This window comes from Streptomyces sp. NPDC054770 (assembly GCF_053611985.1).
In genome coordinates this window covers 1-51,654 of sequence record NZ_JBSHBL010000072.1, presented here as the reverse complement: position 1 = coordinate 51,654, position 51,654 = coordinate 1, and the positions used below count along the sequence as shown (strand labels likewise).

General features: G+C 71.4%; 43 protein-coding genes. 18 read left to right on the top strand and 25 right to left on the bottom strand.

Annotated features, from left to right (window positions below; genetic code table 11):
• Positions 1 to 570: 570 nt before the first annotated feature.
• The 3 genes from ACWGKQ_RS40805 to ACWGKQ_RS40795 form a co-directional block, all read right to left on the bottom strand.
• Positions 571 to 1,938 (bottom strand): phosphomannomutase/phosphoglucomutase, encoded by a 1,368-nt coding sequence (locus ACWGKQ_RS40805; protein WP_453297122.1) that lies wholly within the window; start codon positions 1,936 to 1,938, stop codon positions 571 to 573.
• A gap of 268 nt (positions 1,939 to 2,206) precedes the next feature.
• Complete coding sequence (locus tag ACWGKQ_RS40800; protein WP_453297126.1) at positions 2,207 to 3,823, bottom strand: L-lactate permease; 1,617 nt, start codon at positions 3,821 to 3,823, stop codon at positions 2,207 to 2,209.
• A 163-nt stretch (positions 3,824 to 3,986) separates the two neighbouring features.
• Positions 3,987 to 4,409: a DUF3499 domain-containing protein gene (locus tag ACWGKQ_RS40795; RefSeq protein ID WP_453297125.1), complete on the bottom strand. Its 423-nt coding sequence runs from the start codon at positions 4,407 to 4,409 to the stop codon at positions 3,987 to 3,989.
• Positions 4,410 to 4,687: 278 nt separating this feature from the next.
• On the opposite strand from ACWGKQ_RS40795, the gene ACWGKQ_RS40790 reads away from it, so the two are divergent.
• On the top strand, positions 4,688 to 5,140 hold the full coding sequence (locus ACWGKQ_RS40790; protein WP_453297124.1) for a metallopeptidase family protein: 453 nt from the start codon (positions 4,688 to 4,690) through the stop codon (positions 5,138 to 5,140).
• Positions 5,141 to 5,166: 26 nt separating this feature from the next.
• Here the strand turns inward: ACWGKQ_RS40790 and ACWGKQ_RS40785 are convergent, their stop codons facing one another.
• The 3 genes from ACWGKQ_RS40785 to ACWGKQ_RS40775 all read right to left on the bottom strand — a co-directional run bounded on the left by ACWGKQ_RS40785 (position 5,167) and on the right by ACWGKQ_RS40775 (position 10,803).
• Complete coding sequence (locus ACWGKQ_RS40785; protein ID WP_453297121.1) at positions 5,167 to 6,660, bottom strand: DUF5719 family protein; 1,494 nt, start codon at positions 6,658 to 6,660, stop codon at positions 5,167 to 5,169.
• The gene (locus ACWGKQ_RS40780) at positions 6,657 to 10,331 is read right to left on the bottom strand and encodes a glycosyltransferase (RefSeq protein ID WP_453297120.1); all 3,675 of its coding nucleotides are present in this window, start codon (positions 10,329 to 10,331) and stop codon (positions 6,657 to 6,659) included. The genes ACWGKQ_RS40785 and ACWGKQ_RS40780 overlap by 4 nt, the downstream gene beginning before the upstream one ends.
• Before the next feature lie 208 nt (positions 10,332 to 10,539).
• Positions 10,540 to 10,803: a WhiB family transcriptional regulator gene (locus ACWGKQ_RS40775; RefSeq protein ID WP_003975777.1), complete on the bottom strand. Its 264-nt coding sequence runs from the start codon at positions 10,801 to 10,803 to the stop codon at positions 10,540 to 10,542.
• Between the two features lie 623 nt (positions 10,804 to 11,426).
• Between ACWGKQ_RS40775 and ACWGKQ_RS40770 the strand changes: the two genes are divergently transcribed.
• The 4 genes from ACWGKQ_RS40770 (at position 11,427) to ACWGKQ_RS40755 (ending at position 15,466) form a co-directional block, all read left to right on the top strand.
• A complete protein-coding gene (locus ACWGKQ_RS40770) occupies positions 11,427 to 11,921 on the top strand; it encodes a cysteine dioxygenase (RefSeq protein ID WP_453297119.1) in 495 nt (164 codons plus the stop codon).
• Positions 11,922 to 11,991: 70 nt separating this feature from the next.
• Complete coding sequence (gene cofD, locus ACWGKQ_RS40765; protein WP_453297118.1) at positions 11,992 to 12,951, top strand: 2-phospho-L-lactate transferase; 960 nt, start codon at positions 11,992 to 11,994, stop codon at positions 12,949 to 12,951.
• Complete coding sequence (locus tag ACWGKQ_RS40760; protein WP_453297117.1) at positions 12,948 to 14,306, top strand: coenzyme F420-0:L-glutamate ligase; 1,359 nt, start codon at positions 12,948 to 12,950, stop codon at positions 14,304 to 14,306. The genes cofD and ACWGKQ_RS40760 overlap by 4 nt, the downstream gene beginning before the upstream one ends.
• A 149-nt stretch (positions 14,307 to 14,455) precedes the next feature.
• Positions 14,456 to 15,466 carry a DNA-3-methyladenine glycosylase family protein gene (locus ACWGKQ_RS40755; protein ID WP_453297116.1) on the top strand — a complete coding sequence of 337 codons (1,011 nt, stop codon included), beginning with the start codon at positions 14,456 to 14,458 and terminating at the stop codon, positions 15,464 to 15,466.
• 143 nt (positions 15,467 to 15,609) lie between these two features.
• On the opposite strand, the gene ACWGKQ_RS40750 is transcribed toward ACWGKQ_RS40755, so the two are convergent.
• Both ACWGKQ_RS40750 and ACWGKQ_RS40745 read right to left on the bottom strand, forming a co-directional pair.
• Positions 15,610 to 16,692 carry a sugar phosphate nucleotidyltransferase gene (locus tag ACWGKQ_RS40750; protein ID WP_453297115.1) on the bottom strand — a complete coding sequence of 361 codons (1,083 nt, stop codon included), beginning with the start codon at positions 16,690 to 16,692 and terminating at the stop codon, positions 15,610 to 15,612.
• 161 nt (positions 16,693 to 16,853) lie between these two features.
• A complete protein-coding gene (locus ACWGKQ_RS40745) occupies positions 16,854 to 18,290 on the bottom strand; it encodes a peptidoglycan recognition protein family protein (protein ID WP_453297114.1) in 1,437 nt (478 codons plus the stop codon).
• Positions 18,291 to 18,419: 129 nt separating this feature from the next.
• Between ACWGKQ_RS40745 and ACWGKQ_RS40740 the strand changes: the two genes are divergently transcribed.
• From ACWGKQ_RS40740 to ACWGKQ_RS40720, 5 genes are all read left to right on the top strand, one after another.
• The gene (locus ACWGKQ_RS40740) at positions 18,420 to 19,181 is read left to right on the top strand and encodes a TIGR03089 family protein (protein ID WP_453297113.1); all 762 of its coding nucleotides are present in this window, start codon (positions 18,420 to 18,422) and stop codon (positions 19,179 to 19,181) included.
• A gap of 319 nt (positions 19,182 to 19,500) precedes the next feature.
• Positions 19,501 to 20,640 carry an LCP family protein gene (locus ACWGKQ_RS40735; protein WP_453297112.1) on the top strand — a complete coding sequence of 380 codons (1,140 nt, stop codon included), beginning with the start codon at positions 19,501 to 19,503 and terminating at the stop codon, positions 20,638 to 20,640.
• 242 nt (positions 20,641 to 20,882) lie between these two features.
• Positions 20,883 to 22,598 carry an LCP family protein gene (locus ACWGKQ_RS40730; RefSeq protein WP_453297111.1) on the top strand — a complete coding sequence of 572 codons (1,716 nt, stop codon included), beginning with the start codon at positions 20,883 to 20,885 and terminating at the stop codon, positions 22,596 to 22,598.
• A gap of 182 nt (positions 22,599 to 22,780) precedes the next feature.
• Positions 22,781 to 24,493, top strand: coding sequence for an LCP family protein (locus ACWGKQ_RS40725; protein ID WP_453297110.1), 1,713 nt, complete (start codon positions 22,781 to 22,783; stop codon positions 24,491 to 24,493).
• 134 nt (positions 24,494 to 24,627) lie between these two features.
• On the top strand, positions 24,628 to 26,238 hold the full coding sequence (locus ACWGKQ_RS40720; RefSeq protein WP_453297109.1) for an LCP family protein: 1,611 nt from the start codon (positions 24,628 to 24,630) through the stop codon (positions 26,236 to 26,238).
• A gap of 18 nt (positions 26,239 to 26,256) precedes the next feature.
• Here the strand turns inward: ACWGKQ_RS40720 and ACWGKQ_RS40715 are convergent, their stop codons facing one another.
• Positions 26,257 to 27,291: a glycosyltransferase family 2 protein gene (locus ACWGKQ_RS40715; protein WP_453297108.1), complete on the bottom strand. Its 1,035-nt coding sequence runs from the start codon at positions 27,289 to 27,291 to the stop codon at positions 26,257 to 26,259.
• A gap of 126 nt (positions 27,292 to 27,417) precedes the next feature.
• Between ACWGKQ_RS40715 and ACWGKQ_RS40710 the strand changes: the two genes are divergently transcribed.
• On the top strand, positions 27,418 to 28,938 hold the full coding sequence (locus ACWGKQ_RS40710) for an LCP family protein (RefSeq protein ID WP_453297107.1): 1,521 nt from the start codon (positions 27,418 to 27,420) through the stop codon (positions 28,936 to 28,938).
• A gap of 176 nt (positions 28,939 to 29,114) precedes the next feature.
• Here the strand turns inward: ACWGKQ_RS40710 and ACWGKQ_RS40705 are convergent, their stop codons facing one another.
• Positions 29,115 to 29,663 carry an acyl-CoA thioesterase gene (locus ACWGKQ_RS40705; protein ID WP_453297106.1) on the bottom strand — a complete coding sequence of 183 codons (549 nt, stop codon included), beginning with the start codon at positions 29,661 to 29,663 and terminating at the stop codon, positions 29,115 to 29,117.
• Between the two features lie 119 nt (positions 29,664 to 29,782).
• Between ACWGKQ_RS40705 and ACWGKQ_RS40700 the strand changes: the two genes are divergently transcribed.
• Positions 29,783 to 31,090 (top strand): LCP family protein, encoded by a 1,308-nt coding sequence (locus tag ACWGKQ_RS40700; protein ID WP_453297105.1) that lies wholly within the window; start codon positions 29,783 to 29,785, stop codon positions 31,088 to 31,090.
• An 82-nt stretch (positions 31,091 to 31,172) separates the two neighbouring features.
• Here the strand turns inward: ACWGKQ_RS40700 and ACWGKQ_RS40695 are convergent, their stop codons facing one another.
• Entirely contained in the window at positions 31,173 to 31,538 is a 366-nt protein-coding gene (locus ACWGKQ_RS40695; RefSeq protein WP_453297104.1) for a four-helix bundle copper-binding protein, read from the bottom strand.
• 167 nt (positions 31,539 to 31,705) lie between these two features.
• Entirely contained in the window at positions 31,706 to 32,863 is a 1,158-nt protein-coding gene (locus tag ACWGKQ_RS40690) for an acyl-CoA dehydrogenase (RefSeq protein WP_453297103.1), read from the bottom strand.
• Between the two features lie 177 nt (positions 32,864 to 33,040).
• On the opposite strand from ACWGKQ_RS40690, the gene ACWGKQ_RS40685 reads away from it, so the two are divergent.
• Positions 33,041 to 34,384, top strand: coding sequence for a UDP-glucose dehydrogenase family protein (locus ACWGKQ_RS40685; RefSeq protein ID WP_453297102.1), 1,344 nt, complete (start codon positions 33,041 to 33,043; stop codon positions 34,382 to 34,384).
• 180 nt (positions 34,385 to 34,564) lie between these two features.
• Here ACWGKQ_RS40685 and ACWGKQ_RS40680 read toward each other — a convergent pair whose 3' ends face one another.
• Positions 34,565 to 35,071 carry a CGNR zinc finger domain-containing protein gene (locus ACWGKQ_RS40680; RefSeq protein ID WP_453297101.1) on the bottom strand — a complete coding sequence of 169 codons (507 nt, stop codon included), beginning with the start codon at positions 35,069 to 35,071 and terminating at the stop codon, positions 34,565 to 34,567.
• 118 nt (positions 35,072 to 35,189) lie between these two features.
• Between ACWGKQ_RS40680 and ACWGKQ_RS40675 the strand changes: the two genes are divergently transcribed.
• The gene (locus ACWGKQ_RS40675; protein WP_453297100.1) at positions 35,190 to 35,549 is read left to right on the top strand and encodes a VOC family protein; all 360 of its coding nucleotides are present in this window, start codon (positions 35,190 to 35,192) and stop codon (positions 35,547 to 35,549) included.
• A gap of 30 nt (positions 35,550 to 35,579) precedes the next feature.
• On the top strand, positions 35,580 to 35,969 hold the full coding sequence (locus tag ACWGKQ_RS40670) for a VOC family protein (RefSeq protein WP_453297099.1): 390 nt from the start codon (positions 35,580 to 35,582) through the stop codon (positions 35,967 to 35,969).
• Between the two features lie 24 nt (positions 35,970 to 35,993).
• Here ACWGKQ_RS40670 and ACWGKQ_RS40665 read toward each other — a convergent pair whose 3' ends face one another.
• The 4 genes from ACWGKQ_RS40665 to ACWGKQ_RS40650 form a co-directional block, all read right to left on the bottom strand.
• On the bottom strand, positions 35,994 to 37,118 hold the full coding sequence (locus ACWGKQ_RS40665; protein WP_453297098.1) for a dipeptidase: 1,125 nt from the start codon (positions 37,116 to 37,118) through the stop codon (positions 35,994 to 35,996).
• A 149-nt stretch (positions 37,119 to 37,267) separates the two neighbouring features.
• The gene (locus ACWGKQ_RS40660; protein WP_453297097.1) at positions 37,268 to 38,446 is read right to left on the bottom strand and encodes a dipeptidase; all 1,179 of its coding nucleotides are present in this window, start codon (positions 38,444 to 38,446) and stop codon (positions 37,268 to 37,270) included.
• Positions 38,447 to 38,467: 21 nt separating this feature from the next.
• Positions 38,468 to 38,992 carry a 5-(carboxyamino)imidazole ribonucleotide mutase gene (gene purE / locus ACWGKQ_RS40655; protein WP_453297096.1) on the bottom strand — a complete coding sequence of 175 codons (525 nt, stop codon included), beginning with the start codon at positions 38,990 to 38,992 and terminating at the stop codon, positions 38,468 to 38,470.
• A complete protein-coding gene (locus ACWGKQ_RS40650) occupies positions 38,989 to 40,128 on the bottom strand; it encodes a 5-(carboxyamino)imidazole ribonucleotide synthase (RefSeq protein WP_453297095.1) in 1,140 nt (379 codons plus the stop codon). Before ACWGKQ_RS40650 ends, purE begins: the two co-directional genes overlap by 4 nt.
• A gap of 207 nt (positions 40,129 to 40,335) precedes the next feature.
• On the opposite strand from ACWGKQ_RS40650, the gene ACWGKQ_RS40645 reads away from it, so the two are divergent.
• Positions 40,336 to 40,839, top strand: coding sequence for a GtrA family protein (locus ACWGKQ_RS40645; RefSeq protein ID WP_453297094.1), 504 nt, complete (start codon positions 40,336 to 40,338; stop codon positions 40,837 to 40,839).
• A gap of 16 nt (positions 40,840 to 40,855) precedes the next feature.
• Here ACWGKQ_RS40645 and ACWGKQ_RS40640 read toward each other — a convergent pair whose 3' ends face one another.
• Positions 40,856 to 42,127 (bottom strand): ATP-binding protein, encoded by a 1,272-nt coding sequence (locus tag ACWGKQ_RS40640; protein ID WP_453297093.1) that lies wholly within the window; start codon positions 42,125 to 42,127, stop codon positions 40,856 to 40,858.
• 125 nt (positions 42,128 to 42,252) lie between these two features.
• Positions 42,253 to 42,930 (bottom strand): response regulator transcription factor, encoded by a 678-nt coding sequence (locus tag ACWGKQ_RS40635; RefSeq protein ID WP_016436346.1) that lies wholly within the window; start codon positions 42,928 to 42,930, stop codon positions 42,253 to 42,255.
• Positions 42,931 to 43,420: 490 nt separating this feature from the next.
• Between ACWGKQ_RS40635 and ACWGKQ_RS40630 the strand changes: the two genes are divergently transcribed.
• Positions 43,421 to 44,917 carry an oligopeptide:H+ symporter gene (locus ACWGKQ_RS40630; protein WP_453297092.1) on the top strand — a complete coding sequence of 499 codons (1,497 nt, stop codon included), beginning with the start codon at positions 43,421 to 43,423 and terminating at the stop codon, positions 44,915 to 44,917.
• Between the two features lie 134 nt (positions 44,918 to 45,051).
• On the opposite strand, the gene ACWGKQ_RS40625 is transcribed toward ACWGKQ_RS40630, so the two are convergent.
• The 6 genes from ACWGKQ_RS40625 to ACWGKQ_RS40600 all read right to left on the bottom strand — a co-directional run bounded on the left by ACWGKQ_RS40625 (position 45,052) and on the right by ACWGKQ_RS40600 (position 50,388).
• The gene (locus ACWGKQ_RS40625; protein ID WP_453297091.1) at positions 45,052 to 46,368 is read right to left on the bottom strand and encodes a hypothetical protein; all 1,317 of its coding nucleotides are present in this window, start codon (positions 46,366 to 46,368) and stop codon (positions 45,052 to 45,054) included.
• 2 nt (positions 46,369 to 46,370) lie between these two features.
• Entirely contained in the window at positions 46,371 to 47,384 is a 1,014-nt protein-coding gene (locus ACWGKQ_RS40620) for a hypothetical protein (protein ID WP_453297123.1), read from the bottom strand.
• A gap of 83 nt (positions 47,385 to 47,467) precedes the next feature.
• Positions 47,468 to 48,316 (bottom strand): COG1470 family protein, encoded by an 849-nt coding sequence (locus tag ACWGKQ_RS40615; RefSeq protein ID WP_453297090.1) that lies wholly within the window; start codon positions 48,314 to 48,316, stop codon positions 47,468 to 47,470.
• Positions 48,317 to 48,345: 29 nt separating this feature from the next.
• The gene (locus tag ACWGKQ_RS40610) at positions 48,346 to 49,059 is read right to left on the bottom strand and encodes an LPXTG cell wall anchor domain-containing protein (RefSeq protein ID WP_453297089.1); all 714 of its coding nucleotides are present in this window, start codon (positions 49,057 to 49,059) and stop codon (positions 48,346 to 48,348) included.
• A 213-nt stretch (positions 49,060 to 49,272) separates the two neighbouring features.
• On the bottom strand, positions 49,273 to 49,791 hold the full coding sequence (locus ACWGKQ_RS40605) for an ATP-binding protein (RefSeq protein WP_453297088.1): 519 nt from the start codon (positions 49,789 to 49,791) through the stop codon (positions 49,273 to 49,275).
• Positions 49,792 to 49,983: 192 nt separating this feature from the next.
• Positions 49,984 to 50,388 carry an STAS domain-containing protein gene (locus ACWGKQ_RS40600; RefSeq protein WP_453297087.1) on the bottom strand — a complete coding sequence of 135 codons (405 nt, stop codon included), beginning with the start codon at positions 50,386 to 50,388 and terminating at the stop codon, positions 49,984 to 49,986.
• 306 nt (positions 50,389 to 50,694) lie between these two features.
• On the opposite strand from ACWGKQ_RS40600, the gene ACWGKQ_RS40595 reads away from it, so the two are divergent.
• Positions 50,695 to 51,588 (top strand): RNA polymerase sigma factor SigF, encoded by an 894-nt coding sequence (locus ACWGKQ_RS40595; RefSeq protein ID WP_453297086.1) that lies wholly within the window; start codon positions 50,695 to 50,697, stop codon positions 51,586 to 51,588.
• Positions 51,589 to 51,654 lie beyond the last annotated feature (66 nt).

Sequence of the window (51,654 nt, the reverse complement as noted above, 5' to 3'; positions counted from 1 at the left end):
GGGGCTCCGCCCCCTGGACCCCCGAGACCTTCGCCCACCCACCACCCGACTCGGTCGATGGAAAGCCGAGGGCGGGGCGAGGCGACTCGGCCGGCAGAGAGGTGCCGGGGGCACGGGGGCCGAGGGGTGCCGGGGGCACGGAGGCCGAGGGGTACCCGGGGTGTCCGGCGGCTCGAATCGCCGACCGCTCTCCGCGGCGCCAAGCGGGTCCGCCGGAGTCCGCTGCGGTTCGGCAGCGCCCCAAAAGGGCGCGGGGAACTGCGCGACCAGCCACGACGGCGCCGCAGACGGCAGACCGCGGACGGCAGACCGCAGACCGCAGACCGCAGCACTTCCAGCGGAGCGCTCAGGCGGATCGGACCGCCGGCAGGCGCCCGAGGCACTGGGCGGCCCGGAAGCCGACAAGTCCCCGAGGCACCGGGCGGCCCGCAAACCGGCAAGTCCCCGAGGCACCGGGCGGCCCGCAAACCGGCAAGCATCCGAGGCGTCGGTGGCTCGGAGGGGCGGGAGGTGCCGGGCGGTGTGCGGTGGGGCGGGTCGCCTGCGGGTGAGGCGGTCGAGGGCGCGGGGTCACGCTCTGATGATCGCCAGTACCTCGTCGCGTACCTTCGTCATCGTCGCCTCGTCCCTCGCCTCCGCGTTCAGGCGCAGCAGCGGTTCCGTGTTGGAGGGGCGGACGTTGAACCACCAGTCGGCGGCGGTGACGGTGAGGCCGTCGAGGTCGTCCAGGGTGACGTCGTCGCGGTCGCCGTAGGCCGCGCGGATCGCCGTGAGGCTGGCCTGCTGGTCGGCGACCGTGGAGTTGATCTCGCCGGAGCCGGTGTAGCGGTCGTACTGGTCGACCAGGGAGGAGAGAGGGGCGGGCTGGCCGCCGAGGGCGGCGAGGACGTGCAGGGCCGCCAGCATGCCGGTGTCGGCGTTCCAGAAGTCCTTGAAGTAGTAGTGGGCCGAGTGCTCGCCGCCGAAGATCGCGCCGGAGCTCGCCATCTCGGCCTTGATGAAGGAGTGGCCGACGCGCGTGCGGACGGAGGTGCCGCCGTTCTCCCGGACCACTTCGGGGACGGTCCAGGACGTGATCAGGTTGTGGATGACCGTGCCCTTGCCGCCGTTCTTCGCGAGTTCGCGGGCGGCCACCAGCGCCGTGATCGCCGACGGGGAGACCGGCTCGCCGCGCTCGTCCACGACGAAGCAGCGGTCCGCGTCGCCGTCGAAGGCCAGACCGAGGTCGGCGGACTCGGCGCGGACGCGCTCCTGGAGGTCCACGATGTTGGCGGGGTCGAGCGGGTTGGCCTCGTGGTTCGGGAAGGTGCCGTCCAGCTCGAAGTACATCGGGACCAGGGTCAGCGGCAGGCCCTCGAAGACCGTCGGGACCGTGTGGCCGCCCATGCCGTTGCCCGCGTCGACCACGACCTTCAGGGGGCGGATGGAGGTCAGGTCCACGAGTGAGCGCAGGTACGCCGCGTAATCCGACAACGTGTCGCGGGAGGTGATCGTTCCCGGCGTGGCGGCCGGTTCGGGGGCACCCTCCTGCGACCAGCGCTCCGCCAGCTCGCGGATCTCCGACAGGCCCGTGTCCTGGCCCACCGGCGCGGCGCCCGCACGGCACATCTTGATGCCGTTGTACTGCGCCGGGTTGTGCGAGGCCGTGAACATCGCGCCGGGCAGGCCGAGGACGCCCGAGGCGTAGTACAGCTGGTCGGTCGAGCACAGGCCGATCTCGGTGACGTCGACGCCCCGGGCCGCCGCGCCGCGCGCGAAGGCACGGGACAGGCCGGGCGAGGAGGGCCGCATGTCGTGGCCGACGACGATCGCGGCGGCGCCGGTCACCTGTACGAACGCGGCGCCGAACAGCTCGGCGAGCGCCTCGTCCCACTGGTCCGGAACCACCCCGCGCACGTCGTACGCCTTCACGATCTGCGACAGATCAGCAACAGCCACTGGCCAACCCTCCTGAAGTCCTCTCGGTCGCCCCAAACTACCTGCCCCGGGTCGGCACCGGTGCGGGATCCCCCGGCGGACGCCCGGTCGACTCCAGGCTGTGATCTGCGGTGATCCATCCCGGCGGTCGCACGGTCCACCCCGGTCGGTCGCAGTCGGGGGATCCGATCCGGTCAATCGCAGGCGGTTGGAGGCGGTTGGAGGCGGTCGTGGTCGGTCGGGGGCGGTCAGAGTCGGCCGGAGCGGTCGTGACCGGCGCCGGGCCGGCTCACGGCAGCATCCAGCCCAGCGCCGGCCCGCTCTGCCCCACCACGATCAGGCACATCACCAGCAGCAGCCCGAGGCTCCACGGCAGCACCCTGCGCAGCAGGTCCCCTTCCCGGCCCTGCAGGCCCACCGCCGCGCAGGCGATCGTGAGGTTCTGCGGGGAGACCATCTTGCCGAGCACGCCGCCGGAGCTGCCCGCGGCCGCCAGGAGTTCCGGCGAGAGGCCCGACTCGTGGGCGGCGCTGACCTGGAGGGCCCCGAAGAGTGCGTTGGCCGAGGTGTCGGAGCCGGAGACGGCGACGCCGAACCAGCCGAGGACCGGGGAGAGGAAGGCGAGCCCCGCGCCGGCCGCCGCCACGAAGTGGCCGATCGTCGCGGCCTGTCCGGAGAGGTTCATGACGTAGGCGAGGGCGAGCACGGACGTCACGGTGAGGATCGCGAACCGTAACTCCCGTACGGTCGCGGCCCATTCCGCGATCGCCACGCGCGCGTGCACGCGCAGGACGGCGGCCGTGGCGACACCCGCGATCAGGACCAGCGTGCCGCCTGTGGAGACGATCGGCCAGGTGAAGAGATTCCCTCCGACCGGTTCGCCCTTCGGGTTGACGACGTCCAGGAAGGGCCAGTCGTAGACCCGGTTCGCCTTCGCCAGCCAGTCCTTGACCGGCGGGATCTGGGCGATCGAGAAGACCGCGATGATCAGGGCGTACGGGGCGTAGGCGCGCAGGACTTGAGGCCGTTCGTCGGGCTCGTCCAGGTCCGTGCTGCGGGCGCCGGTGAGGACGGCCGCGCGGACCTCCTCGGTGGCCGGCACGCGTGCGTGCGGTACGGCGAGCAGGGCGGCCGCGCCTGCCAGGGCGGCGCAGATGTCGGCGAGTTGGGCGGAGACGTAGTTGGAGACGGCGAACTGGGCGGCGGCGAAGGCGACTCCGCACGCCAGGGCCGGCACCCAGGTCTGGCGCAGCCCGCGCGTGCCGTCGACCAGGCCGACCAGCACCAGCGGCACCACCAGGGCGAGGAGCGGGGTCTGGCGGCCTACGACGGAGGCGACCGAGTCCAGCGGCAGGCCGGTGACTTGAGCGAGCGTCACCACCGGTGTGCCCATCGCGCCGAAGGCGACCGGGGCGGTGTTCGCGACGAGGGAGACGACGGCCGCGCGGACCGGGTCGAAGCCGAGGGCGACGAGCATCACCGAGCAGATCGCGACCGGGGCGCCGAATCCGGCCAGCGCCTCCAGGAGGGCGCCGAAGCAGAAGGCGACCACGAGGGCCTGGATCCGCGGATCGTCGGAAAGTCGCCCGAACGAGCGGCGCAGGACGTCGAAATGGCGGGTGCGGACCGTCATCCGGTACACCCACAGGGCGTTGGCGACGATCCACAGGATGGGGAACAGGCCGAACGCGGCGCCCTGGGCGGCGCTGGATACGGTCTGGTCCAGTGGCATGCGGTAGGCGAGCCTCGCGACGAGCACGGCTGCGAGAAGGCCGCTCAGGCCCGCCAGGTGTGCTTTCATGCGGACCCCGCCGAGCAGGACCAGGACGATCAGCAGCGGCAGGGCGGCGACGAGGGCGGACAGGCCGAGCGAGTCGGCGACGGGTTCCAGTTCCTGGACGTACACGGGCGCCTCCCCGGGTTCCGGCATGCGGAAAGCGATTTCCCGACGACGGTTATCCGGAATGGTCGTATCCGTGACAGGCGCACGTCAATGGGCGTGCGTCATGGAATGCGCGTCATGGAATGCACGGAGAGCAACGACGTGAGTAAGGAGGCCCGGGCGGGCGTCAGTTGTCCGGTGACCGCAGCACCCGCAGGTGGCCGCGTCGCGCGACCTCCATCGGGTCCGCGCCACGGCCGCCGCCCGCCTCGGCCGCCCGCCCCTGGGGGCGGGCCGCCTCGCGCACCGCGTTCGCAAGCGCTTCCAGGTCGTCCCCGCTCGGACGCGCGGGAGCGGAGCTGTCGAGGAGCCGGACGACCTCCCAGCCACGCGGGGCGGTGAGGCGCTCGGAGTGCTCGGCGCACAGGTCGTAGCAGTGGGGTTCGGCGTAGGTGGCGAGCGGGCCGAGGACCGCGGTCGAGTCGGCGTAGACGTACGTCAGCGTCGCGACGGCGGGTCGGCCGCAGGCGGTTCGCGAACAGCGACGTACAGGGCTCACGACGTTGGACGGTACCGCACTCTTGAGCGGGCCGCGACGACTCTCCCCCAGGTCACCCCACCGTGTCGTACTGTGAAACACCCCACACACCCCTCCGGACACACCCCGCTGACCTGCGCGGAAGTGGTCGTCCGGGGTCATGGTCGACACCGCGTCCGGTCACGAGTCGGTACAAACACCGTCAATTGCCTTGAGTTGGCCGGTCTCGTGGAGATACGGAAACGAGCCCAACCTTGGCCGGAATGGTCATCCTGTGACATGCCGTCCCGAGCGGTGTCGGTGCGTGCAGCAGCGCGGCCGGAGCCCGCGAGGACTACGCTTCACCAGTGATGGACAACCGTGTACCGCCCCGTGCCGCCGGCCCCGGGCCCCGTCGACGCGATCGCCACGGTCGGGGCATGCGCGGGCCGATCGCGCCACCTCAGGTGCCGCTGGCCGCGAGCCGCGCCGACGTGTTCGCGGACCTGGTGCAGGACTCCGTGGAGCGCCTGGAGCGGCGCTGGCCGCAGCTCGCCGACATCGACTTCCTGGTGCTCGAGGTGCCCCGGCTCCAGGACCGGCACGCGGAGAACTGGGACGACGAGGCGGTGCCGCTGGGCGGCATCATTCCCGCGCGCGAGGGACGCCGGGCGCGGGTGGTCGTCTACCGGCGGCCGGTCGAGATCCGCACCAAGGGACGTGACGAGCGGGCCGCGCTGGTGCACGAGGTCGTCGTGGAGCAGGTCGCCGAGCTGCTCGGCCTCACCCCGGAGACGGTCGATCCCCGCTACGGCGAGGACTGAGCCCCCGGCGACCCCGCGCCGCCCGCCTACTTCTGCAGCACCGACACGTCCTGGTCCGCCTCCGGTACGGCCACCGTGCCGCGGTCGTCCGGCAGGGTCTGGATCGTGAAGCCCGGGACGCCGCCCTCGGTGGCCGCCAGGGTGCGGGCGCCGTAGACCGGGCCGCCGGAGACCGTCTCCACGGTCAGGGCGTAGGTGCCCTTCAGACCGGACGGGACGGGGGCGTCGACGTTCTGGGTGGTGCCGGACTTGATCGTGAACGTCTTGGACACCGCCGCGCCGCCGCCGCTGGCCGCCGACGCCGTGACCTTGACCTGGGCGGTCCCGGTGGGCGCGGTCAGCGAGAGGGTGGTGCCCTTGCCGCTGTTGTCGGCGGACGTCGCGCGCGTGCCGACCGGCGCGGTCGCCGGGATGTACGCGGTCTCCTGGTTGCCGCCCTTGCCGCGGGTGACCCGCAGGGCGGCCACCACCGGGACGGACTGGTCGGTCGGCGTGAGGATCAGCGAGCCCGCCTCGCCGCGCGTGACGTCGCCGAGGTCGGTCGCGGTGGTCATGCCCGACTTCACGTGCAGCGTCTCGTTGCCCGCCGGGGTGATCGTGCCGTCCGGGGAGGCGAGGCGCACCTTCAGGTCCGCGTCGTTGTCGCCGTCGGTGAAGGCGATCAGCCGGACGTCGGTGGCGTCCTTGGGGATGCCGGGCAGCACCAGGCTGCCGGACGGGTCGGCGGAGGCGGCCAGCCAGTCGCCGCCCGACTTGTCGTCCAGGGCCTGCACGCTCGCGCCGACCCGGCCGCTGCGCACGCTCACGTGCACGGTCAGGTCGGTCTGCCGCTCGTCGGTGAGCGTGGACAGCAGGACCGGCTCACTGGTGTGCGGCGGGACCGTGATGCCGTCCCCCACCGAGGACTTGAGCTGGCCGGCCTTGCCGTACAGCTCGATGTCGACCACGGCGGCGCTGTCGTCGGGGTTGGTGAGGTGCACGTAGTCGGTGCGGCTCGCGGCGGTGCTGGCGCCGGGGAACCAGAAGTCGGTGTCGGCCGCCGTGCAGTTGACCCCCTGGAGGCCGCGTCCGGTGCCGGCGGCGACCTCGGTGGTCTCCTGGACCGTCCAGCCCGGGGCGTACTTGCCCTCGGCGGTGCCGACGTAGGCCGGCCCGTCGGCGCCGGAGGTGTCCCCGGTGACCGGGGTGCCGGGCGCCTTCGGGGTGAGGACGGGCCTCGCCGCCTTCTTCTTGCCGCCGCTGCCCGTCCCGTCCGCCGACTGCTCGGCGGCGGCCTGGAGTTGGGCCTTGCCGTCGCTCGTGGTGCCCTGGGTGACGGGCGTGAACGACGTGTACGAGGTGTCGGCGATGTCGGACAGGCTGGGCGCCGGGCACAGCAGCGTGGTGCGCTCCACGGGCAGCTGGGCGGCCGCCTCGGCGGTGTGCGCGGGGGCGGTGGACGGCGCGTCGAGCGCGGCGAACCCGGTGATGGCCGCGAGGGCGGCCGTACCGGCGAGCAGGGACAGGGTGGTGCGGTTCACTGCTGGCTCCCGTCGGGGTGCTCGCCGCCGGTGCCGTGGTGCTGCTGGGCGGCCGGGTCATAGGCGGGGTCGTAGCCCTGCTGGTACGTCGGGTCGTACGCCGCCTGCCCCTGCTGCCCGCCGTAGGCGTACGGGTCGTACTGGCCGGTCTGGTACGGGTCGTACGTCTGCTGGTCGTAGCCGCCGGTCTGGTACTGGCCGGTGCCGGCGCCCTGGTACTGGTCGGCGTAGCCGGTGTCGTAGCCGTCGGCCGCCGCCGGGTAGGAGGCGGGGTCCCATTCGTCGTACGACTGCTGGTGCGGGACCGCGGCCTGGGTCTCCTCCGCCGGGGCCGCCGACGGGAAGTCGGTGTCCTCCGGGGTGTCCCGGTACTCCTGGGACTCCTGGGACTCCTCCTCGGCCTCCGCCTGGGCGCGCAGGCGGCGGGCGCGGCGGCCCTCGCCCTCGGTCGCCTGGGCGGGGATCGGCTGCTCCTCGGGGAGGTCGTCGTCGACGTCGCGGCGACGGCCGGGCAGGGCGAGGACGACCAGGACGACGGCGAGCGCACCCTGCGCCCACAGCCAGGCGGTGTGGGTGAACGGCGTGTCGTAGGTGACGTCCAGCGTGCCGCCGGAGGAGGGGAGTTCGAAGCCCTGGGCCCAGCCGTCGACGGTGGTGCGGGTGAGCGGCTTGCCGTCCAGGGTGGCCGTCCAGCCCGGGGAGGCCGAGTCGGCCAGGCGCAGGATGCGGCCGTCGGCGCCGGCCGGGACGGTGGTGTGGATCCCGACGGATCCTGCGGGCACCGAGGCGGGCGTGCCGGAGCCGTTCGCCGACACGATGGTCGCGCGGGAGACCTGCTGGTCGACGCGCCACAGGGCGCTGCCGTTCTGCTGGCTGAGCCGGGACAGGCCGGGCGTGGCGTCGAGCACGCGCGTGATGTCGCGCGGCGCGCCCTTGTGGACGAGGACGTAGCGCACCGCGAACCCGCCGAGCTGGTCGGCCTGGTCGGCGCCGGAGCCGGCGACCAGGTTGGCGACGACCTTGTCGAGCTTGGCGTTCTCGCCGTCGGCGGCGGCCGCCTCGGCGTCTCCCATGCGGGCGCCGGAGCCGCGCACCAGCATGTAGTCGACACGCGCGGTGCTGTCGCTGTCGAGGACCAGGGTGCGGACCTGGTCGGTGGTGGTGCTGTCCTCGGCGACGAAGGCGGGCACCTGGGTGGGGTCGCGCCGCTCGACCGGGCCGTCGGCGCCGCCGATCATCCAGCCGGCGGCGAGCAGCAGCGGGCCCGCGGCGGAGGCGAAGGCGATCAGGGCGGCCACCGGCTGGCGCCAGCCGAAGCTCTGCTCGGCGACCCGCGAGCGGGCCCCGTCGGCGCCGAGCGCGGCGGCGGACAGGATCGCGATGCCGTAGACGAGGCTCGCGGGGCCGGCCCAGGTGGACTTGTTGGACAGGACCGCGAAGACCAGGCCGATCAGGGCGACCGCCCAGGCGGTGCGGATCGCCGACTGCCGCTCGGAGCGCAGCAGGGCGGCGAGCGCGGCCAGGACGACGCCGACGAGCATCAGCCCGTCGACGGTGCCGGGGCCGCCCGGGCTGGCGCCGAGCAGGTCGAGGGCGGAGGCGGCCGAGGAGCCGTAGTCGAGGCCGGCCTCCTTGAAGAAGCCGAACGGCAGCAGGGTCAGCGACCAGGGGGCGAGGACCAGCAGCGGGGTGCCGAGCTGGGCCAGCAGCCGCAGGCCGGAGGCGACCAGGTCGGAGCGGCGCACGGCGAGCACGGCGACGCCGAGGACCAGGGCGATCGGCCAGACGATCGGCGTGAACGCGGTGGTGATGGTCAGCAGCAGTGCGTACGCCCAGGTGGCGCGCCAGCTGCCGCGCGTTCCCGAGGCCTTGGTGAGGCCGCTGGCCGCGATGCCCGCGCGGGCGATCAGCGGCAGCAGGATCGCGAGGACGGCGGTGCCGATGCGGCCGCCGGCGAGGGCGCCGGTGGCTGCGGGCAGGAAGGCGTAGGCGATGGCCGCCCAGGCGCGCAGCAGGCGCGAGGTGACCAGCGGGCGGGAGGCGAAGTAGGCGGTGAAGCCGGCCAGCGGTACCGAGGCGACCAGCAGCACGGTGACCGCGAGCCCGGTCGAGCCGAACAGCAGGGAGGCCAGCGCGGCGACGATCGCGAGGTACGGCGGTGCGGCCGGGGTGCCGCCGGCGCCGACCGCGTGCCAGGCGTCCAGGTAGCGCGACCACAGCTCGCTCGCGGTGCCCGGGGCGGGCAGCAGGGCGCCGCCCGCGAGCGCGCCGGAGCCGAGCAGGGCGCGGCAGGCGGCCAGCGAGATCAGCAGCAGCACCAGGAAGAGCACCGGGCCCGGCTTGCGGGCGATGCGCTTGAGGCGGGCGAACTGCTCGATCTCCAGGAAGTCGGCGTCGTCGCCGCCGGGCCCGGACTCGACGGCGCCGCCGTGCCGGCCGGCCGCGGAGATCTCGTCGTCGCCGCCGAAGAGGTTGCCCGCGACCTGCTCGACGGTGGCCCGGACGGTGGCGCCGGGCGGCGGGAACAGGGGGCGCAGCTCGCCCTTGTCGAGCTGGGAGCGGCCGCGCCTGCGCCGCCCGGCGATGATCCGCTCGGGCCGCAGCAGGGTGCCAAGGAGGCCGCGGATCTCGTCGAGGGCCTGTCCGGGGACCTTGCCGACGAGGTAGGCGACGGTGCGCAGCAGGGTGCCGAGGACGAGGCGGAACAGGATCCAGGGCAGTGCGGCCGTACGGGCGTTGACCAGCAGGGTGTAGATCGCGCCGGCCTTGTCGACCTTGTGCGGGGAGGCGGTGGTGCGGCCGGCGCAGTCGACGGCGCGCCGCTCCCGGGAGGCGGCCTCGGCGTGCCGTACGACGGCCTCGGGGGCGACCAGGACGCGGTGTCCCGCGTTGTGCGCGCGCCAGCACAGGTCGACGTCGTCGCGCATCAGGGGCAGCCGGCGGTCGAAGCCGCCGAGCTCCTCGAAGACGTCGCGGCGGATCAGCATGCCGGCGGTGGAGACGGCGAGCACGGGCCGCACGTGGTCGTGCTGGCCCTGGTCCTGCTCACGGCGGTCCAGACCGGTCCAGCGGCGCCCGGAGTCGGCGATGGTGACGCCGACCTCCAGGAGCTGCCGGCGGTCGTACCAGCCGCGCAGCTTGGGGCCGACGACCGCCACGTCGTCGCGGCCCAGCTCCAGCTCGTTGTCGACGACCCGGAGCAGCTGGGCCAGGGCGTCGGGTTCCGGGGCGCAGTCGTCGTGCAGCAGCCAGAGCCACTGGATCGGCTCGCCGTACGGCAGCTCGGGCATGTCGTAGGCGTCGTCGCGCCACTGGCGGGTGACCGGGTCCCAGCCGCTGGGCCGCTTCAGGTACGGCAGGTCGTCCGGGGTGAGGACGGGCGCGGTGCGGCTCACCTCCTCGACGGCCTGGCCGAAGCCGGTGCGGCGGGCGAGGTGCAGGACGTTGGCGTCGCCGAGGGACTCGGTGAGCAGCTGGGCGGAGTCGTCCGCGCTGCCGGTGTCGGCCGCCACCGCGTACTGGACGGGGCGCTCCTGGCCGAGCAGCCCGGCGAGCGCGGTGGGCAGCCAGCGGGCGCCGTCGTGGGAGACGAGGACCGCGGTCACCACATGACGCGGAAACTCTGGTGTGGCAGCCGACTCGTGGGCTGCCATGTGGCTGTGCACGGACATCGAGGTACGGGCCCCGGTTCGATGGACTGCGGTGGACTCCTGCGCCCGCTGGTGGCGGCGAGGCGTCTCGGACGAGCGACCACACTATCGGCTGGGCATCTCGACGGCCCGCCGCCTGTGGATAACCCACCGGCGACGGGCCGTTCGCGCAGCTCAGATGTGTGCGTTGGGTGGACGTCCGCCTCCGGCACCCGCCTCGGCGTCCGTTTCAGACGGCGGCCTTCTTGAGGCGGCGGCGCTCCCGCTCGGAGAGTCCGCCCCAGATACCGAAGCGCTCGTCGTTGGCGAGGGCGTACTCGAGGCACTCGGAGCGCACCTCGCAGGCGAGGCAGACCTTCTTGGCCTCTCTGGTGGAGCCGCCCTTCTCGGGGAAGAAGGACTCGGGGTCGGTCTGGGCGCACAGCGCGCGCTCCTGCCAGCCGAGTTCCTCGTCCGCGTCGTCGACCAGCAGTTGCTGCACCAGCTCGGTCATGTGCGCCCCTCGTCTGTCTTTCACGTCCCCGTGCCCGGCCGTTACCGATTTCGGCTGAACGACACGAGTGAAATTACAAGTGTGCTGCTCCGGGCGAGTCAAGCCGAGATCTGCTATTGGGCCCGTTATTCACTCTGCGGAACCAAGGCCGTGCGGAAAGTGTTCAAATCGGCATAAACCTTGACATGCAGACGAGGCCCCGCGCGGGCCTCCGACCCCATACAGAGCTTGTACGGAGAAAGACGCCCAGATGTTCGATCGCGTTCCGAAGTGGCTCACGCGCCCAGTTGTGCGCCATGTGTCCCGGGTGCTTGATGAACAAACCTTTCGGCAGCGAGGTGAACCGGATGAGGTGAACCGTGTCCCACATACCGGGCGTCGAGTTGACACGGGAGGTGTGAACCGATGTCCTTGTGGGCATGCTCGCGAACTTGGCACTCACCTCGACCCGCACCGCCGGGTCCCACGGTGCTGCCCGTGCTCGCTGTAGCTGTTGCTGTTCCAGCTGTTGAGCCGTAGCCGTATCCGACCGCTTCGCTCCAGCTGCAGACCGAGTCCCCCGGGCTCGGTTTTCGCTTTTCGTTCCCCGCTGACCGCCTTCACTGAGGAACCACCGCACCCCCATGAACAGCGACAACGATCTCCAGATCGCCGGCGACATCCTCGAAGTCACGCACCTGCTGCAGCCCCCGCGCGAGCACCCGGTGACCGTGGCCGAGTTCGTCGGCCTGGCCCGCTCCATCGCCGCCGACCGCGCGCAGTGGGAGCACCTCGTCGAGTACGACGCGACGACGCGCTGGTACCACCGGCTGCGCACCGGCCCGGGCTACGAGGTCTGGCTGCTGTCCTGGGTGCCCGGACAGGGCAGCGGGCTGCACGACCACGGCCGCTCCTCCGGCGTGCTGACCGTCCTGGAGGGCGCGCTCACCGAACGCACCGGGCGCGGCTCGCGCACGCTGTCCGCCGGCGCACAACGGGTGTTCGCGCCGGGGTACGTGCACGAGGTGGTGAACGACGCGCTGGAGCCGGCGGTGAGCCTGCACGTCTACTACCCGGGCCTGACCGAGATGCCGATGCACACCACGCAGAGCTGCGCGGCGCGTCCCGTGACCGCGTGACGCGCGTGTCCGTGAGTGTGTGACGCGGGACGCGTGCCGCGTTGTCGGACCCGCCTGCAAGACTTGGCGCATGCGCATTGTGGTTCTGGCAGGCGGCATCGGCGGTGCCCGGTTCCTGCGCGGTCTGAAGCAGGCCGTGCCGGACGCCGACGTGACCGTCATCGGCAACACCGGGGACGACATCCACCTCTTCGGGCTGAAGGTCTGCCCGGACCTCGACACGGTGATGTACACGCTCGGTGGCGGTATCAACGAGGAGCAGGGCTGGGGGCGGACCGACGAGACCTTCCACCTCAAGGAGGAGCTCGCCGCCTACGGGGTGGGGCCGGACTGGTTCGGGCTCGGCGACCGGGACTTCGCGACGCACATCGTGCGCACCCAGATGCTGGGCGCCGGATATCCGCTGAGCGCGGTGACCGAGGCGCTGTGCGACCGCTGGAAGCCGGGCGTGAAGCTGATCCCGATGACCGACGACCGGGTCGAGACCCATGTGGCCGTCGAGGTCGACGGCGAGCGCAAGGCCGTGCACTTCCAGGAGTACTGGGTACGGCTGCGGGCGTCCGTGCCCGCCCACGCGGTCGTCCCGGTCGGTGCCGAGCAGTCCAAGCCGGCGCCCGGCGTCCTGGAGGCCATCGCGGAGGCGGACGTGATCCTCTTCCCGCCGTCCAACCCGGTGGTCTCCGTCGGCACCATCCTCGCGGTGCCCGGCGTCCGGGAGGCGATCGCGGACGCCGGGGTGCCGGTGGTGGGCCTCTCCCCCATCGTCGGGGACGCGCCGGTGCGCGGGATGGCCGACAAGGTGCTCGCGGCGGTGGGCGTGGAGTCCACGGCGGCGGCGGTCGCCGAGCACTACGGCTCCGGGCTGCTGGACGGCTGGCTCGTCGACTCCGTGGACGCGGGCAGCGTCGCGCGCGTGGAGGAGGCCGGGATCCGCTGCCGGGCCGTACCGCTGATGATGACCGACCTGGACGCGGCCACCCAGATGGCCAGGGAGGCGCTGGCGCTGGCCGAGGAGGTGCGCGGGGCATGACCGACACGACGGACACGGCCGACGCGATCGACACGAGCGGCACGGCCGACGCGGTGCCCGCGTACCGGGTGTGGGCGCTGCCCGGGATCCCCGAGGTCCAGCCGGGCGACGACCTGGCGAAGCTGATCGCCGCGGCCGAGCCGGGGCTGGCCGACGGGGACGTGGTGATCGTCACCTCCAAGATCGTCTCCAAGGCCGAGGGACGGATCGTCGAGGCGGCCGACCGGGAGGCGGCGATCGACGCCGAGACCGTGCGGGTGGTGGCCCGGCGCGGCACCCTGCGGATCGTGGAGAACCGGCAGGGGCTGGTCATGGCGGCGGCCGGAGTGGACGCGTCCAACACCCCGTCCGGGACCGTGCTGTTGCTGCCCGAGGATCCCGACGCCTCGGCCCGTGCCGTCCGCGCGGGCCTCCGGGACGCACTGGGCGTCAACGTCGGGGTGATCGTCACGGACACCTTCGGGCGACCCTGGCGCGCCGGGCTCACCGATGTCACCATCGGCGCCGCCGGCCTGGTGGTCCTGGACGATCTGCGCGGGGGCGTGGACGCGTACGGCAATCCGCTGGTCGCGACGGTCGTCGCCACCGCCGACGAACTGGCCGCCGCCGGCGACCTGGTCAAGGGCAAGGCGACGGGGATGCCGGTCGCCGTGGTGCGGGGGCTCGCGCACGTCGTGACGGACGCCGACGAGGACGGGGAGGCCGCACGGGCCATGGTCCGGGACGCGGACAGCGACATGTTCCGGCTCGGCACGTCCGAGGCGGTCCGCGAAGCGGTGACGCTGCGGCGGACGGTGCGGGCCTTCACCGACGACCCCGTCGACCCCGGGGCGGTACGGCGGGCGGTCGCCGCGGCCGTGACCGCACCGGCGCCGCATCACACGACGCCGTGGCGGTTCGTGCTGCTGGAGTCGGCTCAGGCACGGGTCCGGCTGCTGGACGCGATGCGGGACGCGTGGGTCGCCGACCTGCGCGGGGACGGGAAGTCGGAGGAGTCCATCGCCAAGCGGGTCCGGCGGGGTGACGTGCTGCGGAACGCGCCGTACCTGGTCGTGCCCTGTCTGGTGACGGAGGGGGCGCACACCTACGGGGATCCGCGGCGCGATGCCGCCGAGCGGGAGATGTTCGTGGTCGCGGCGGGGGCCGCGGTGCAGAACTTCCTGGTCGCGCTGGCCGGGGAGCAGTTGGGGTCGGCGTGGGTCTCGTCGACGATGTTCTGCCGGGATGTGGTGCGGGAGGTGCTGGCGCTTCCAGCGGGGTGGGAGCCGATGGGGGCGGTTGCTGTGGGGAAGGCTGCGGAGGAGCCGCGGGCCAGGGCCGAGAGGAAGGTGGGGGACTTTATCGAGGTGCGGTGAGCTTCTTTTGCGCCTTCGGTTCGGGGTCCACCGGTTCGTGGGCGAGTGCACGTTGTGGGGGTTGATCGCGCCCACGCGGCGGTAGCCGCATATCGGACACAGCCCCGCGCCCCCAAAAGACGGGGCGCTTGAGGCCTAGGATTCTTTGAGTGGCTGGTCGGTTTGCTCCGAAACCCACGCGTGCGACTGTGCGGGGTGGGCAGGTTGTCGTGCCTGCCGGGATGCCTCGGCAGGCTGTGGCGCCCGGGCGGGTGCGGGTGTGGAAGCCGGGTGGGGCTCTTGATCTGGGGCTGGTGCTGGGGCCGCTGCGGCGGGGGCCCGGGGATCCGACGTTTCGGGCCGGGCGGGACGGGGGCGTGTGGCGGGCCAGTCTGACGCCCGCCGGGCCGGGGACGCTGCGGGTCGCCGTGTACGGCGGTGAGGTGCGCGGGGAGGCCTGGGGGCCGGGGGCGGAGTGGCTGCTGGAGCAGTTGCCGGAGATGCTCGGTGCCGCCGATGACCCGTCCGCGTTCGTGCCCCGGCACCGGGTCGTGGCGGCGGCTCGGCACCGGCGGCCGGGTTTGCGGCTGACGCGGACCGGGCTGGTGCTGGAGTCGTTGATTCCGTCGGTGCTGGAGCAGAAGGTCACGACCGACGAGGCGTACCGGGCCTGGCGGTCGCTGGTGCGGAGGTTCGGGGAGCGTGCGCCGGGGCCCGCGGGGGTGGGCGAGCGGCCGATGTGGGTGATGCCGGCGCCGCGCACCTGGGCGCTGATTCCGTCGTGGGAGTGGCACAAGGCCGGGGTCGACGACAAGCGGGCCTCGACGATTCTGCGGGCGGTGCGGGTCGCTGCGCGGCTCGAGCAGGCGGTCGGGATGGCGGCGGACGCGGCGCAGGCGCGGCTGGAGGTGGTGCCGGGGGTGGGGCCGTGGACGTCGGCGGAGACCGTGCAGCGCAGTCATGGGGCGGCGGACGCGGTGACGGTCGGGGACCTGCACCTGCCGGGGATCGTGGGGTGGGCGCTGGCCGGGGACCGGCATGCCGACGACGAGGTGATGCTGCGGTTGCTTGAGCCTTATGCGGGGCAGCGGCATCGGGCGGCTCGGTTGATCCTGTTGAGCGGGCAGGTGCCGAAGCGGCGGGCGCCGCGGATGCCGCGAGGGGACATCGGCCGGTTGTGAGGTGCGGGTGGGTGAGGGCGGGGGCCGGGGGTGGGGACGCTTCCGGCGCTTGCAGGGTGCCGCCCGCGCCCACCCGTGCCGCCCCCGCGGCACGACTGCCCGCGGCTGATGCCTTCAGGGGCAGCGCGCTGTCGTCACCGCACCTACTGGTCCGACGAGAACCGCACCGCCCCCGCCGGGATCATCGCGTCGCACCACACCCTCGCGCCGTCCCGTAGTTCGTTGTCGGCGCCGATGACCGCGCCGTCGCCGATCACCGTGCCCGTGAGGACCGAGCGTTCGCCGATGCGGGCGCGGTTGCCGATGAGGGAGTCGGTGATGACGGCGCCGGGTTCGATCACGGCGCCCGGAAGGATCGTCGAGCCGAAGACCCTCGCGCCCTCCGCCACGAACGCGCCCTCGCCCACCACCGTGCCGCCCGTCAGCTTCGCGTCCGCCGCGACCCGGGCCGTGGGCAGGATGAGGCGGTCGCCGCAGCGGCCCGGGACCGCGGGGGACGGGGCGCGGCCCAGGACGAGGTCCGCCGAGCCGCGCACGAAGGCCGCGGGCGTGCCCAGGTCCAGCCAGTACGTGGAGTCGACCATGCCCTGGAGATGGGCGCCGGCCGCGAGCAGCGCGGGGAAGGTCTCGCGCTCCACCGACACCGGACGGCCCGCCGGGATCGTGTCGATGACCGAGCGGCGGAAGACGTACGCCCCCGCGTTGATCTGGTCGGTGACGATCTCCTCGGGGGTCTGGGGCTTCTCCAGGAAGGCGAGGACGCGCCCCTTCTCGTCGGTGGGGACGAGGCCGTACGCGCGGGGGTCGGTCACCTGTGTGAGGTGGAGGGAGACGTCGGCGGACGTCGACTCGTGCGTGGCCACCAGGGCGCCGATGTCCAGGCCCGTCAGGATGTCGCCGTTGAAGACCAGCACCGGGTCGTCGGGCCCGGAGTGCAGCCGGGCGGCCACGTTGCGGATCGCGCCGCCGGTGCCGAGCGGTTCCTCCTCGGTGACGTACTCGATGTGCAGGCCGAGCGCCGCGCCGTCGCCGAAGTACGGTTCGAAGACCTCCGCCAGGTAGCTCGTCGCGAGGACGATGTGCTCCACGCCCGCCGCTCTGGCTCTGGCCAGCTGGTGTGTCAGGAACGGCACCCCGGCCGCCGGGACCATCGGCTTGGGCGTGTGGACCGTGAGCGGGCGCAGCCGGGTGCCTTTGCCGCCGACCAGGAGGATCGCTTCTGTCACCTGTCGTCTCTGCTTCCTGCCGGGACCGGCCGAACTCTCTGTCGGCCGGCCAGTGTATGCAGACCGTGCGACGGCGCCCTCGACGACCGCGCGGTGCCACGCGGCATGGGTGTGCGGTTTCCCCCGACTGCCCCCGACGGCGATGAACGCGGGCCCCGTTCTCAGCGTCCCTGCAGGTGCGCGGAGCTGGTCCGGGCCGAACCGAGCTTGGCGTAGAGCTTGGTGCCTGGGCAGTCGGTGGCGTACCCGTCCCTGTGGCCGGAGATCACGTTCAGTCGTACGTTCTTCCCCTTTGGGTAGAGATTGCCACCCCCGGACTTCAGATATGTCTTTCCCTTCGGATTGGCACCGAAGAGCCCGAGCTTCCACGCGGTGAGCCTGGCGATGCCGGTCAGGGCGGCCGCGGGCGGCTTGTGCGAGCCGAATGTGCCGATCACCGCGATCCCCATGCTGTGGTTGTTGAAACCGAGGGTGTGGGCGCCTCTGACGGCCTTCGCCACGCCCCCGGCGCGGCCCTCGTAGATGGTTCCGCACTTGTCGACGAGGAAGTTGTAGCCGATGTCCCGCCAGCCCATGCTCACGACGTGGTAGCGGTAGATACTGCGGATGACGGACGGGGCCTGAGAGCAGCGGTAGCCGTTGCCGGAGGCGGTGTGGTGGACGAAGGCCGCCTTGATCTTCCCCGTGTAGACGAACCCCTTCTCGCGCAGCGACTCGTCGGCGCCCCAGCCGTGGCGGGTGACGATCCTCGGGCGCGGTCCGATGTACGGCTTCGCGAGCGGGGCGTCGGCGCCGCTCAGTTCGCGGAGTTCGCGTTCGGTGTCCTCCCGGCTCAGTGCGGGGATCTCGGTGGCGCCGAAGGAGACGAGGCCGGCGTTGACCGCGGCCGCCGTGTCAGGCTCGGTGTCGGCACGGGGGTCGTTGGCCGGCGGGCCCTGGGGCGGGGACTCGGCGCCGGGATCGACGAGTTCGAGGCGCAGGCCCGCGGGGAGCAGGTCGCGTCCGACACCGGGGCCGGTGCCGATGCCGGTGCCCGTGCCGGTGCCGCGCGGGCCGAAGTCGTCGTCGGCTTCGGGTTCGGGTGCGGCCTGGGCTTCGGCTTCGGCTTCGGCGCGTACCCGTACGTCGACTCCGTTCGAGTCGCCCACCCACAGGGGTGCGGTGGCGCCGTGCACCCGGCCGGAGGCGGCCTCCGCCGTGTCCGGGTCGGCACCGTGGTCGGCGTTGTGCGTGTCGACGTCCTGCCAGCCCGACCAGTGGCCGGTGGCGGCGGACCGGGTGCGCACCTGGACCCGGCCGCGCAGTTCGGTTCCGGGGTTGTCCCAGACGACGCCGACGAGTGAGAAGTTCCGTACGTCGGCGCTGTACGCGCCCTGTTCGGGGGCCAGGCCGAGGACGCGTTCGCGGGTGCGGGGGGTGAGGGGCAGCGACTGGGTGCTGCCGGCGAGGGCCGTCGTCGTGGTGGTGGGGCGGCCGGTGGTCGTCGTGGCCCGGTCCGCCGGTGCGGCGGCCGCGGACGGCATGTTCAGCACGGCCGGCGGGAGGGTGAGGGCCGCCGCGCAGGTGACGCCGATCGAGCAAGTCAGGAATCCACGCATGCCCCTGATATTGAACACAGTCAGACAAACATGCCCATAGGGGAATTGACGCTCCGTCGGGTCCGGTTACGCCGAACCGGTGGCCCCGCCGACCGGTGCGGGCAGCGGGCGCGGCGTACGCTTGCGCGGGTGAACGCCACCGATCGCACCCCTGCCGACCTGCTGCGTTCCGCGCTCGCCGCGGATCCAGGACGCCCCCTGGTGACCTTCTACGACGACGCGACGGGCGAACGCGTCGAATTGTCCGTGGCCACCTTGGCCAATTGGGTGGCCAAGACGGCGAATCTGCTGCAGGGCGACCTCGGGGCGGGGCCGGGTGACCGGGTGGCCCTGCTGCTGCCCGCGCACTGGCAGACGGCGGTGTGGTTGCTGGCGTGTTCGTCGGTGGGTGTGATCGCCGACGTGGCCGGGGATCCGGCGGCGGCCGACGTCGTCGTCAGCGGGCCGGACTCGCTTGAAGCGGCCCGGGCGTGCCGGGGCGAGCGGGTCGCTCTCGCGCTGCGGCCGCTGGGCGGGCGGTTTCCGGCGGTGCCGGAGGGGTTCGTGGACTATGCGGTGGAGGTGCCGAGTCAGGGGGACCGGTTCGTTCCCTTCTCGCCCGTGGATCCGGACGAGCCCGCGCTGATCGTGGCGGGGGCGGAGCTGAGCGGGGCCGAGGTGGTGGAGCGGGCGCTCGGGGATGCGGCGGGGCTGGATCTGACCGGGCCGGGGTCGCGGTTGCTGTCGGGGCTGCCGTACGACACGTGGGAGGGGCTGAGCGCGGGGTTGTACGCGCCGCTCGCGGTCGGGGGGTCGGTGGTGCTGTGCCGGCATCTGGGGGAGCTGGGGGAGGAAGGGATCGCGAAGCGGATCGAGAGTGAGCGGGTGACTGCGTCGGCGCGGGGCCGGTGAGGTCGTTCGTCGGCCGCGGGCCGGTGGGGGCCGTTCGCGCAGTTCCCCGCGCCCCCAAGAAGGTGGGACCAGTCACCGCCTGCGGACAAGTGGAGGCCGGTCGCGCCCACGCGGCGGAGCCGCAAATCGGCACAGCCCCGCGCCCCCAAGAAAGGTGGGACCAGCCACCGCCTGCGGACAAGTGGAGGCCGGTCGCGCCCACGCGGCGGAGCCGCAAATCGGCACAGCCCCGCGCCCCCAAGGACAAGCAGGTAGGGCCGCTCACCCGCGTGGAGTAGTTGCCGCCGCCTGCTGCCTCCACTCCAGGCACAGTTGAGGAGTGACCGACGTCGTAGGGGCATCCGCCACCGGGTACGGGCTTGCCCGGTCGCGGCGGCGGCGTTGGCTCCAGGGGGTGGCCCTGGGGGCGGGCGTGCTGCTGGTCGGGGCCGTCGGGGGCGGCTGGGCCCTCTACGCCAAGCTGAGTCACAACATCACCGCCGACGACGCGGCCGCCGCCGAGCTCGCCCGGTACGAGCGGGAGCGGCCCACCGAGCTGGTGCGGGGCGCGCAGAACATCCTGCTCATCGGGTCGGACAGCCGCGCCGGGGACGGGAACCGCCGCTACGGCAAGGATTCGGGCACCCAGCGCTCCGACACCACGATCCTGCTGCACCTCGCCCGGGACCGGCGCAGCGCCACCGCCGTCTCGCTGCCCCGGGACCTGATGGTGCACGTGCCCGGCTGCCTGCGCGGCGACGGGCGGCGCAGCGATCCCTCGTTCACGCTGTTCAACTCGGCCTTCGAGGTGGGGGGTTCGGCCTGCACCGTCCGAACCGTGGAGAAACTCACGGACATCCGCGTCGACCACTACGCCGTCGTCGACTTCAGCGGGTTCAAGGACATGGTCGACGCGATCGACGGGGTGCAGGTGTGCCTGAAGAAGCCCATCGACGACAAGGCCGCCAAGCTGCGGCTGCCCGCCGGGCGGGTCACGCTCGACGGGGAGCAGGCGCTGGGGTACGTACGGGCGCGCAAGTCGCTCGGGGACGGCAGTGACACCGGGCGGATGGACCGGCAGCAGCAGTTCCTGGGCGCGCTCGTCAACAAGGTGCAGAGCAGTGACGTACTGCTGAACCCGGCGAAGCTCTATCCGCTGCTGGACGCGGCGACCTCCGCCCTCACCACCGATCCCGAACTGGCCAGCCTGCGCGGCCTGTACCAACTGGTGCGCGGACTGCGGGACATCCCCACGGACCAGGTGCGGTTCCTCACCGTCCCGCGCGAGCCGTACGTGTACGACTCCAATCGCGACCAGCTCAAGGCGGCCAAGGCGGACGCCCTGTTCGCGCTGTTGCGGGCCGACGCACCCGTGAAGGTCGCCGACTACGCCACCGGCGACAAGGACGATCCCTCCGACGGAAGCTCCACGGAGCCCACGTTTCGCGGTAACACCGCCGCCAAGGACAGGTGCGCGTAAAGCACACGCCAAGGCGGCGAACTTCCCTGCCGCTCGTTGTCAGTTAAATGAGATGGATTGCCCGCTTGTAGGGAGGATGAATTTGTCACTGGCGTCACTCGACGCTGAACTGGGCGGATAGTGTGAGCGCTCCGGTGCACCCGGCCGCGAGGTCCGTCCTGGGGTCGCGCACCGCAAAACGTGACCGAGCGCCTTGGTGGGGGGAAGGCGCCGCGTGGCCCCGACGGAGGATTCGGACAACCGTGGACGCGCAAGGCCGTGGGCGGGCGGACAACATCGACCCCGCAGACCAGTGGGTGCTCAATCCGAACACCGGTGAATACGAACTGCGACTGACACCTTCCGCACCGCAGTCGTCGGTGCCCGGACCGCGCAGACCGGTCTCGCCGGGCCCCGCCGCGGGCGGCACCCGGGAGACCGCGGTCCCGGAGGTGCCGGGGCAGCGCAGAAGGCGTGCCGAGCCCGAGCCGCCGGCCGGGCGCCGCTCGCGGCGGCAGCCGGTGAAGAAGAAGTCGAAGGCCAAGAAGGTCCTGCTGTGGACCGGCGGGACGATGGCCTTCGTGCTGGTCGCCGCCTCGGCCGCCGGCTACCTGTACATCAAGCACCTCAACGACAACATCACGTCCGTCTCCGACGACGGCGCGAGCACCGGTGGTTTCAGCAAGGACAAGGCGATCAACCTGCTGATCATCGGCACCGACAAGCGGACGGGCGCGGGCAACGAGGGCTACGGCGACTCCGGCAGCGTCGGGCACGCCGACACCACGATCCTGCTGCACATCTCCAAGGACCGTTCGAACGCCACCGCGCTGAGCATTCCGCGTGACCTCATCGTCGATGTGCCCGACTGCCAGACGCAGCAGTCGGACGGGAGCGAGAAGGTCATCGCGGGCACCGAGAACGTCCGCTTCAACACCAGCCTCGGCCAGGACGGCCGTACCGCCAGCTGCACGGTGCGCACGGTGACCGAGCTGACCGGGATCCAGGCCGACAACTTCATGGTGGCCGACTTCAACGCGGTCAAGACGCTGACCGACGCGGTCGGCGGGGTCGAGGTGTGCCTGGCCAAGGACATCGACGACTCGGACTCGCACCTGAAGCTGTCCAAGGGCACCCACAACATCTCCGGCGAGACCGCGCTGGCGTTCGTGCGCACCCGGCACTCGGTCGGCTTCGGCGGCGACCTGAGCCGGATCCAGCTCCAACAGCAGTTCCTCAGCGCCCTGATGCGCAAGCTCAGCTCCAACTCGACGCTCACCAGCCCGACCAAGCTGCTCAAGCTGGCCGAGGTCGGCACCAAGGCGCTCACCGTCGACTCCCAGCTGGACAGCATCGGCAAGCTGAAGGACCTCGGTCTGGAGCTCGGCAAGCTCAACCCGAAGAACCTGACCTTCACCACCATCCCGGTGCTGGACAACCCGGCGGAGAAGGTGAAGGCGACCGTCGTGCTCAACGAGACGAAGGCCCCCGCCGTCTTCCAGGCGATCAAGGACGACGTCTCCTTCACCGCCGTCAAGAAGAAGCAGGCGCAGGCCAGCAAGGACGCGGCGGCCGCCCGCCTGGAGGGCAGCAAGTCGGCGGCCTCCGCGGTGCGGGTGCGGATCCTCAACGGCGGGGCCCCGCCCGGCAGCGCCCAGGAGACCCTCAGCTGGCTGCAGAACCAGGAGGGCGTCCTCAAGTCGGAGAACGCCGGCAACGCGGACGCCGCGCTCAGCAAGACCACCCTGGAGTACGCCCCCGACCAGGCCGATCAGGCGCGCGAACTGGCCAGCCTCATGGGGCTGTCCGGCTCGGCGATGAAGCCCGGCAAGAGCGTGGTCAACTCCCAGGGCCTGCCCGCGATCACACTGACCCTGGGCAAGGACTTCCAGGGGGCGGGAGTCTCCCTCACCACTCCGACAAAGGCGCCGGACGTGGACAGCAAGACCACGGCGGACAAGGTGACCTGCGCCAAGTAGGGCGGTGCGACGAAGAGTTACGCCGTACCACCACCAAGTAACCGCGAATAAACAGGTAACCCTATGGGTCCGTCGCGCGTCTAACCGGGCGCGGGGCGGACCCGTGTGGTCCGTGTGGCGTCCGACGGGGGGCGTGGCGGCGGGCCCGTGTGCGCAGGGCGCAGGGTGGGGAGGGCAGGGAGTTGACGCAGAGCGATGTGCGGGGGGAGGAGGTGCCTGCGGTCGAGGACACGATGTCCCTCGCACCGAAGGCATCCCCGGCGCCGGACAGAACCGGCGGCAGACCTCGCAGAGGCGGCCCGAAGGGCGGCGCGAAGGGCGGCTCTGGCGGAAACTCGCCCGGCGGCCCGAACGGCGGCCGGGGCGGCAGAGGCCGGCGCGGCGGACGCGGACGGCGGGTGGTGCGCTGGTCGGCGACCGTGCTGTCGGTGGTGGTCCTCGGTACGGCCGGTGCCGGTTACCTCTACTACCAGCACCTGAACGGCAACATCCACAAGGGCGAGCGCAACAGCGGCGACGACTCCAAGGCGAAGAAGACCGCGCCGAACTCGGCCGGGCAGACCCCCATGAACATCCTGCTGATCGGCTCCGACAGCCGTGACTCCGACGAGAACGTGAAGCTCGGCGGCGCCAAGTACGACCGGGGCAGCCCGCCGCTCGCCGACGTGCAGATGCTGATCCACCTGTCGGCGGACCGGAAGAGCGCGGCGATGGTGAGCATCCCCCGGGACACCCGCGTCGACATCCCCAAGTGCACGGACCCGGACACCGGCAAGGTGTACCCGGCGACCAACACCATCATCAACGAGTCGCTGGCCCGGGGCGGCGCCGGCTGCACGCTGGCCACCTGGGAGAAGCTCACCGGGGTCTACATCGACCACTGGATCACGATCGACTTCGCGGGCGTCGTGAAGATGGCGGACGCCATCGGCGGTGTCGACGTCTGCGTGAAACAGAACGTGTGGGACCGGCCGACGGCCGCGGTGTCCGGCGGCTCCGGGCTCAAGCTGACCGCCGGCACCCACAAGGTGCAGGGCAAGCAGGCCCTGCAGTGGCTGCGCACCCGGCACGCCTGGGGCAGTGACCCGCTGCGGGCCAAGGCCCAGCACATGTACCTCAACTCGATGATCCGCACGCTGAAGGGGCAGAACGTCTTCACCGACACCGGCAGGCTGATGGACCTGGCCGAGGCGGCCACCAAGTCGCTGACGGTCTCCTCGGAGATCGGCACCCCGAAGAAGCTCTACGACCTCGGCATGCAGCTCAAGTCGGTGCCGACGAACCGCATCACGTCGCTCACGATGCCGAACATCCAGGACCCGCAGAACAGGGACCACCTCCTGCCGGACAGCGCCAACGCCGACAAGATGTGGCAGATGCTCCGCGACGACGTGGCGTTCGACAAGAACGGCAGCGCCGCGGAGAACAAGAAGAAGACCACGGCGAGCGCCCAGCCCACCAAGGAGCCGTCCGTCTCCCCGGGCAGCCTCGGCGTGCTGGTGCGGAACGCCACCGGTACCGCCACCGAGGCCGCGGTCGGCGGCCGGGCCCGGGAACTCGCCCAGGTGCTGGGGGGCAAGGGCTACACCAGGGCGGCGGCGGACACCTCGGCGGCGGCGGAGTCGGTGGAGCAGACGGTCGTCCAGTACCCGAGCGCGGACCTGGAGGGCGACGCGCAGGCGGCCGCCAAGTCGCTGGGCATCCCCACGAGCCAGGTGCAGCAGACCACAGCTGTGTCGGGGGTCACGCTCGTCGTCGGCGCCGACTGGCGGGAGGGGACGGCGTACCCGAAGCAGACCGCGCCGAAGGCCGGTGACCTGCCGGACAACGCCGACGCGATCAACGGATCGGACACCAAGCAGTGCATGGACGTGTACGCGCCCTACCGCTGGTAGCGGAAACACACAGGTCCGCACAGGTAGGCACAGGCAACTCCTAAACGCCTGCACGACACTGCCGCCGTGCCCCGGTGCCCAGGTGCCCGGGAGTTCCGGGTGTGGTGGCAGGTGCGAGCGGGAGGGCGGGCAAGGTGGTGCGCAACAGTGTGCGGGGGGAGGTGTCCGACGTGGTGTCCGCGGTCGAGGACACCATGCCTCTCACCCCGCAGGAGGGTGACGGCCGGCAGCGCAGACCCGGCACGGACGGCGACCGCAGGCGCCGCAGACGCCGGGTCGTGCGCTGGTCGGCCTCGGTCCTGGCGCTGGCCATGGCCGGCACCGCCACCGCCGGATACCTGTACTACGAGCACCTCAACCGGAACATCAAGAAGGCGTCCCTGAACATCGGGGACGCCAAGGACCGGGCCACGAAGACCAAGGCGAACGCGGCCGGGCAGACCGCGCTGAACATCCTGCTGATCGGCTCCGACGCCCGGAACACCGCCGAGAACGTGAAGCTGGGCGGTGCCAAGGACATCGGCACCGCCGCCCGCGCCGACGTCCAGATGCTGCTGCACGTCTCCGCCGACCGCACCAACATGTCGGTGGTGTCGATGCCCCGCGACACCCTGGTCTCCATCCCGAAATGCACCGACGCCAAGACCGGCAAGGTCTACGCGGCCACCTCCGACACGATGACCAACGCCTCCCTGGAGCGCGGCGGCCCCGGCTGCACGGTGGCCACCTGGGAGAAGCTCACCGACATCCACATCGACCACTTCATGATGGTCGACTTCTCGGGCGTGGTGTCCATGGCGGACGCGATCGGCGGGGTGCCGGTGTGCGTGGACGCCGACATCTACTCGCACACCTCCACCGGCCACGGCTCCGGCCTGAAGCTCAAGAAGGGCACCACCTCCGTCAAGGGCAAGCAGGCCCTGCAGTGGCTGCGCACCCGCTACGGGTTCGAGGACGGCAGCGACATAGCCCGGACCAAGGCCCAGCACATGTACATGAACTCGATGGTCCGCCAGCTGCGCTCCAACGCCACCCTCAGCAACCCCGACAAGCTCCTGGGGCTCGCCGAGACGGCCACCAAGGCGCTCACGGTCGACACCGGCCTCGGCTCGGTCACCAAGCTCTACGACCTGAGCAAGGAGCTGAAGAAGGTCCCCACGAACCGCATCACCATGACGACGATGCCGTTCGTTTACTCCTCCGACGGCAACCGGGTCCTGCCCAAGCCCACCGACGCGGCCAAGCTGTGGCGGCTGGTCCGCGAGGACATCGCGCTGGACGGCAAGGACAAGAAGAAGACGACGACGGCCACGGCGAAGGTCACCGACAAGGCGGCGGCCGACGACAGGATCGCCGTACAGGTGCAGAACGGCACGAAGAGCGGCGCGGAGTCCGCCGTCACCGGCCGGGCCGCCGCCGTCACGGAGTTGCTCGTCGGCAAGGGCTTCACCAAGTCGGCCGCCGACACCTCGGCGCCGCTGAGCGAGGACGAGACCCTGGTGCGCTATCCGAGCGCGGACCTGGCGGGCGACGCCCAGCGGGTCGCCAAGGCCCTGGGCATCCCGGCCGCCCAGGTGAAGAAGTCCACGGACGTCGACGGCGTCACGGTGGTCGTGGGCGCCGACTGGCGCTCGGGCACCGCGTACACCGCCGACGACGATGACACCACCCCGGCGTCGGCGAACGCCCTCAACGCCTCGGACACCAAGGCGTGCATGCACGTCGACCCGGACTACACCTGGTGACGCCCAAGGGGCCGGTGCTCAGTTCGAGGAGGGGCTGAGCACCGCGGGGCGGCGGGACGCGATGACCCGCTTCGCCAGCGACCTGGGGCTGGTCAGGAAGCCGTACCCCCACGACATGTGCATCGTGGCGAGGGCGACGGGTATCCGGAGCCGCGCCTTGAGCGGCAGCCCCTTGCCGGCCGGAAGGGACCCGGCGACGATCGCCGCGAGGTAGCCGCCGGGCACGACGAACCCGAACGGGGTGACCAGCGCCCCCACCACGACCCCCGCGGCTATCGCGCACACCGCCGCCGGCGGGGCGAGGTAGCGCAGGTTGATGGAGCCCTCGTGGTAGCGGGCCACGACGTGCCGCCAACGGCCGTAGTCCTTGTACTGCTTGGCGAGCGCCTTCACGCTCGGCCGCGGCCGGTACGACACCTTCAGCTCCGGCGAGAACCAGATCAGCCCGCCGGCCTCGCGGATCCGGAAGTTCAGCTCCCAGTCCTGGGCGCGGATGAACTCCTCGTTGTAGCCGCCCTGCTGCTCCAGCGCCTCGCGCCGGAACACACCGAGGTAGACCGTCTCGGCGGGCCCGGCCGTGCCGCCGGTGTGGAAGGCGGCGTTCCCGACGCCGATCTTCGAGGTCATGGCCGCCGCGACCGCGTGCTCCCAGTCGTTCTCGCCCTCGGCGTGCATGATGCCGCCGACGTTCATCGCGCCGGTCTCCTCCAGGAGCCGTACCGCGGTGGCGATGTAGTTCGGGGAGAGCATGCCGTGGCCGTCGACGCGGACCACGATCGGATGCCGGGAGGCCTTGATCGCCGCGTTCAGCGCGGCCGGGGTGCGCCCGGTCGGGTTCGGGACGGTGTGGACACGCGCGTCTTCGGCCACGAGCTGTGCGGCGATCTCGTCCGTGCGGTCCTTGGACGGACCGAGGGCGATGACGACCTCCAGCTCGCCGGCGTACTCCTGCGCGAGGATCGCTTGGACGGCCCCGCGCAGGTGCCGCTCCTCGTCGAGGACGGGCATGATCACAGAAACTGCGGGGTGCCGCACGTCGGGCTTGGCGTTCATAGGGGGCTCACGTTACCGCGAACGGGGGACAGCGGTGCGCGCCGCCTGGGCGGTGCCGCGGGCTGAAGGTCGTATCGGCCTACCGTGCTCACGGATCCCACGTACGGCCTCGTCCGGAGGTGTCCTTTGTCCGCCAGCCCGCCCCGGTCCCCCGCCCGGCCCGCCCCGCCGCAGCGCCGACCGCAGCCCACCCGTCAGGCCCCGCGGCCGCCGGTACGACCCAGAAGGCCCCGGCGGCCGCGCTGGGCCATGCGGGCCGTGACCACACTCTCGGTGGTGGTGCTGGCGTCGGCCGGGATCGGGCACTCGGTGATGGCCGGCCTGGACGCGGACATCGCCCGCGTCGACCCCTTCAAGGACATGAAGAACCGTCCCGCCGCCGGCCACGGCATGAACGTGCTGCTGGTCGGCACCGACGGCCGCGACAAGATCACCGAGCGGGAGCGGCGGAAATACCGGCTGGGCGGGGCGCCCTGCCACTGCACCGACACGATCATGATCGTGCACATCTCGGCGGACCGGGAGCGGGCGACGGTGGTCAGCCTGCCGCGCGACTCGTACGCCGAGGTCCCCGCGCACGTCGACGAGACGACGCACCGCCCGCACCCCGCGCACCCCATCAAGCTGAACGCGGCCTACGCGGAGGGCGGCCCGCAGCTGACCGTCCGCACGGTCGAGGACATGACCCATCTGAAGATCGACCACTACCTGGAGGTCGACTTCATCACGTTCATGCGGACCGTCGACGTGCTCGGCGGGGTGCAGGTCTGCACCGCACAGCCGCTGAAGGACTCCTACACGGGCCTGAACCTCGCCCCCGGCACGCACACCCTGGGCGGCGGCCAGGCCCTCCAGTACGTCCGCTCCCGGCACGTCGACGCGGCGAGCGACCTGGGCCGGATGAAGCGGCAGCAGCGGTTCCTGGCGGCGCTGATCGAGCGGGCGACGTCGAGCGGGGTGCTGCTCAACCCGATCAAGTTCCGGGACGTGACGCGGGCGGTGCTGGGGTCGGTACGGGCCGACACCGGTTTCGGCACGGACGAGCTGCTGGACCTCGGCCGGGCGATGCGCACCTTCTCGCCGTCCTCGTCGGAGTTCACGACCGTCCCCATCGGTCAGCTGGCGTATCCCGTGAAGGGCATCGGCTCGACGCTGAAGTGGGACCGGGCCGGGTCGGACCGGCTGTTCCGGTCCCTGCGCGAGGACAAGCCGCTCGCACCGCCCCCGCATGCGCCTGGGCCTGCGGCCTCGCCGAAGCCGAAGGGGACGCCGCCGGCGACGGTGGAGGTGGCGCCGGAGCGGATCCGGGTCCAGGTGGAGAACGGCACGGGTACGGCGGGGCTGGCGCGGCGGATGGACGCGGTGCTGGCGGCGGCGGGCTTCGCGACGAACCACCAGCCGGTGACGGCGGCCCGGCACGACGTGAAGCGGACGGTGATCTCCTTCGACCCGCGCTGGGACCGCTCGGCCCGGTCACTGGCGGCGGCCCTGCCGGGCAGCGAGCTGCGGGCCGTGCCGGGGCAGGGGCCGGTACTGCGGGTGACGACCGGGGCGGACTTCAAGGGGGCGGTCCGGAAGGTGCGGGTGGACGAGCCGGCGCCGCAGGGCGAGGCTGCCGTCATTCGGGGGGACGAGAAGGTGTGCTGAGGGCCGGTGGCCGGGTGCGGGCCGGTGGGGGTTGCTCGCGCCCACGCGGCGGAGCCGCATATCAGATACAGCCCCGCGCCCCTAAAAGACAGGGACGCCCCCTGCTTCTTTCAGGGGCGCGGGGAACTGCGCGAGCAACCACGACGGCGCCGCAGCCGACGACGCACCGCCCCCTCCTAGTCCACGTACCCTTCGGCCACCCTGCGCTCGCGCAGCTCCCTGATCTCCCGGCGCCTCGCCAGCCGGTGCGTGCGCCTGATCTGGGCCTCCTGGTAGCGCCGGCGGTCCCGGTCGGTCTCCGGCAGGACCGGCGGCACCCGGCGCGGCTTGCCGTCCGCGTCCACCGCCGCGAAGACCAGGTAGGCCGAGCCGACCTGGGTGGCCGGGTTCGACTCGTTCCAGCGCTCGGCGAGGACCCGCACCCCCACCTCCATCGACGTCCGGCCGGTCCAGTTGACCTGGGCCTTGACATGGACCAGGTCGCCGACGCGGACCGGCTCCAGGAACGCCATCTCGTCCATGGACGCGGTGACGGCGGGACCGCCCGAGTGCCGGCCGGCGACCGCGCCCGCCGCGTCGTCCACGAGCTTCATGATCACACCGCCGTGCACCGTCCCGAGGAGGTTGGTGTCGCTGTGGGTCATGATGTGGCTCAGCGTGGTCCGGGACGCGGACGTCGGCTTGCCGGGTATATCGGATTCCGCCTCGGGGGCCTGGTCTGTCATGGCCCCCACCTTATGCGGAAGCGACAATCGCGGAATTTGTGTCGGCTTCGCAACAGCGGTGCCCTGATTTTCCGACGACCCTTGTAAGAGACATGGCCGCTGCCTGCACACTGGGGCCCATGAGCGAATGGCCCGAGGGGCGGTCGAACGACAACCGCGGCAACCAGTACGGACGCGGTAGCGCAAGCGCGCAGCCTGAGGGCGCCCGCGTGATGCGCCAGGTACGGCGTGGCGAGCCGTCGGCGCCGCCGTACGGCTCCCCGCAGCAGGGCGGCGGATACGCCGGGGTCCCGCAGCAGCCGTCGTACGGCGGCGGGTACTCGGACGGCGGCGGCTACGGAGACGGTGGCGGCGGCTACGACAGCGGCTACAACACCGGCCAGGTCTACGGCGGCGGCCCCGGGGGCGGGGGACCCGGCGGCACCCGCGAGCGTGAGCCGCGGCCGGCCGCGAACTGGCGCAAGCGGATCAAGTGGACCGCGATCGTCGTCCTCAGCGTGCTGATCGTCACATCCGTCTCGACCTACTTCTGGGCCGACTCCAAGCTGCACCGGGACGTCGACCTGTCCAAGGTGATCGACCGGCCCGCGGCGGGCAAGGGCACCAACTACCTGATCGTCGGCTCCGACAGCCGCAAGGGCATGTCGGCCGAGGAGAAGAAGAAGCTGCACACGGGGTCGGCCGAGGGCCAGCGCACGGACTCGATGATGATCCTGCACGTCGGCGACAACGGCGACACACTGGTCTCGCTCCCCCGTGACTCGGACGTGGAGATCCCCTCCTACAAGGGGTCCACCTCCGGCAAGATCTACCCGGGCACCGGCCGCCACACGAAGCTGAACGCGGCCTACGCCGAGGACGGCCCGACCCTCCTGGTCCGCACGGTCGAGTTCAACACCGGTCTGCACATCGACCACTACGTGGAGATCGGCTTCGCCGGCTTCGCGGACATCGTGGACGCGGTCGGCGGGGTCACGATCACCATCGACAAGGGTTTCAAGGACAGCTACTCGGGCGCGAACTTCAAGGCCGGCAAGCAGACCCTGAACGGCGAGGAGGCCCTGGCCTTCGTCCGTACCCGGCACGCCTTCGCCGCTTCCGACCTCCAGCGCACCAAGAACCAGCAGAAGTTCCTGGCCGCCCTGGCCCACGAGGTGGCCACGCCGTCCACGATCCTGAACCCCTTCAAGCTCTACCCCACCCTCGGCGCGGGCCTCGACTCCCTGACCGTGGACAAGGACATGAGCCTGTGGGACCTGGCGTCGATGTTCTTCGCGATGAAGGACGTCAACGGCGGCGACGGCGTCTCGATGAACATGCCGATCTCCGGCTCCACCGGCGGCAACCTGGTCTGGGACAAGGCGAAGGTCAAGACCCTGGTGGACGAACTGAAGAACGACGAGAAGGTCACCGTCTCGGGCAACTGACCCGACGGCGAGCAACGCCACCACGAGCACCACGGGTGAGGGGCCCTCGGCCGAGGGCCCCTCACCGCGCTCGCGCGAGGCGTCACATGGGCATGGCCGCCATCGAGCGGCACATCTCGGCGCAGCGGCGACACGCCTCCGCGCAGCGCTTCATCTGCGGGTCGTCCGGCATGGACATACACGCCTCGGCGCACATGTCACAGGCCTTGGCGCACATCGCGCACATCTCGGGCGACAGCGGCGAGCGCCGCATCATCATGTCGGCGCACATTCGGGTCGCCTCGGAGCAGTCCATCAGCGCGCGCATGATGCGCATGTGGGCCGGGCCGCCCTCCATCGACATGCAGGAGCTCATGGTCTCCTCGCACATCGTGTGGGTGGCCATGCACATGTTGACGCAGTCCTGCATCTCCTTGGACATGGCGGTCATGGGTCCGGTCTGGGTCATGGCTCCTCCAGGGTGGGGTGCGAGGTCCGGGGCGGTCCCCGTCTGGTTCCCGTCCTAAGCCCGACCGTCCGGTAGTGCCATTCGGCAGTGGCATTCGGCAGCGGCATTCGGCTCCGAAGCCGGAAAAGGCGCCCCGAGGGGCGCCTTCCCGTCCGATCCCGGTGCGGTTACGGCAGGTTGCGGGCCATGACGATCCGCTGGACCTGGTTCGTGCCCTCGTAGATCTGGGTGATCTTCGCGTCGCGCATCATGCGCTCGACGGGGTAGTCGCGGGTGTAGCCGTAGCCGCCGAGGAGCTGGACGGCGTCCGTGGTGACCTCCATGGCGACGTCGGAGGCGAAGCACTTCGCCGCCGCGCCCTGGAAGGTGAGGTCGGCGTCGCCGCGCTCGGAGGCGGCCGCGGCCTGGTAGGTGAGGGCGCGGGCGGCGGCGATCTTCATGGCCATGTCGGCGAGCATGAACTGGATGCCCTGGAAGTCGGCGATCGGCTTGCCGAACTGCTTGCGCTCCTGGACATAGCCCTTGGCGTAGTCGAGGGCGCCCTGGGCGACGCCGAGGGCCTGGGCGGCGATGGTGATCCGGGTGTGGTCCAGGGTCTTCATCGCGGTGGCGAAGCCGGTGCCCTCCGCGCCGATCATGCGGTCGGCGGGGATGCGGACGTTGTCGAAGTAGACCTCACGGGTCGGCGAGCCCTTGATGCCGAGCTTCTTCTCCGGGGCGCCGAAGGAGACGCCCTCGTCGGACTTCTCGACGACGAAGGCGGAGATGCCCTTCGAGCGCTGCGAGGGGTCCGTGACGGCCATGACCGTGTAGTAGTCGGAGACGCCCGCGTTGGTGATCCAGCGCTTCACGCCGTTGAGGACGTAGTGGTCGCCGTCCCGGACCGCCTTCGTCTTCATGCCGGCCGCGTCCGAGCCCGCGTCGGGCTCGGAGAGGCAGTACGAGAACATCGCGTCGCCCTTGGCGAGCGGGGTCAGGTACTTCTTCTTCAGGTCCTCGCCGCCGGAGAGGATCACCGGGAGCGAGCCCAGCTTGTTCACGGCGGGGATCAGGGAGGACGACACGCAGGCGCGGGCCACCTCCTCGATCACGATGACGGTGGCGAGCGCGTCGGCGCCAGCCCCGCCGTACTCCTCGGGGACGTGCACGGCGTGCAGGTCGTTGGCGACCAGGGCGTCGAGCGCCTCCTGCGGGAAGCGGGCCTCCTCGTCGACCGCGGCGGCGTACGGGGCGATCTTCGCCTCGACCAGCGCACGGACGACGTCACGGAGCATGTCGTGCTCCTCGGACGGGCGGTACAGGTCGAAGTCAGCCGATCCGGCCAAGGTCTCTCACTCCAGACGCAGTGGTGCTGACGCTAATTACTGTTAAGTAACTCAAAGTTTAGAACGCGGCCCACGGATAGGTCACGTGAGCTTGGCGACAGCGGGAAAGTTGCCCCGAACACGGCCCGGTTATGCTCGGGCCGCAGCCCGCATCCACGTCCCCGAGCTGGAGCATTCATGAGCCTCAAGATCACCGTGATCGGCACCGGCTATCTCGGCGCCACCCATGCAGCGGCCATGGCCGAGCTGGGCTTCGAGGTGCTCGGTCTTGACGTCGTGCCCGAGAAGATCGCGATGCTGGAGCGCGGCGAGACCCCGATGTACGAGCCGGGGCTCGACGAGCTGCTGCGCCGGCACGTGGCCGGCTTCGAGGGCTCCAGCGGACGGCTGCGCTTCACCACCGACTGGGCCGAGGTCGGCGCCTTCGGCGATATCCACTTCGTCTGTGTGAACACCCCGCAGAAACACGGCGAGTACGCCTGCGACATGTCGTACGTCGACTCCGCGATCGCGTCGCTGGCCCCGCATCTCACCGGGCCCGCCCTCGTCGTCGGCAAGTCGACCGTGCCGGTCGGCTCGGCGGAACGGCTGGCCGCGTACCTCGCGGAGAACGCGCCCGCCGGGGCCGATGCCGAGCTGGCCTGGAACCCGGAGTTCCTGCGCGAGGGCTTCGCCGTCCAGGACACGCTGCACCCCGACCGGGTCGTGGTCGGCGTGCGCAGCGAGCGGGCCGAGAAGCTGCTGCGCGAGGTGTACGCGACGCCGCTCGGCGACGGCACGCCGTTCGTGGTGACCGACTTCCCGACCGCCGAGCTGGTGAAGACCGCGGCGAACTCCTTCCTCGCCACGAAGATCTCCTTCATCAACGCGATGGCCGAGGTGTGCGAGGCCGCGGGCGGTGACGTGGTGAAGCTGGCGGAGGCGATCGGGTACGACGACCGGATCGGGAAGAAGTTCCTGCGCGCCGGGATCGGGTTCGGCGGCGGCTGCCTGCCGAAGGACATCCGGGCGTTCATGGCGCGGGCCGGTGAGCTGGGCGCCGACCAGGCGCTGACCTTCCTGCGCGAGATCGACTCCATCAACATGCGGCGCCGGGGGCAGATGGTCGAGATGGCCCGGGACGCGCTCGGCGGCGGGTCCTTCCTGGGGAAGCGGGTCGCGGTGCTCGGTGCGACGTTCAAGCCGGACTCGGACGACGTGCGGGACTCGCCGGCGCTGAACGTCGCCGGGCAGATCCATCTGCAGGGCGGCCAGGTGACGGTGTACGACCCGAAGGGGATGGCGAACGCGCGGCGGCTGTTCCCGACGCTGGGCTACGCGGAGGCTGCGCTGGAGGCCGTGCGGGGGGCTCATGTCGTGCTGCATCTGACGGAGTGGCGGGAGTTCAGGGAGCTGGATGCGGCGGCGCTGGGAGAGGTGGCCGCGGAGAAGGTGATCCTCGACGGGCGGAACGCGCTGGATCCTGAGATCTGGAGGCGGGCTGGGTGGACGTATCGCGCCATGGGGCGTCCCACCGCCTGAGTCTGCGGGTGCGTGGGGGCTGAGCGCGCAGTTCCCCGCGCCCCTTTGGGGCGCGCTCCAGTCGGGGGCGGTCAATGGAACCGGACGACACCGGTTCGGCCGAGGCTCAGTCGGCCGAACCGGTGTCTTGTTGCATTCTGCACCACGCGGCACAGGTGTGAGCGGTGAACCGGCTGTGCGTTACCCGTCCTTGGCCCGGTAGCGGCGCATCTTCGCCCGTGCCCCGCACACCTGCATCGAGCACCAGCGGCCGCGGCCGGCCGGGCTGCGGTCGTAGTACGCCCAGTGGCAGGTGCCGGACTCGCAGGCCTTGAGGCGGGTCCAGGTGCCCTCGATCGCGGCGGTGGCGACGGCCGCCGCCACCCGGGAGAGCAGCGGGGCCGGGTCGGCCGGGGCGAGGCTCGCCGCGCCGTCGGCGGGGTCCACGGCGACGTACAGCGGGGCGTGCGCGAGCAGCTCGCCCAGTGGGGTGACCTCGCGGTGCGGGGGGTACCCGGCGTGGGCGAGAAGGACGGCGCGGAGGGACTCGCGCAGGACGCGGGCCGGTGAGAGTTCGGCCTCCGTGACGCCGAGGCGTGCCCTGCCGTCCGCCGTGTCGAGCGCGTCGGCGCCCGACTCGAGGTCCAGCGTGTTCACCAGGGCCTCGACCAGGGCCAGGCCGCCCGGTGCGGGTGATCTCTCGCTCATCCCTGCAAGTTACCTCCCGGAATCCGGTTGCGACGTTACCCCCTGTACGAGAGCATGCGGTAACCGAAGTTACTGGTTGACTTGATCTGAGGGTAACTCTGCCTTCGAGGAGGAAGTCATGGCTCTCGCCAAGCTCGGTGTCGTCGTCCTGGACTGTCCCGACCCGTCCGCGCTCGCCGGTTTCTACGCCGGGGTGCTGGGCGGCAGCGTCGAGGGGGACGGGGACTGGGTGGACCTGGCGGTGCCCGGCGGGCAGGCGCTGGCGTTCCAGAAGGCGCCCGGATTCGTGGCGCCGCAGTGGCCCGCGCCCGACGACTCGCAGCAGTTCCACCTGGACCTGGTGGTGGACGACCTGGACACGGCCGAGAAGGGCGTGCTGGAGCTGGGTGCGAAGCCGCTGGACGCGGCGGACCGGTCGCGCACCTTCCGTGTGTACGCCGACCCGGCGGGGCACCCTTTCTGTCTCTGCGCCTGCTGAGAGAGAAGCCCGCCGAGAGAAGGAGGACTCATGGCGTCCGTCGCCCGCCTGCGCAACGTGGTGATCGACTGTCCCGACCCGCACGCGCTGGCCGCCTTCTACGCGGCCGTCGCCGGCGGCACCCTGGTGGCCGAGGAGGACGACTGGGTCGTGCTGAGGCTGCCGGACGGGCTGCGGCTGGGCTTCCAGCTGGCGGAGGGGTACACGCCGCCCGAGTGGCCGCGCGCCGACCACAACTCCCAGCAGTTCCATCTCGACTTCGACGCGGGGCCGACGTGGGAGGACGTCGACGTGGCGGAGAAGAAGGTGCTGGCACTGGGGGCCCGGCTGCTGCGCCGGGAGGAGGACCCGGTCGCCGAGGACTTCCGGGTGTACGCCGATCCGGCCGGCCATCCGTTCTGCCTGTGCCGGATCGACTGATCAGCCCCCTGCCGGGTCGGCTGATCAGACCTCGGCATCGGCCGGGCGGGGCGGGGTCGGTTCCCTGCGGCGCTGGGTCGCTCGGGCGGTGAAGTCGGCGCTGCGCAGCGCCCGCTGGACGTTTCCCCAGGTCAGCAGGGACAGCTCGGTCTCGGACCAGCCGCGTCGGAGCAGTTCGGCGACGAGGTTGGGGTAGCAGGAGGTGTCGGCGAGGTCGCGGGGATGGGCGACGCCGGAGTCGTAGGTCCCGGACAGGGCCACGCACTCGGGGCCCGCGACCATGCGGACGTGGTGGAGGTGGTCGGCGACGTCCGGGACGGTCGGCCCGGTCTGCTCGGCGGCCAGCGGCACCATGCACACGCCCTTCTGCTCCCCCAGCCGCGCGAGCAGTTCGTCGGAGAGGTTGGCGGGGTGCGGGCGTACGGCCGCCGCGGCGGAGCGGGTGCACAGGACCGGTGTCTTGGAGAGCGCGAGCGTCCTGGCGAGGGCGGCCTCCGGGGCGCCGGACAGGTCGGCGAGCACCCCGAGCCGGTTCATCTCCCGGACCACCTCCTCGCCGAACCGGGTCAGCCCCTCCTCCCCCGCCCAGGCGGCGCCGGCCAGGGAGAGCACGCGCAGCCCCAGGGACTGCAGGACCCGCAGGATGCCGAGGGAGTCGTCGAGGGCGGCGGCGGAGGCCGGGCCGAGCACCACGGCGACCCGGCCGCAGTTGCGGGCGTCGATGACCTGACCGGCGGTGCGCACCAGCCGGAGCCCCTCCGGGTGCATCTCGACCACCCGGCGCACCAGGTCCAGCTGTTCCAGGGTGGCCCCGACGGCCCGGTCGCCCCGCTCCCCCTCGGGCTCCCTGGGCCCCTTCGGCCCTTCCGGTGCCTGCAACGACCAGAACAGCGCGCCCACATGCCCCTCGCGCAGCCGGGGCACGTCCGTGTCCACGGCCGTCTCGCCCAGCTCCAGGTCGTACCAGGGCAGCGGCCCGAGCGCCCGGGGCAGCGCGCTGTAGCCGTCCGCGACCGGATGCGCCTCCAGCAGCGCGTGCGCCCGCTCCAGGAACGCGGCACCGGACTCCACCGGGAACGGGTCGGCCGGGAGGCAGTCCTCCCGGCCGACCTCGGTCGTGGAGTGGATGTCGTGCTGGAGGTCGGCCATGGCAGGCTCCGTACGTCGTCGTGACCTACGTCGTGAAGGGGCTGTAGCCCACCGTCGCACGCCTGCCCGGGAGGGTTCCTGGTGGATGGGGCGTTCGGGGGTACGCCCCGTCGTCCGGGGGGTACGCCCGTCCGCCACGGATCAGTCGATCAGCCGTCCAGCTCGGAGATGGTCGCGTGGGACGGCCCCCGCGTCTCCTGGAGGTCCCGTGCCACGTCCTCCGCCGCGCCCAGCACACGGACCGCGTTCTGCCAGGTCAGCTTGGCCAGGTCGGACCTGGACCAGCCGCGGTCCAGCAGCTCGGCGACGAGGTTGGGGTAGCCGGAGACGTCGTTCAGGCCGTCGGGGGTGAAGGCGGTGCCGTCGTAGTCGCCGCCGATGCCGAGGTGGTCGACGCCGGCGGCCTCGCGCATGTGGTCGAGGTGGTCGGCGACGGTGGCGACCGTGGCGATCGGACGCGGGGTGGTCTCCTCGAAGGCCCGGTGGACCTTCATCGCCTCCTCGGTGGTGTCGAGGTGGTGGAAGCCGTGGGCGCGCATGTTGTCGTCGGCCGCCGCCGTCCAGTCGACCGCCGCCTGGAGCACGAACTTGGGTACGAACGTCACCATCGCCATGCCGCCGTTGCCGGGGAGGCGTTCGAGGACGTCGTCCGGGATGTTGCGGGGGTGGTCGCAGACGGCCCGGGAGGAGGAGTGGGAGAAGATCACCGGGGCGGTGGTGGTGTCGAGGGCGGCCCGCATGGTCGTCGCCGCCACATGGGAGAGGTCCACCAGCATGCCCAGGCGGTTCATCTCCCGCACGACCTCGCGGCCGAAGGCCGACAGACCGCCGACGTTCGGCTTGTCGGTCGCCGAGTCCGCCCAGTCGTTGTTGTCGTTGTGGGTGAGCGTCATGTAGCGCACGCCCAGCTCGTACAGACCGCGCAGGGTGCCCAGCGAGTTGTCGATGGAGTGGCCGCCCTCCGCGCCCATCAGGGAGGCGATACGGCCCTCGGCGCGCGCCGCCTCCATGTCGGAGGCGGTCAGCGCGGCCCGCAGGTCGGCCGGGTAACGGGCGATCAGCTGCCGTACGCAGTCGATCTGTTCGAGAGTGGCCGGGACCGCGCCCGGCAGGTCCGAGCGGACGTACACCGACCAGTACTGCGCGCCGACGCCGCCTTCCCGCAGTCGCGGGATGTCGGTGTGCAGATGCGCGTTCTGGTGGGTGGCGATGTCACGGGCGTCGAGGTCGTAGCGGACCTGCTCGCGCAGTGCGTACGGCAGGTCGTTGTGGCCGTCGACGACCGGGAACTCGCGCAGCAGGGACCGGGCTTCATCGAGGGACGTCATTGCCTGTTACTTCCCGGAGTCCTACTTGCCGAAGCCGAAGCCGTTCGGGCCGCCCTCGACCTTGGCCCGCAGCCGCTTGCCCTTCTCGGTGGCCTGGTCGTTGAGGTCCTGCTGGAAGTCGCGCATCCGGCCGAGCAGGTCCTCGTCGTGGGTGGCCAGGATCCGGGCGGCCAGCAGGCCCGCGTTGCGGGCACCGGCGACCGAGACCGCGGCGACCGGGACACCGGCCGGCATCTGCACGATGGAGAGGAGGCTGTCCATGCCGTCGAGGTACTTCAGCGGGACGGGCACGCCGATGACCGGGAGGGGGGTCACGGAGGCGAGCATGCCGGGCAGGTGGGCGGCACCGCCCGCGCCCGCGATGATCACCTTCAGGCCGCGCTCCGCCGCCTGCTCGCCGTACGTCACCATCTCGCGCGGCATCCGGTGCGCGGAGACGACGTCGACCTCGTACGCGATCTCGAACTCGTCGAGAGCCTTGGCGGCGGCCTCCATCACGGGCCAGTCGGAGTCCGAACCCATGACGATGCCAACAAGGGGGCTCATTCGGTGATCGTGCCTCTCAGGTAGCCGGCAGCGTGACGTGCGCGCTCGAGAACGTCGTCCAGGTCGTCGCCGTAGGTGTTGACGTGGCCGACCTTGCGGCCGGGCTTCACGTCCTTGCCGTACATGTGGATCTTCAGTTTGGGGTCGCGGGCCATGCAGTGCAGGTACGCGGAGTACATGTCCGGGTAGTCGCCGCCCAGGACGTTGACCATGACCGTCCACTTCGCACGCGGGCGCGGGTCGCCGAGGGGCAGGTCGAGGACCGCGCGGACGTGGTTGGCGAACTGCGAGGTGATCGCGCCGTCCTGGCTCCAGTGGCCGGAGTTGTGCGGGCGCATCGCCAGCTCGTTGACGAGGATGCGGCCGTCGCGGGTCTGGAACAGCTCGACGGCCAGGTGGCCGACCACGCCCAGTTCCTTGGCGATCCGCAGGGCCATCTCCTCGGCCTGCAGCGCGAGGGACTCGTCCAGGTCGGGGGCGGGCGCGACGACCGTGTCACAGACGCCGTTGACCTGCTGCGACTCCACCACCGGGTAGGCGACCGCCTGGCCGTGCGGGGAGCGTACGACGTTGGCGGCGAGCTCGCGGACGTAGTCGACCTTCTCCTCGGCGAGGACGGGCACACCGGCCCGGAAGGGGTCGGCGGCCTCCTCGGCGGTCTCGACGACCCAGACGCCCTTGCCGTCGTAGCCGCCGCGGACCGTCTTGAGGACGACCGGGAAGCCGTCGCCCTCGGCGGCGAAGCGGACCACGTCCTCCTGGTCGGCCACGATCCGGTGCCGCGGGCACGGCACGCCGATCTCGGTGAGCTTCGCCCGCATCACACCCTTGTCCTGGGCGTGCACCAGCGCGTCGGGGCCGGGGCGCACGGGGATGCCGTCCGCCTCCAGGGCCCGCAGATGCTCGGTGGGCACGTGCTCGTGGTCGAAGGTGATCACGTCACAGCCGCGCGCGAACTCGCGCAGCGTCTCCAGGTCGCGGTAGTCGCCGACGACGACATCGCTCACCACCTGGGCCGCGGAATCCTGAGGGGTGTCACTGAGGAGCTTGAACCTGATGCCCAACGGGATGCCCGCCTCGTGCGTCATACGCGCGAGCTGACCCCCGCCGACCATGCCGACTACCGGGAACGTCACACCCCCAGGGTATCGGCCGCGCCAGGGTGGCCGGTTCCCGAGCCCTGGACCAGCGCTCTTACCGGCCGCTTCGCCGCCTCTTGCCCCGCTTTTCCGGAGCTCTTCCCAAGCCGTTCCCGACCTGTGTCGCCATCCATAGGCGCGAGACACACTGGGTCGTTAGAGTGGCTGAGTCGTCAATGCCTACGGACGGGAGCCCGAACAACCATGGAACGTGGTTCCTCGGGGCTGCAACGGCTCGTACGCGAGGTCGCCAAATTCGGCGCGGTCGGCGGAGCCGGCATTCTCGTCAATCTCGGCGTTTTCAATGTCGTCCGGCACGTCACCGACCTGCCGGTGGTGCGGGCCAGCGTCATAGCGACCGTCGTCGCCATCATCTTCAATTACCTCGGCTTCCGCTACTGGACGTACCGGGACCGCGAGAAGAGCGGCCGCACCAAGGAACTCACCCTGTTCCTGCTGTTCAGCGCGGTCGGCCTGGTGATCGAGAACGGTCTGCTGTACCTGGCCACCTACGGCTTCGGCTGGGACAGCCCGCTGCAGAGCAACGTCTTCAAGTTCGTCGGCATCGGCGTGGCCACGCTGTTCCGCTTCTGGTCGTACCGCACCTGGGTCTTCAAGACGCTGCCGGCCCGCGAGACGGTCGCGGACGCGGAGGCCCTCCTGGAGCGGGCCGCCGACACCGAGAAGCCCAGGCAGCAGGTCCGCTAGGGCGCAGGGGTCCTGGCTAGCGGACCATCGGCAGGTCGTCGTCCGGCTTGTGCGGTGGCGGGGTGCGGGACAGGAACAGCCCGAACACCGGCGGCTGGGCCTGGAGCAGCTCCAGACGGCCCCCGTCGGCCTCCGCGAGATCACGTGCGACGGCCAGCCCGATCCCGGTGGAGTTGCGGCCGCTGATGGTCCGCTCGAAGATGCGGTTGCCCAGGTCGGCCGGTACCCCGGCGCCCTCGTCGGTCACCTCGACCACCGCCTGGTTGCCGGTGACCCTGGTCCGCAGGGCGACCGTGCCGCCGCCGTGCATCAGGGAGTTCTCGATCAGCGCGGCCAGCACCTGTGCGACCGCGCCCGGCGTGCCCACCGCCCGCAGATGCCGCTTGCCGGAGCTGACGATCGCCCGGCCCACGCCGCGGTAGGCGGGCCGCCACTCGGCGAGCTGCTGCTGGATGACCTCGTCCAGGTCGAAGGAGACGGCGGAGCCGGTACGCGGGTCCCGGGAGTTCGTCAGCAGCCGCTCGACGACGTCCGTCAGCCGCTCCACCTGCGTGAGCGCCACGTTCGCCTCCTCCTTCACGATGTCCGGGTCGTCGGTGAGGGTGATCTCCTCGAGCCGCATGGACAGCGCGGTCAGGGGGGTGCGCAGCTGGTGGGAGGCGTCGGCGGCCAGCCGCCGCTCGGCGGTGAGCATCCGCCCGATCCGCTCGGCGGAGGAGTCCAGCACGTCCGCGACCCGGTCCAGCTCCGGGACGCCGTACCGCTTGTGCCGGGGCCGCGGGTCGCCCGAGCCGAGCCGTTCGGCGGTCTCGGCGAGGTCGGTGAGCGGGGAGGCGAGCCGGTTGGCCTGCCGGATGGCGAGCAGCACGGCGGCGATCACGGCGAGCAGCGCGACGGCACCGATGATCAGCAGCGTACGGCCGACCTCCCGGGTCACGGTCGACCGCGGCTCCTGGACGGTGACCGTCTCGCCTTCCTCGCCGTCGGCCGTGTAGTGGATGACATCACCCTCGGGCTTCACACCCAGCTCGATCACCGGCTTCCCCGGGACCCGGATGACGGCGTACTGCTCCTTGGAGACCTGACTGCGCAGTATCTCGGCGGTGATGTCCTCGTCCTCGAGGATCCGGCTGTCCACGATGCTGGCGAGGCGAAGCGCCTCGGAGTCGACGCGTTCCTGGGCGCTGTTGCTGATGGTCCGACTCTCGACGATCACCAAGGAGACACCGAACACGGCAATGACGACGAGTACGACGGCGAGGGTGGACTGAATCAGACGACGACGCACGGCACTCTCCGGGAAACGGCGACTTCAGCGCCCCTTTAGGGGCGCGGGGAACTGCGCGACCAGCCACACACGACGGCAGGTCGCACACCTACCCGAGCCACCACGGCGCGACGCGCGTAGCCGACCTAGCTCTTTTCGAAACGGAACCCGACACCACGCACGGTAGCGATGTACCGAGGGTTCGCCGCATCGTCGCCGAGCTTCTTGCGCAGCCACGAGATGTGCATGTCGAGCGTCTTGGTCGACGACCACCACGTGGTGTCCCAGACCTCCCGCATCAGCTGGTCCCGCGTGACGACCCGCCCCGCGTCCCGCACCAGCACCCGCAGCAGGTCGAACTCCTTCGCCGTGAGCTGGAGCTCCTCGTCGCCCATCCACGCCCGGTGCGACTCGACGTCGATCCGCACCCCGTGCGTGGCCGGCGGCTGCGCCGGCTCCGCGGCACCGCGCCGCAGCAGCGCCCGCACCCGGGCCAGCAGTTCGGCGAGCCGGAACGGCTTGGTGACGTAGTCGTCGGCACCCGCGTCGAGACCGACGACGGTGTCCACCTCGTCGGCCCGCGCGGTCAGGATGAGGATCGGCACGGCGTGGCCCTCGGCACGCAGCCGGCGCGCCACCTCCAGGCCGTCCATGCCGGGCAGCCCGAGGTCCAGCACGACCAGATCGACGCCGCCCTGCATTCCGGCGTCGAGCGCGGTGGGTCCGTCCTCGCGCACCTCGACCTCGTAACCTTCCCGGCGCAGTGCGCGGGCCAGCGGCTCCGAGATGGACGCGTCGTCCTCGGCGAGCAGTACACGGGTCATGGGGTGATGGTAGTCCGATTACGCGCAGTACTGGAGTGTGATCGGCACCAGGGATTCTTACCTTGGGGCACAGTGGTACGAACCTATGGGCGAAAGGTGCGATCGTAGGAGGGACCTTCGAAACCGGGTGCGAGGTTCCGCCGACACCTGTGATCCGCGTCTCAAGTCCTTCCATATCCGGCAGTGTCCTGACGTACAGTGACTTGAACGCCTGTAGTACACCCGGGGACCTTTGGTGGGCATGTCGACGCTGAAGGTCTCTTTTGTGTGCGGGCTGGCCTGCCAGCCTCGAAAGGAATGACCTCTGGCCGGGCTCCGGACGCGACACAGCGTCACGGGGCGTGGATCCCGGTGGTCGCCGTCCGCCGCCCCGCGACCCGGGGCGGAATCCCTGTGGGCGTGGGGTGGACGGGCAGACCCTGCCGGTGCCGGCCGCTCCCCCCACGGGCGCGCAAGCCCCACCGCGCGCTCAGACCAGCAAGGAACGACCATGGCGTCCAGCCTGACGAAGGACTCGGTCCGTCCGGGCACCCCCGGTTCCGAGAAGACCTTCTTCGGCCACCCCCGCGGACTGGCCACCCTCTTCATGACCGAGATGTGGGAGCGATTCTCCTACTACGGCATGAAGGCCCTGCTCCCGCTGTACCTGGTCGCTCCGGGCGGCCTGCACATGACCGCGGCCACGGCGACGGCGATCTACTCCGTGTACCTGTCGCTCGTGTACCTGCTCGCCCTGCCGGGCGGCTGGTTCGCCGACCGTGTGCTCGGCCCCCGCAAGACGGTCGCCGTCGCGGGCACGGTCATCATGCTCGGCCACCTGACGCTGGCCCTGCCCAGCTCCGGCACCTTCTTCGCGGGCCTCGGCCTGGTCGCCATAGGCTCAGGCCTGCTGAAGGCCAACATCTCCACGATGGTCGGCCACCTGTACGACGGTCCGGACGACCCGCGCCGTGACGGTGGCTTCACGCTCTTCTACATCGGCATCAACCTGGGCGCGTTCGCGGCGCCGCTGGTCATCGGCACGGTCGGCGAGAACTACAACTGGCACCTCGGCTTCGCCCTTGCCGCGGTCGGCATGGCGCTGGGCCTCGCCCAGTTCCTGCTCGGCACCCGCCACCTGAGCTCGCGCTCGGACATCGTCCCGACGCCGCTGTCCGCCGCGGAGAAGAAGGCGACGCTGACGAAGGCCGGCTTCTGGGCCGCCGTCGCCGCGGTCTTCTACATCGTCGTGGGTGTCTCCGGCGTCTACACGCTGAACTGGCTGCTGGTCCCGATCACCATCGCCGGTCTGCTGATCCCGGTCGTCGTCATCGCCCGCATCAAGCGGGACAAGGACCTGGACCGCGCCGAGCAGGGCAAGATGAGCGCGTACATCTGGTTCTTCGTGGCCGCCGCCGTCTTCTGGATGATCTACGACCAGGGCGGCTCGACCGTCTCCCTGTTCGCCGACGCGTCCGCGAAGAACACCATCTTCGGCTGGAACTTCCCGGTCTCCTGGTACCAGTCCGTCAACCCGGTCATGATCATGGCGTTCGCGCCGGTGTTCGCCTGGGCGTGGCTGGCGATGGCGCGGCGCGGCAAGGAGCCGAGCACGGCCGTGAAGTTCGCCGGTGGTCTGGTGCTGATCGGTGCGTCGTTCTTCCTGTTCCTCGCGCCGCTGTCGATCGCGGACGGCGGGCACAAGGCAGCAGCGATGTGGCTGGTCGGGATCTACTTCGTGCAGACCGTGGGTGAGCTGATGCTGTCCCCGGTGGGTCTGTCGGTGACGACCAAGATGGCGCCGGCGAAGTACGCGTCCCAGATGATGGGCGTGTGGTTCCTCGCGGTCACCGCGGGTGACGCGACCACCGGTCTGCTGTCCATCGCGGGGGTCGACCTGAACAAGACGGGGATCGTGACGCTGCAGGCGGCTCTCGCCGTGGTCGCCGGTGTGGCCGTGTGGCTGTACCGGAAGAAGGTTCGGGAGCTCATGGGAGACGTTCACTAGCGTCTTCGACAGAGGGCCACCGCATTCTTTTGAATGGGGTGGCCCTCTTGTGTCTCGGCTGTCCGCCGGATGTGGCTGGTCGCGCCCACGCGGCGGTAGCCGCATATCGAATACAGCCCCGCGCCCCTACTTTCTCATCGCGTCCTTCGTTTTGGCATGAACGTGAACACAGCGCCGCCCAGCAAGATCGCCGTTCCTGCCACCAGGCCCAGCGCCTTCAGTGCCCCATTGCTGCTGTCGCCGGTCTCCGCCAGGCCACCGCTGCTGCTGGAACTGCTCGACGAACCGCCCGAAGTCGACGAACCCGACGCGCCGCTCGCCTGCTGGGTCGTGTCCAGGGTCAGGGAGACCGCCGTCTTCGTCGGCGTGCAGGTCGTGGTCGTACCCAGTGCCTCGACCGTCAGGACGCCCGGCGACAGCGTCGATGTACCGCTCGCCCCCGGCTTGTACGTGCCCGTCAGGTCCGGGATCTCGATCGGGTCGCCGGACTTGATCGCGGAGGAGTTGGTGGGGCCCTCCACATGGACCGTGCCCTTGTCGGCGCCGCCCAGGACCACCTCCATCGACGGCTTCACCGAGTCCGCCGGGATGTCGGCGGGGCTGTCCATCACCGACCCGTTGAACTGCACGGTGAGATCGAAACTGCCGCCGTCCTTCTTGGCGTTGATCTGCACCGGCGAGGTCGCGCTCTTGTCGCCGATGGGCGTCTTGCAGGCGTAGGGGATGTCGACCTCCTTGCCCGTGAAGTCGGTCTGGTCGCTGCCCGTGCCGTCGGACGCGGAGGCAGAGGCGGAGGCAGAGGCGGAGGCCGACGCCGAGTCGGAAGGTGATGCCGAGCCGGAGGGGGACGCCGAGGCCGAGGTGCTGTCCGACGGGCTCGCCGACCCGCTCGAACCGCTTCCGGTCACCTCGATGGCCGCTGCCTTCGGCACCGTCTCCGTCGGGGTGCACACGGTGTTCGTCCCGTAAGCGTTGACCGTGTACGCGTCCGGCGTGAGCGTCACCTCGCCGGGCGAGGTCAGTTTCAGCGTGCCGGTCATGTCGGACAGCACCATGTCGCCGCCCTTGGGGATCGCCGGGTTCTCGCGCGGCCCCTGCATGGCGATGTCGGCGGTCTGGGCGCCGGCCGCCTTGACCGTGCCGGACGGCTGGACCGTGTTCGCGGGCAGGTCGATGATGTCCGGGTTCTTGGACGCGGCCTGCACGAACTTCCAGGTGATGTCGACCGTGTCGCCGACCTTCGCCGTGGCGGGCGCGGTGATCTCGACCTTGGTGGTCCCGTCGATCGGGTCGGCGACCCCGGCGGGCGGTACGCAGTGGGTGGCGTACGACACCTCGGCCGCCTGGGCGGTCCCCGCGGTCGCGCCGAGCAGGGCGCCCGCCCCGGCGAGGACCAGGGCGGCCGCCGCCGCGCCCGCTCTGGCCGGTACCGGTGTCACTCTCCTTCGCATGATCACGTGGGTCCTTTCGTGGTCGGAGTCGTGGGACTCGTGGAGCTGTCGTCGTGCGGTGCGGAGAGCCGGCCGGCCGTCGCGCCCGGATCGGAGTCCGGGGTGAACCACGGCAGGGTCGAGGGGGTGGCGGCCGTCGAGAGCGGGGGCTCCGGGGCGCGCGGATGCGGCATGCGGAAGACCGGGCGGGGCACTCCCCGGTGCCGGATGCCGCCGGCGCGGGGCGGCCGTACCCGGTCCACCACCGCCATGCCGATGCGGAAGACCGCGGCCGGTACGACCACGCAGAGCAGGATCCAGAAGAGGGTCACGCCCCAGGGGCGGCCGACGCCCCAGGGCTGCTCGGCGAGGACCTTTCCGTCGTACCTGAGGGAGACCGAGTAGTCGCCGTGCGCCCCGGCGGAGAGTTCGACGGGCAGTTTGACCTGGGCCTTCCTGCCGGGTGCGAGGGTGCCGCGCCACTGCTGCTCGTCCCACTGGGGGGCGAACACGCCGTGTGCGGTGCCGACCTGGAAGACCGGGTCCTTCAGGGTCGAGGTGCCCGCGTTGCCGATGGTGAAGACGAGGGTGCGGGAGGGGGGTGCGCCGAACCAGGTCAGCAGGCCCGAGGAGCCGTCGAGGCGGGTGTCGGTGAGCATCGACAGGCGGCCGCCGGTGGACTCGGCGGGCAGTGCCTTGACGGGGTGTCCGGCGACCTTGAAGGCGGTGTCCGCGTCGGCACTGGTGCCGGTCACGGTGGCCACGTGCACCACGCAGGGGCAGGGCACCGGCGGTTCGGCGACCGGGAGCTGCTTGCTGAAGCCGCCGTTCGCGTCGGTGGTGACGGCCCGTCCGTCGGCGTTGGCGCAGGAGTTGGTGCCGCCGAGCACCCCCCGGGACGGGCTGGACTGGCCGCAGATCAGCATCATCAGCAGGGTGTGCGGCCGCCAGCCGGTACCGCTGACGGTGACCGAACCACCGGTGCCGGCCTGGGACTTGGAGACCTTGACGGCCGGCCCGCCGGCGGCTGCCGCCATGGGCACGAGGAGCAGCGAGAACACCGCCGCCAGCGCCGTCAGTGCCGCCAGCACCGGGACCGGTCTCGGGACCGCACGCACCCTCACCTCGCTGCTCCCGTCAACTCGACGTCCATGGACCGGGGTTCGGCCACCTGATCGGCGCGCCGCCCGCGCAGTCGTACGACCGCCACGGCGGCCCCCGCCATGAGCGCGCCCGCGATCCCCGCGACCGCGCCCCAGGGCACGAACCGCGCCTCGGTGTCCGCCGTGTCGTGCGCGCCGTCCGCCGCTGTCGCCGTCAGCCGGACGTCGACCGCGTCCAGGGCGGGGTGGCCGGGCCAGGGCTCGCTGAGTTCGGTGCGGGAGCCCGGGGCGAGGCGGACCGGGAGGGTGCGCGGGGCCCGGTCCAGGAGGACGCGGCCGAAGAGGCCGTGGGCGCGCACCGCCAGCTTCGGTACGAGCACGGTGGTACCCCGGTTGACCAGCTCGTACGTGATGCGGTCAGCGTGGACGGCGACATGTTCGACGGTCAGCGCGGAGAGCGCGGGGCCGCCCACGCGCAGTCGGATGCGGGCGGTGGCTGTGCGGTCGTCCGCGTCCTTCGCCACGAGCGTGCCGGTGCGGTCGCCGGGGGCCGCGTCGGCCGGGACGGTCATGGTGAACGGGACGTCGGCACGAGTCCGGGCGGGGACCCGGACGGCCGGCTCCGCGAAGGTGACCGGGACGCCGGTGCCGGTCAGCCGTACGGTGACCGGGTGCCCGCCGGGGTTGGTCACCGACACGGTGTCCTGGAGGACCGCTCCGGGGGCGCCCTCGGCGTAGAAGGCGGGGCGGCCGCCGCCCGCGGGCGCGAGGGACCAGCTCTCCGCGGCCGCGGCTCGGGGTGCGGCGGCGAGCAGGGTCAGCGTGGCGACACCGAGGACACGGACGGCGGACTGGGCGGACGGCATGGGCGGCTCCAGCGGTCGGACCCCGGGGGTCAGCGGCGTACGGTCTGGTTCCGCCGGGTCAGCCAGAGCGTGCCGGCCGCACCCGCGAGCAGCACGGTGCCGCCCAGGGTGCCGAGGGCGACGAACGAGTCCTCGGGACCGGTCTTGGGGAGGGTGCCGCCGGAGTCGGTGCCGGTGCTGCCGGACGACGAACCTGAAGTGGAACTGCCGGAACTGCTCGAACCGCCGCCCGCCGCGGTCACGTCCAGGGTCAGGGACGGGCCGGGGTTGTTGGTGGGGGTGCAGGTGGTCGTCGTACCGAGCGCCTTGATGGTGAGCGTGCCCGCCGTGAACGTCACCTTGCCGGACTTCTCCGGGGTGTAGGTGCCGCTCAAGTCGTTGATCTTGATGGGGGTGTTGGCGGGGATCGCGGCCTGGTTGGCGGCGCCGGTGACATTGACGGTCCCGTTGTCGGCGCCGCCGAGCTTGATGGTGGCGCTCGGGCTCATCGCGCCCTTGCCGAGTTCGACGGGGCTGGAGGAGACGCCCTTCTGCCAGGACATCGTGATCTTGTAGCCGCTGCCGCTCTTGACGCCGGTGATGTCGATCGGGGAGACGGCACTCTTTTCGCCGATCGGCGTCTTGCACTGGTAGTTGACGTTCACGACGGTGGCGTGCGCCGCCGGAGCGCCCAGCAGCACCGCCGACCCGGCCAGGGCGGCGGCGGACGCGAGCACGGCGGTACGTTTCGGGTACGACGACACGGTCGGTCCACCCCATTCGCTACTGACGAGGTATCAGATTCGGCCGTCAAGGTACGCCGGGGCTCATAAGGAGGGAAGAGAAAGGGCGTGGCGGAAGTGTGGGGATACGCGAACTCGAAGGATGCCCCGCTGAAGCGCCCCGTAGGGGCGCGGGGAACTGCGCGAGCAACCACTCACGACCCGCAGCCGCGCACGGCCCCCGGCGGCACCCCCCTAGGCGGGTGCCCCCAACTCCGCCCACACCGTCTTCCCGGCCGCCCCCTGCGTCCGCACAACCCCCCAGTCCAGACACAGCCGTTGGACGATGAACATCCCATGCCCCCCCGGCCGCCCCGCCCGATGCGGCGTCCGCGGTGCCGGCTGCCCGCCGCCACGGTCGGACACCTCCACCCGGATCACCTTCTTGTCGCAGGCCAGGAACAACTCGTCCGGCCCCTCCGCATGCAGGCACGCGTTCGTGACCAGCTCGGAGACGACGAGCAGTACATCCTCGGCGGCGGCCCTGCGGTCAGCCGTCGCGGCCGGCAGCCACCCCCACGCGTACAGCGCCTGGCGGGTGAAGTCGCGCGCGAGCGGCACCACCCCGCTCTCGCCGTGGAGACGCAGCCTGCGGACCTGACGACCCCCCGTCGAGGCGGGCGGCTCGTCGGACGCCGCCCCCTCGGACATCCCCGAAGCGCCGCTGGGCTCCGGGCCGCGGTCGCCCGGCGGGTAAGGCCGGGTGGTGCTCATCAGCGCTTCACCTCACCGATTCACCGGTTCACATGGAAAAAATCGCGTTGCTGTGGTCCGTACAGGTATCCGTACGGACCGGTCGGCGTGATCGACTCGAACAGAGCCGGGCCGGGCGCCGACGGATCCAGAATCTCTCCTGCCCGAGCGATCCACAGGAACACCCCCCGGTTCCGGACGCCGGACCGGGGCTCAGCCCTCGCCGCCGGCCGTGCCGTCCGCGCCGTCCTCGTCGGCCAACGCCGCCTCGACGGAGTCGTGGACGGTGAAGACCGCCTCGGCTCCCGTGATCTCGAAGACCCGGGCGACGACGGGCAGCATCCCGGCGAGGTGCACCCCGCCCCCGGCGGCCTCGGCCCGCAGCCGGGCGCCGAGCAGCACGTTCAGCCCGGTGGAGTCACAGAACTCGAGGCGTGAGCAGTCGACGACAAGGCGCGAGAAGCCCTTGTCGAGGAGATCGTCGAGCGGGTCGCGCAGCAGATCGGCGGTGTGGTGATCGAGCTCACCCGCCGGAGTCACGACGGCACTGGAGCCCGCTTTCCGCACTTCCACCAGCAGCCGGCCCGACTGTGCGCTGCCGACCGTCCCGTGGTCCATTGCCGTCTCTCTCCCGAGGTCGTGACCGCTTTTACCACCGTCTGACCGTTGTCTGACGATGCCCACCGATGTCCGCCGAACGCCGCGGCGACGCCCTCGAACATTACGCCTTCTGCACGCAACCCGACACCCGAACAACCTCACCTAACCGGACAAACCATAATAGAACGGACTTGCGAGCGCCTCGGCGGAGCGGGTAGGGCTAGTAGGGACACGAAAACCGACACGGCCGGCTTTGGAGGCGCCGCACACCGCAGTGCACGCACGGCTCCGGCAGCCTCATTGCCGAGAACGATGGAGGACACCATGTCACCCCGGCTCGACGCCTCGTACCCCCTGACGGCGACGTCGACACCCCCACCGGAACCACTGGATGCCATCGAGGGATTCTTCGCGGAACTCGGAGTCCCGGAGATCCCCCCGTACGACGAGGTCGACGCGGTGGACGCGCGAGCCCTGTCCAAGACCCTCTTCGAGCGGCTGGAGTCGCTGGAGGAAGGCACGCACGACTATTCGTACGTCCGCAACACCCTCGTCGAACTGAACCTCGCGCTGGTCAAGTTCGCCGCCTCCCGCTTCCGCTCCCGCAGCGAGCCGATGGAGGACATCATCCAGGTCGGCACCATCGGCCTGATCAAGGCGATCGACCGCTTCGAGCTCTCCCGGGGCGTCGAGTTCCCCACCTTCGCGATGCCGACGATCATCGGCGAGATCAAGCGCTTCTTCCGCGACACGTCATGGTCGGTACGCGTCCCGCGCCGCCTCCAGGAGCTCCGTCTGGACCTCGCCAAGGCGGGCGACGAACTGGCCCAGAAACTGGACCGCGCCCCCACGGTCGCGGAACTCGCGGAACGCCTCGGCCTCTCCAACGACGAGGTCGTCGAGGGCATGGCGGCGTCCAACGCCTACACGGCCTCCTCCCTGGACGCGCAGCCCGAGGAGGACGAGTCCGAGGGCGCCCTGGCGGACCGCATCGGCTACGAGGACCACGGCCTGGAGGGCATCGAGTACATCGAGTCCCTCAAGCCCCTCATCGCCGGGCTCCCGCCCAGGGACCGCACCATCCTCTCCCTCCGCTTCGTCGCGGGCATGACCCAGTCGGAGATCGGCGACGAGCTCGGGATCTCCCAGATGCACGTGTCCCGCCTGCTGTCCCGGACGCTGGTGCAACTGCGCAGGGCGCTGACGGTCGAGGAGTGAGACCGGCCCCGGCCGCACAGGACCGTTCCCGGCCTCTGCGGCGGGGCCCGCAGCGCTGATCCGCGC

Bases quoted from the DNA above. Each gene is read 5' to 3' on its own strand.
- ACWGKQ_RS40770 (WP_453297119.1), top strand. From the start codon at position 11,427: ATGAACAGCGACAACGATCTCCAGATCGCCGGCGACATCCTCGAAGTC.
- ACWGKQ_RS40635 (WP_016436346.1), bottom strand. From the start codon at position 42,930: ATGACCCGTGTACTGCTCGCCGAGGACGACGCGTCCATCTCGGAGCCG.
- ACWGKQ_RS40775 (WP_003975777.1), bottom strand. From the start codon at position 10,803: ATGACCGAGCTGGTGCAGCAACTGCTGGTCGACGACGCGGACGAGGAA.
- ACWGKQ_RS40645 (WP_453297094.1), top strand. From the start codon at position 40,336: ATGGAACGTGGTTCCTCGGGGCTGCAACGGCTCGTACGCGAGGTCGCC.
- ACWGKQ_RS40620 (WP_453297123.1), bottom strand. From the start codon at position 47,384: ATGGCGGCAGCCGCCGGCGGGCCGGCCGTCAAGGTCTCCAAGTCCCAG.
- ACWGKQ_RS40625 (WP_453297091.1), bottom strand. From the start codon at position 46,368: ATGCGAAGGAGAGTGACACCGGTACCGGCCAGAGCGGGCGCGGCGGCG.
- ACWGKQ_RS40790 (WP_453297124.1), top strand. From the start codon at position 4,688: ATGGACAACCGTGTACCGCCCCGTGCCGCCGGCCCCGGGCCCCGTCGA.
- ACWGKQ_RS40600 (WP_453297087.1), bottom strand. From the start codon at position 50,388: ATGGACCACGGGACGGTCGGCAGCGCACAGTCGGGCCGGCTGCTGGTG.
- ACWGKQ_RS40700 (WP_453297105.1), top strand. From the start codon at position 29,783: ATGAGCGAATGGCCCGAGGGGCGGTCGAACGACAACCGCGGCAACCAG.
- ACWGKQ_RS40595 (WP_453297086.1), top strand. From the start codon at position 50,695: ATGTCACCCCGGCTCGACGCCTCGTACCCCCTGACGGCGACGTCGACA.
- ACWGKQ_RS40680 (WP_453297101.1), bottom strand. From the start codon at position 35,071: ATGAGCGAGAGATCACCCGCACCGGGCGGCCTGGCCCTGGTCGAGGCC.
- ACWGKQ_RS40745 (WP_453297114.1), bottom strand. From the start codon at position 18,290: ATGCGTGGATTCCTGACTTGCTCGATCGGCGTCACCTGCGCGGCGGCC.
- ACWGKQ_RS40780 (WP_453297120.1), bottom strand. From the start codon at position 10,331: ATGTCCGTGCACAGCCACATGGCAGCCCACGAGTCGGCTGCCACACCA.
- ACWGKQ_RS40685 (WP_453297102.1), top strand. From the start codon at position 33,041: ATGAGCCTCAAGATCACCGTGATCGGCACCGGCTATCTCGGCGCCACC.
- ACWGKQ_RS40705 (WP_453297106.1), bottom strand. From the start codon at position 29,663: ATGACAGACCAGGCCCCCGAGGCGGAATCCGATATACCCGGCAAGCCG.
- ACWGKQ_RS40670 (WP_453297099.1), top strand. From the start codon at position 35,580: ATGGCGTCCGTCGCCCGCCTGCGCAACGTGGTGATCGACTGTCCCGAC.
- ACWGKQ_RS40605 (WP_453297088.1), bottom strand. From the start codon at position 49,791: ATGAGCACCACCCGGCCTTACCCGCCGGGCGACCGCGGCCCGGAGCCC.
- purE (WP_453297096.1), bottom strand. From the start codon at position 38,992: ATGAGCCCCCTTGTTGGCATCGTCATGGGTTCGGACTCCGACTGGCCC.
- ACWGKQ_RS40760 (WP_453297117.1), top strand. From the start codon at position 12,948: ATGACCGACACGACGGACACGGCCGACGCGATCGACACGAGCGGCACG.
- ACWGKQ_RS40675 (WP_453297100.1), top strand. From the start codon at position 35,190: ATGGCTCTCGCCAAGCTCGGTGTCGTCGTCCTGGACTGTCCCGACCCG.
- ACWGKQ_RS40615 (WP_453297090.1), bottom strand. From the start codon at position 48,316: ATGCCGTCCGCCCAGTCCGCCGTCCGTGTCCTCGGTGTCGCCACGCTG.
- ACWGKQ_RS40665 (WP_453297098.1), bottom strand. From the start codon at position 37,118: ATGGCCGACCTCCAGCACGACATCCACTCCACGACCGAGGTCGGCCGG.
- ACWGKQ_RS40715 (WP_453297108.1), bottom strand. From the start codon at position 27,291: ATGAACGCCAAGCCCGACGTGCGGCACCCCGCAGTTTCTGTGATCATG.
- ACWGKQ_RS40630 (WP_453297092.1), top strand. From the start codon at position 43,421: ATGGCGTCCAGCCTGACGAAGGACTCGGTCCGTCCGGGCACCCCCGGT.
- cofD (WP_453297118.1), top strand. From the start codon at position 11,992: ATGCGCATTGTGGTTCTGGCAGGCGGCATCGGCGGTGCCCGGTTCCTG.
- ACWGKQ_RS40695 (WP_453297104.1), bottom strand. From the start codon at position 31,538: ATGACCCAGACCGGACCCATGACCGCCATGTCCAAGGAGATGCAGGAC.
- ACWGKQ_RS40660 (WP_453297097.1), bottom strand. From the start codon at position 38,446: ATGACGTCCCTCGATGAAGCCCGGTCCCTGCTGCGCGAGTTCCCGGTC.